We start from the raw sequence: 57671 nt of genomic DNA on the forward strand, positions 1-57671 counted from the left end.
TTCTTCGCCCATGACTGGACACCCCACGACAGCGACAAGGGCCGGATCATGGAGCCGGGCCACCAGTTCGAATGGGCCTGGCTTCTGGTGCGCTGGGGCAGCCTGCGCGGCAATGGCGAGGCGATCGACAAGGCAAAACGGCTGTTCGAGATCGGTGAAGAGCACGGCATCTGCCCGCGCCGCAAGGTGGCGGTGATGAGCCTCCACGACGATTTTTCGGTGCATGACGGGCTGGCGCGGTTATGGCCGCAGACGGAATGGCTGAAGGCTGCGGTGCGGCTTGCAAGCGTCACGGGCGGTGAGGAGCGTCAGCGTTACCTCGCCTCCGGTCTCAGCGCCATCGGCGCGCTGCAGCCTTTCCTCGACACGCCGGTCAAGGGTCTCTGGTTCGACAAATGGCCGGCCGACAGGCCGATGCTCGACGAGCCGGCGCCGGCAAGCACGTTTTATCACATCGTCTGCGCCATATATGAGGCAGAGGCTGTGCTGGCGGTGGAGAAATGAAAATGCTGCCGACAACCGCTGGACTTTGAATTGGCTTGTTTCATGTTATTCCCATGTTTTAAATGGGATAGTGCTTTTGCGCTGTCTGCCAGCTCAAAAGAAAAAGCTGGGGGGCATTAAAACGATGGTCACTCTTTCGAAAGGCACATAATGGCCCTTGATCTTCTGAACCATGAAGATGAGCTGAAAATTGCTAGAGAACTAAATTACCTGCTGGCTTCAAAGTATGCCCAGGAGGTAGTCAATCGTGTTGCAAATGATGTGATATCAGCGCAAATGAGTGGAGGCCGAGTTGGCGACGAAAAAGGGAAAACTGACAGAGGTGGTGTCAGGACGACACTTCGTTCCCTTAATCCTGAGCGTTTGATACGAAGAGCGATACGAAAGCGTTTTCCAAAACAGGGAATCGTATCAAGGTCCAATGAGGCCATCGATTGCCCTGAATATTTTCCTTTATGTGTTCAGGGTCTCAATATCCAGTATAGTACCGGTACTTTAGTTGATAGACGAGGTGTCGGTAGAGTTGCGCGTGAAATATTGAAGGAATTAATAAAGCGAGAGGTACTCGCGACGCTCGACGTTTTATCAATTCGCGAAAAACCCATTCATTTTTTCCCGTCTGTTCATTGGTGTCCCTCTGAGTTGCCTCCTCGATCCGTCGTTATGGTGCACGACGTTATTCCTTTGCTATTTGAGAGCATATTTCAAAAGTCAACAATCGGCGAATGGAAACAAAAATACATCCATACAATTAGAAACGCCGATCTTATTGTGACTGTGAGTGCAAGCAGTGCGGACGATATTTCACGGATTATCGGTATTTCGAAGGAAAAGATACATGTCGTTTATAATGGCGTCGATGTTGTAGAATGGGACGAAGACGAGAGCGTCGATTTACTTACGCCCGACGCGCCTTACTTCGTCTGTATAGGTTCTAACGATTACCATAAAAATATCGACGTGGTGATTAAGGCAATGGGCCTCAGCAATGCCCAAGACTATCATTTGGTCGTCGTCGGAAAATCTCCGAAAGGATTCTCTACGGAGTTGACCTCTAATAGCGGAGGAAAGATACATCCGGTTGGACGTCTGACGGATGGGCAGTTGGCTAGGGTATTGAGACGATCCAAGGGACTACTTTTTCCCAGTTTATATGAAGGTTTTGGCTTGCCTCCGTTAGAGGCGTTGATGCTTGAAGTTCCCTGCATCTGTAGTGCGAGACCCGCCATGACAGAATTGCTGCACGATATGGCGATTTTTTGCGATCCAGAGAAACCGCAAGACTGGGCAGATGCCATGCATCAATTGGCTAACTTTCCACCAGATTTTGAGACTAGACGTCGAGTAGCAAGTGAACTTCGGAGCCAATTCAATTGGGCGAGATCCACAGACCTGCTTCTGTCCGTTCTTAGTAAACTCAAAGATGTTGAGCACTGAAAATATGATGGGCAGGCGGCTGGTGGCGTGTTGCGCCACCGCACGTTAGTACAACGGTCTACCTATGGCTCCATAGTGCTTTGCGGCGCGGGGAGGAATATCATACGTCCCTAGTTTGTGTAGGCTATGATGCACTTCGTGCTGGGTCTGGCGAGTTTCCCCCATTCAATGCGGCAGAGTTGCTGCGGCCAGATTTTCGGTCGGAAAGCGACTGGGATTGCCGCGGTTGATCAATTCCCAGGCACACTCTCAGTTGCATCAGTTTTGTCGCCCTGGCCGAGTGAACGGAGCCAGACGCCCGTAATACGGATGCCGTGCAGGTTATTTCCCGAAACGCGAAACTCCCAATTGCCCTGGTGGTGCCGCTGGATGGTAAATTCAATGTCGGTCGTGGCGGGGCTGCCGCCTAGCCCGCGCTGCAGGGGGGCAGAAATAATGGAACCAGTTTGGGTATTATACACCTCCACCATGGCTTCATCGGCGTGATCGTCGAAAATTCGCATATCCATTTCGAGGCGGTATTTGCCTGGGGGTAAAACCAAACCAGGGCCATACAGTTTGTGTTTCCCGCCATTGCTGGCCAAATCGAGAATAGAGACGTTTACTTGGCCGTACCGCGTTTTCATCAGCGGCAGCATGTTTATGTCCATCATCGGTCGCAGTGCGAGACCGGCACTTTCAAGTTGAGCGCGCGGCAGATGTGAGGCGAGGTAGAATGGTGTGTCAGTAATCCGATACAGCATTTCGGCCTCAAAGTTTTCCAAGTGCTGCTGTACTTTACCAAAGTGGATGCTGTTAGCATGCCAGATTAATGTTTCAGGTGCCGGTTCGTTGCCAATATCTGGATCATCGAGATCGTCTTCTTGCAGAAATGCGCGCGGCCGCAGCGACAGCATAGCTGGATCGGCTTTGATGGGTCCCAAGAGATGACGGTTTTGCACTATATTGTCTGCTGCTTCCTCAGTAGCTCTTATTACGCCACCGTTCCAGGCAGGCAGAATGGTACTCCATGGGAAACTCATGGAAATGCCGGCAATCAAAAATATTGCAACCAATATCTTCGTGCTTGCCTGCTGACGGAGCGTGTCGGTAACCACTAGATGTGATATCTGCGGAACTCCGGTCCACCATAAAAACCAGAAAATAGCGATCTGAAAGGGAAAGGGATAATAGACGTCCATGTGGCCCGCAGCATCACTGAAGGCGGTTAAATTGAGAAGTGACCATGGAATATAGGCTACGAAACCCAAAATAGGTACAGGATTTCGCCATATGATCGTCGCAAATAAGGCGACAGCGGCGGGCTGCAGGAGGTAGAGCCGTTGTGAAAACAAGAGGGTGAGCCGCTCCTGCATCAGTGACCACGTCAGGTGGGCATAAGGTGGTACGCCTGTGTAGATGCGGGTAAAGGCGCCATCGGCTGGAAATTGCCAACTGCGGATCAGCACGGCGGCCAGCGACAGGCAGAACGCCAGCGTCAGCAGCGCCAGCACATCGCCCCCAGCTGTCACACGGCGGTTACTCCACATGGTCCAGATCCATAAAAGCCCCAGCGGCGCAACGACGTGGAAGCCCATATCTTCTCGAACCGAAAGCGCTATTAGCAAAAACAGCACCGCCAACCGCCGCTTGCCGCTGAAGAAGGCGGCGAGGCAGGCGCAAGCCATCAGTGCTCCCAACGCTTCGATATGCGGATAAGCCAAGATAAACATAGCTAGACCATTGAAGGCGAAAGCCAGTGCCAGAAATGCCTGCCAAAGCGGTTTCTCTGCAAAACAGGGTATTCTGCGCACAGTGATCCAGGCCATTAGGCCGCTGCCACCCAGAATGACGCCTTGGAAGCTGGCAAACCATGTTATCGGTCCCCAGGGCCAGAAGAAACTCAACAGGCCGATACCATAAAGGATCGGCGACAGATGCGTGCTGTAAAAAAGATTGTTGTCTATAACAGGTGGATTGGTGAGGTTGAAGTCCAGCGGGCGCCACATCAGCGCCGCGAACCAGCCGCTATCGTGCAGATAGCCGCCCGCCACATAGAAATGGTTCATCACAAAGCTGAAGCCGGCTAGAAACGGTACGAGAAAAGAAAGGGACACAGCCATGCCTTGCACCACTAGCGCGCCCTTTGGGCCGGTTGGTTCAGGTGTCTGCCAAATCATTCCCATTCGTTGCTTCTCCGTGGCCGCCCCGCGACGATCTCTCTAAAAATGCCAAGCAAGGACTATGCCAGTATCAGCGTGATCAAACTAAAGTGCTTCAGTATGTGGAAGGAATGGTCTAGATATCTGGTGCTTATATCTTCATCATCTTAAAAAAACGCTCCGGAATATTGCGTATGACCAACATTATCAATCGCCAGATAGAGCGTACATAGACGATATTCTTTTTTTGTATAACGGCGCGCTCTATTGCTACTGCGACTTCAGTCGGCTCTGCTGTAAGAGCTGCGGGCAAATCCATCCCTTCTGTCATTTTGGTGGCGACAAATCCGGGTAGAACCGTAACGACATGGACCCCACGCTTAGCCAGGCGATTGCGCAAGCCGGAAAGAAACGCGGTAAAAGCAGCTTTGGCGGAGCCGTAAACATAATTGGTTGCGCGACCCCGCTCCCCAGCGACGGAGCTTATCCCGACAATCGTACCCGCGGCCTGTTGTTCGAACCGATTGGCTAGAAGCGCTAGGATACTCGCCGGGCCCTCGTAGTTACTGCGCATAACGTGGCTTGCGGCGATAGGATCACGTTCGCTTTCCTCTTGTTGGCCCATCAATCCGATGGTCGATATTGCAATTTCAGGCAATCGGGGAAGACTGTTCAGGAATTCTTCGTGGGTCTCTATCGAGAGCGCGTCAAATTCATGCAACGTCACCTCGACACCATAACGAAGTTCGATATCGCGTTTCTCGACATCAAGGCCTTCGGCATTGCGCGCTGCAAGTTGGATAGCGTATCCCCCTGCGGCAAACTTATGGGCTACAGCCTTGCCAATATCTGAGCGGGCGCCAATAATAAGGACAGGTGGTTTCGTCATATAGAGAGCCTTTCTGCCTGGGACGAAATAAAGCGGCCTCTCCAGCCTTTCTCGTCCCTATTCTGTACGAACTTTTCTGCGCGCTCATCTGAAACACGTAACGTGCGGGCCGACATGCGGCTGTCTTTTGCAAGATAGAAACGCCCACCATTTTCAATGGCAATTTCATCTAGACGATTCAGCAAAGTCAGGGTTTTCTGCGAGATCGGAAAATCAAGAGCGAGGGTGTAACCCTCCATGGGAAAGGAAAATCTGCTTTCCTGTGGACCGAGTTTCTTAAGAACAGCGAGAAAAGAGCCGGCTCCGGCAAGGGAAATGGCGTCAAGCAGGGCACAAATACCTCTTTCCGAACGATCAAGAGGTAAGACACATTGAAACTGCGCGAACCCGTTCCGACCATAAATCCGGTTCCAGCCAAGTATGGTATCGAGAGGGTAGAAATATGAATCGCAATCGACCAGGGATTCTCCAGCTTTTCTGGCGCCATTTTTGTAATATAGCTGATTGAATAAGCTCACGCTTACTCTATTCAATATGCCGCTCGGCATGGTAATTGGAAATCTTACTTGACGTTTCTCTAGTTGTTCAAATGGTTCGCCGATATGCTTCGCAGGAAGGTCGGATATCGACGCATGTTCACCCAACATAATCAGGGAGCGCCCCAGGTTCTTTCCCCGTCCGAGGCAATCGATCCAAGCAACCGAGTAAGTGGCATCCTTGTATTTTTCGAAGACTTCCATTGCCGCTTGCAGGTTCGGAGCAGGGACGGTTGTTTGCCGGACCCACGAAGTCCGGACGCGTCTAAGTCGGAAGGCGGCGCGTAGAATGATGCCGGTCAACCCCATGCCGCCCAACGTATATTCGAAGAGATCAATGTTCATCTCCCGGGAGCATCGGGTAATTTCCCCGTTGACATCCAGGACATCTATCCAGTCGACACACGTTCGAAAACTACCCTCCTTGTGGTGGTTTTTACCGTGGACATCCGCGGCAATCATGCCGCCTAAGGTAACGAATTTCGTTCCTGGGGTGACCATGGGAAACCAACCCTTGGGTAAAAATGTTTTGATGATGTCGCCCAACAATACGCCGGCCTCGGCGACTAGCTGACCAGTCTTGGGGTCGAAAGAAACCATGTGGTTAAAATATTTCATTGAAATAGTGCTGAATGGATTAATCGCACTGTCACCATAGGCGCGGCCGTTGCCACGGGCTATGACGCTGTGCCTGGAAGTGACTAAGCCAAGCAGTGTTTCCACATCACGCGGAAAATGAAGTTGGGTATCTATCGACGGGTATCGACCCCAGCCAGATATTTTCATAACGTGATCTCTTTGCGCTTGTCGTTAAAAACAAACCGCTTGTCGAGATTGTATTTAACAACATATCCGATGGCCAACCCAATAATGGCGCCTGCTTCTCGCATGAGATCGGTTTGCCAGATTAGCCAAAATACTGTTTCGGCCGTCCAGAATATCAGAGTGGTAAAAATGCCCATCAGGGTATAAAGCGAGAATTTTCGGGTGTTGTTTTTCAGTCCCGCATCTTGGTCATAAAATATCCACTGCTTGTCGAGCGCATATTTTATTACGAGACCTACGATTGTTCCCATTCCGATTGCTGCGATAAAGTGGACTTCGGTACTTCCAGCCTGAAGAACAAATCTTTGTGTCGCAAGATTTGCTAAAGTGGCAATAACCGCAAATATCGAATATCGAAAAGTCAGAACGCCGAGTGTCACAACAATGCACCTCCCAGTGTGAAGGCTAGGACTATCAGTGCGCATATTTGACTCGTGCCATCTTTGGCCGCGTAGACAACTGGATCGTCATGCATCAAGCCACGGTGTGCCATCATCACGGCACGGGTGAGCCAATATAATAGAATAGCGCAAACGCCCCAAAGCGCCTCTGGACGTGCGTATAACTGTACCACAGCGGGAGAATTGACATAAAGTGTCATCACGAGCACGGAAACATAGCCAGCGGCAATTGCAATCATTGAAATTATAGGCAGATCATCGACATGATAGCCTCTGCCGCTTGGTTTCAGATCGCCCCGCTCTGCGCTGTCGATTAACTCGGCCTGTCTTTTGATAGCTGCTAAAGATAGGAAAAAGAAAACAGAAAAAGCCAGCAGCCAGATTGATATGTCAATCGACGTCGCTACAGAGCCGGCAAACATCCTTACCGTATAAAGTGCGGCAAGCATGCAGATGTCAAGGATGATCAACCGCTTCAGATAAAGCGAATAGGCGGTTGTCAGCAGATAGTAGCCGACCATGACTACCAGAAATTTCCAGCTTATCAAAATTGCGAGAAGAGAGCCGAAACCTACAAGTGCTCCCGCCATCAGCGTGCCGTGCGCGATGGGAACAGCGCCCGCGGCAAATGGTCGGTTTCGTTTTCGCGGATGTGCTCTATCTGCAGAAAGATCAAGCAGATCGTTCAGGATATATACGCCTGAAGCTATCAGACTAAAACACACAAAAGCCGTCATCGATAAAACGATGGTTCGTCCATCGAATTGATGCGCGGCAAGCAGTGGTACGAATACGAGAAGGTTCTTTAGCCATTGGTGAGGCCGGAGCGCCTTGATGTAAGGTTTAAAGTTATCTTTCTCGCTTTGGAGATGCTCGACTGTATCGCAGAGAGTGTCGACTTTCGTGCGTACTTTCCTTGGTACATCCACCGTAATTGCTTTTTCTGCGCGCTCCCATACAGGCAAATCGGCGGCGGCGTCGCCCATGTACAAGAAACCGTTTTCACCGAAACGCTCTTCCAAAAATGCGGCTTTCGTGGCGCCTTTCAGGTTTCGCGTGCCGTCGGAGCCGTGAACCTCATCAAAGATACCGAGGTGGTCCGCTATTCCTTGCGCAATCTGCTGATCAGAAGCGGTGACGAGAGCGGTACGCCCACCTGCGCTTCTCCATTTTTCGATATAGGCAAGCACCTTAGTGTTGTAAGGAAGCACCTGAGCGTCGACGACTGCCGCGCAGGCGAGGTGACGTTTCAAGTGAGCGCGTCCGCGTGGCAGCGCCGATATTGTGCTAAAAAGACAGCGCCAGTCTGAGCCGAAAGCCGACCAGAAGTTTTCGTACAACATGTCTGTGCGGAGAAGGGTTCCGTCCAGATCAACGACGAGGATTTTTCGACTATCGAAATTCAACGGTTCATCGCTCTTTTGTCATGCGTTTTTATCATGGCGGAGTTCAGATAGGCAAAGGCACTATCCTGCAGTTGTTCGGCCGCATATGCTGCGGAGTCTCGCTATGCTTTTTAGCGCGTCCTAACGTATAGGGGGAGGTCACGCAATCGATTGAGGGCCGATTAGCGCAGAAACATTCTGAAAAGATCGGAAATAATTCGAAACCTATTGAAAACTTCCAACATAATCTGATAGCTGCTGCCGGCGCATAATTACGGATTTTTCTTGTTGGGAAGAGACACATGAAAACGGCACTCGTCTGCGGAGCAGGTGGATTTATTGGCGCACATCTGGTTAAGCGCTTGAAACGTGAAGGTTTTTGGGTGAGGGGTGTAGACCTCAAGTTCCCAGAATATGCCGCAACAGAGGCTGACGATTTCGTTATTGCGGACTTGCGTGAGCAGTCCAATTGTCGCGCGGTGATTGATCGCAGGTTTGATGAGGTATACCAGCTAGCTGCTGATATGGGTGGTGCGGGATATATTTTTACGGGCGAGAACGATGCCGATATCATGCACAATTCGGCTACCATCAATCTCAATGTCTTGGATGCCTGCTACCGTCGCAACATAAAGCGGGTCTTTTACAGCTCTTCGGCCTGTATGTATCCCGAGCATAACCAGACCGATCCCAATGCTCCCGTGACGCGGGAAGATAGTGCCTATCCCGCAAATCCAGACAGTGAATATGGTTGGGAAAAGCTGTTTTCCGAGCGACTTTATCTCGCTTACAACCGCAATCACGGGATGGAATGCCGTGTCGCGCGTTATCACAATATTTTTGGCCCGGAAGGATCCTGGGTCGGCGGACGTGAGAAGGCACCGGCTGCGCTCTGCCGCAAAGTCGCCGAGGCTGAAGCCGGTGGAGCGATCGAAATTTGGGGCGATGGTCTGCAAACTCGATCGTTTCTATTCGTCGATGAATGCCTCGAGGCTACTTTGCGTTTGACGCGATGCGAAACTTTTGCCGGTCCGGTGAATATTGGATCGGAAGAGATGGTTTCGATCAATGAGCTTGCCAGGATCACCATGCGAGTGGCTGGCAAGGATCTCGAAATTCGTAATATTCCAGGCCCGCAGGGTGTTCGTGGACGCAACTCCCACAATGACCTCATTCGGGAAAAACTGGGTTGGGAGCCAAGCCTGACGCTTGAGCAAGGGTTGGCCCGTACCTATCCTTGGATTGCTCGTCAGGCCGAGCTAGCACGTGGAAAAAACAAGTGACGGCCTTTGGCCTGATCCCTAGCGAGATATTATCATGAAGCCGAAACTTTCTGTAATAGGTCTGGGCAAACTTGGTGCACCTATGCTTGCCGTGTTTGCCAAAAAAGGCTTTGACGTCATTGGTATGGATTTGAATTCCGCTTTTGTGGATTCGATCAATCGTGGCGCGGCGCCGGTTCCTGAGCCGCAACTTCAGGAATTGATCACGGAAAATGGTGGGCGCATTCGAGCTACGACCGACATGCGGGAGGCGGTGCTTTCCTCGGACGTGACCTTCATCATCGTCCCCACGCCCAGCGGTCCGGATCGTTTTTTCCGCAATGACTACGTAATCTCCGCTCTCGAGAGCATCGGTGCGGCATTGCATGACAAGATCGGCTATCATAACGTTGTTGTCACTTCCACCGTCATGCCCGGCTCCACAGGCGGTATTCTGCGCCAGACGCTGGAACGTGCGTCTGGTCGAACCGTGGGTTCGGATCTCGGTTTGTGCTACAATCCGGAATTCATCGCGCTCGGCACGGTAGTCCGCGATATGCTTTACCCCGATATGATACTTATCGGCGAAAGCGATCCTAAAGCGGGAGATTTGCTCGAAAGCGTCTATCGTGGCTCGACCGAAAGCAACCCTGAGTTCCAGCGGATGAACTGGGTCAATGCAGAACTTTGCAAGATCGCCGTCAACACTTACGTGACCACCAAGATCAGCTATGCGAACATGATCGCTGACATGTGCGATCATCTCGATGGTGCCGATGCCGATGTCGTGACGGACGCTCTCGGTGCAGATAGCCGGATAGGAAAGAAATACATCAAGGGTGCCATTGGTTATGGTGGCCCTTGTTTTCCGCGTGATAACAAGGCATTCGCGGCGCTTGGGCGTAGCCTCGGCGTGCGCACGGATCTTGCCGAAGCGACAGATGTTATCAATGATCACCAGACGGAGCGGCTTGTTCGGGCGATAGCGGCATCGGCTGATCCGGGGGCCCAGGTGGCAATCCTCGGGCTGTCCTACAAGCCGGAAACCCCGGTGATCGAGGAAAGCCAGGGATTGGCACTGGCTCACAAACTGATCAGCATCGGTTATAAAGTGCGGATTACAGACCCGCAGGCTCTCGTCAGCCTTCCGGATCAGATCGCCGATGGGATCGTGATCAAGGTAGATGCGGAAAGCGCCATGGCGGGAGCGGATGTCGTTGCCATCGTGACGCCTTGGAAAGCCTACCGCAATCTCGACATTGCTGCGGCGGGACCGAAGGCTGTTATCGATCCGTGGCGTGTTGTTGATGCTGCGAAGCTTTCGGCTGCAATAACGCTGATCAGACCTGGCATGGGGGATTGGCTCTCTGACGCTGCCGCAGCGAAACATGCCCGGGTAATGTCATGATATCGATCGTTCTCTATGGAAGGAACGACAGTTACGGCTATAACCTCCACAAGCGGGCTGCTCTCAGCCTGAATTGTATGGCGGAAGTGCTGACCGACGAAAACGATGAAATTCTTTTCGTTGACTATAACACACCGGATGATTTTCCGACCTTCCCGGAGGCGATCTGTGACACGCTGACAGATCGTGCGAGGCGTCTTCTGCGGATCATCCGCATAAGGCCGAGCCTTCATAATCGGCTGTTTGCGTCTCGTACGCACCTGAAGGCTCTGGAGCCGATTTCGCGTAATGCTGCTGTCAGGCGATCCAATCCTGCAAATCGCTGGATATTGTCAACCAACACGGACATGATCTTCGTACCACGCGGGTCGCAGTCCTTGTCTGACCAGTTGGCGGGACTGGAAGACGGATTTTATTGTGCGCCTCGTTTCGAGATACCTGAAACGCTGTGGGAGAGCTTTGATCGGCTTGATCCGGCTGGGGTTATAGCTGAAACGCGCGAAGCGGGAGAGAACTTCTATTTGAATGAGGTAGTGTACGGGATGGACTCTATCCTGTACGACGCGCCTGGTGATTTTCAGCTAATAAAACGAGACGACCTCTTCTCCATTCACGGCTTCGATGAGAGGATGCTGCTGGGTTGGCATGTAGACGCAAATATTTCGAAGCGTCTCGTTATGCGTCATGGCAAGATTGATGACGCCCTACCTTTCGTTCTTGGTTATCACTGCGACCACACTCGTCAAACCACTCCGGCTCACGCACATAAGAGTGTGGAAAACAGTGCGGACGATTTTTTTCACAATCTTTTGCAGCCGGAAATACCGGATCAATCGGAAATTTGGGGTCTAGCTGGGATTGACTTGGAAGAAATCAGCCTAACTGACACCATAAACATCGCGTATCGCAAAGCGCTTAGCCAAGCAATCGATCGGCCTCTGAAAGGTTTGATTGAGGCGCGCTATCGGCCAGAGTCTTATGATCTTGAAGTCGGAACGCCGGAACACGTACTTCCATTTCTTGTTGATCTATTTGCCAACGCTCCAAGAAATACGAATGTCGTCTGGCTTGGTCCAAAAGACCGGATATATGATCTTTTTACGAATTGTTGGCGAAATTTAGGATTCCTAACGGATGTATCTTGTTGGCAAGGCGATATAGACGTTATTGATCGCGCAGATACTTTTATAATTAATTTTGGACTTCCAAAAAAGGTGGAGGGCGATGCTTCGTCCGCCTTGATGGAGCAATTTTATACAGTCGTAACAAACGAGCGGGATCACTTAGCGTCGAATAAAGAGCCCCGCCGGATTATTGGTGTGAATGCCATACATAATGGTTTCGAGTCTGTAATGCAGCGTTTCGTTGGCTGCAGTCGAACACCGTTCTCAGCCAGATTGCGGCATGGCTATTTGCTGAAGTCTGCGTTTGTCGATGCGCAAGACTGGACCGGCGAAATGCATGCAGGTGCAGCTGGAAAAAGGGATGAAAATGTAATTCACTCCACAGGAGCGAGTGGACATATATTTTATGGTCCTTACGCCAATTTGATGCCCGGCAACTACAGAGTCGATGTCAGTCTCATAAAACGCTGGAATCACTCGCCCACATCGAAGTTACAACTCGAAATTATGCTGGGTGAGAAGACGGTAGCGGTTGTAAAAGTCAAATTTTTCGGATCAAGGAAAATCATATCTCTACCACTGCAAATCACAACGCAGGAATTACCTCTTCCTATTGAGGTACGCCTTCACTCGATTGGGAGATCTCGAATAGCTCTTGAACGGATAACTGTAAAAAGGGTTCAGCCAGTTGATGCATAACTTGGTTGAAACATCGGTGTGAGATGCGGTGTTGTTTCTGCATCTCTATAAAAGATGAGAAGCCTGATCGATTTAGAGCTCCAGGCCGCTGCAAGACAAACCGCTGAGTAACTGAAACTGCTATCTTCATTCAATAAAGGATTCACCTGTGACTGACAACGCCACCATTGAAGATGTAAAAGAGTACTGGAATCGCCGCCCCTGTAATGTTCGACATTCAAAGCGCGAAGTGGGTTCTCGAGAATACTTCGATGAAGTTGAAGCCCGGAAGTACTTTGTCGAGCCCCACATTCCGGGTTTTGCGGAATTCTCACGTTGGAACGGCAAAAAGGTACTGGAAGTCGGATGCGGCATTGGCACTGACGCGATCAACTTCGCGCGTAACGGTGCAATATATTCTGGGATAGAGCTTTCGGAAGCAAGTCTTGCAATCGCCAAGTCACGATTTGAAGTGTTTGAACAAGACGGAAACCTTCAACAGTTGAACGCTGAAGCGCTTACACAAGGCTTCCCTGAGAGCAACTTTGATTTGGTATACTCTTTTGGTGTGATTCATCATACACCCAATCCGCGGGGCGTAATTGAACAAATCCGTAAAGTTATCAAGTCGGATGGTGAACTGAGAATTATGCTATATGCAAAAAGGTCTTGGAAGGCTGCTATGATTGAAGCTGGGCTCGACCAACCAGAAGCTCAGTCAGGGTGCCCGATTGCCTTCACCTACGATGAGCGCGACGTTCAAGAGCTTCTTTCTGGATGCTTTGAAGCTACTGAAATTCGACAGGATCATATTTTCCCGTATCAGATTGAGCAATACGTCAACTACGAATATGTGCGGCAACCATGGTTTGAAACCATGCCGCCGGAGTTGTTTCGTGCGCTTGAACAGAGCCTGGGATGGCATCTGCTAATAACTGCTAAACCGATTTGAGGTTGGACCAGACACTACGTGCGCTACTTGATAGGGTTGTCACAGCTTAAGGGGCTGAAGCAGCGATGACGAATATCTGGTCCGTAAGAAATCGAAGGGAGGTCTATGCGTCTCCCTTCGTGACCCTTTCGATCGAAGCCGTGTCGTTGCCGGATGGGCGGGTTGTCGATGACTATCACCAAATTCATTTACCTGATTTTTCTATTGCCGTGCCCATTCTCACAGACGGTCGTATTCTGACTTTGTGGCAATATAAGCATGGTGCCCGATGCTATTCTATGACTTTTCCTGCTGGCCATTTGGAGCCCGGGGAAGATGCTGTTGAAGCGATGCTGCGGGAACTGCGCGAAGAAACCGGTTATGTGGCTGAGAATGCCATTAGCTTTGGCAGTTATGCCGTTAGCGGCAATCAGGGCTGCGGTCGGGCGCATCTTTTTGCTCTGACGGATTGTCGTCTTGCGGGCGTTGCTGATCATGACGATCTTGAAACTTTCGATCTTAGAGTTATGACAGTGGAGGAAATAAATGCGGCGATCGATCAGGGACATTGTGCAATCCTTCCTCAACTCGCCGTCTGGCTCGCAGCCAGAGCACATTTTGGATTCTGAAGAGCAACAACTGGTCGAACGCCAGACAGACACGGCCGTTGAAGCTCCGGCTCCGGCTGTTCAGCTCGATCTGGCTCCGATCTGGACCATGGTTCCCGAGGCAGAGCCAATTCGGCTTGGTGCCTATTACGCCCATATGCGGGGCTATTATCCTTATTGCGAGATGCAAACTAAACGCTGGTGTGTCCGCAACATTGGCCCCGATTGGCGCATTTTTGATGTCGGGGGCAATATAGGATATTATTCAGCACTTTTTGGTCGCTGTGCCCCTGAAGGCCGCGTTGTTGCATTCGAGCCGACGGAAACGCACCGGATGCTCAAGCAAAATCTTGAGCTCAACGGGATTTCAAATGTCGAGGTTCGCCAGATTGCCCTGGGGGAAGCTGAAGGCAACCGTCGTGATGCGATATTCCGCGTCTGGGGTAGTCCTGCGGAAGTGGAGGAGTTTCCTTTCTCCACAGTGGACGCGGAAATGCGACGTTTGGAATGGGACAGGCTTGATCTTCTTAAGGTTGATGTCGACAGCTTCGACCTAGAAGTTTTGAAGGGCTCTCTTCAGACACTCGACAAATTTAATCCCTGGATTCTTGTTGAACTTAACCACGCATTAGCGGAAAGAAAGCAGAGCGTTTCGCAGGCGCTGGAATGGTTGGCATCAGTGGGTTATCACGAAGCCCTCGTGATGGACGGTGAAAATTTCCTTTTGCGTCGTCCGGAAGGCGTGCCGGTTGCCGTTGACGGATTGAGGCTCATACATGAACGCGAGCCTGTCTATGTTACCCCTGTTCTTGTTGCGACGGAAGCATCGGCGGCTGATACAGCTGCTTCATTTGAACTAGCTGGTACGGGTGTTTTGGATGAGGAAACCGGTGATCTAATTATCGATGCGCCCGCCTGGGGTTATGGCTTGATCTGGAAAGCGCAACCGATCTGTGACGGACCGGCGATCGTGCGTTTGTCGGTCGGTGTTTCGGGGGCGGATATTGGCATTCTTTGCGTTAGAGAGGGCTTTTCTGAGCTCATTGGATCGGAAGCTTTTGTCCTGCCGGGTGGAGAAACTACTGTCGAGATAGCGCTTGATCGGGTCGAGGATCTGCGTGGCATTGTTATCAGAAGGGGTCCGACGCTACCCGGTGTGGCTCGCGTACGTTTCAATGAGCCTGTTGTCTTGCAAGCGGAAGCCCGGCGGAATGTTTCACCACCGCTTTCGATGAACCCTGCACAAAAAGAGATCACCTTGAGGGACGTCGCGCGAGGGCTCTCATCATTGCCTTTTGATGTTCCCGACGACACGCTCGAAATTGTTGACGCTCATATGTTGGGAGAACGTCTTGGTTTGAGCTACTCGTTCCGAGCTCCTATAAACCTCGTTAACATGCCGCTTACCCAGTTCCGTATGGAGGTCCATGATGCGAAGATTTTGGGACAACTTTACCGCGCGTTTCGACCACGGCATCATCTGGAGTTTGGAACTTGGGAAGGGTTCGGAGCGCGACTTTGCCTGCAAAACTCTGAAGCTCTTGTCTGGACGCTGAACCTTCCCGATGGAGAAAGGGACGCTGATGGGCGTCCTCTGTATTCAGATGCATCCGGCGTCACGGATGGTGGAAGCCGGATCGGACGACTTTATCGCGAAGCTGGATTAGCTGGACGAGTTACCCAGATGTTGATGGATAGCCGGGAGTTCGACACAGCTGCTTTCGGTGCCGATTTCTTCGATACTGTCCTGATTGACGGTGGCCATACAGCCGATGTAGTGGCCAGCGATACCGAAAAGGCGTTGCGGGTGGTTCGCCCCGGCGGGTTTGTCATGTGGCATGATTTTTGTCCGGATCCCTTGATCGTAGCCGAACAAAATGCTGCTCAAGGCGTCATTGAAGCGGTGTTGCTGAATTGGAAACAGTGGCGTCCGCGCTTTTCATCCTTATTTTGGGTAAGACCGTCCTGGCTTCTCGTCGGGATTATTGCTGATGGCGGCATGAATGCAAGTGAAGACAATGATGCGCAATAAACAGGTTACATCCGTGACTTTTTCTTCGGCGTACGCGCAAGGCTTCCTTCGTTGTGCCGTTGCTTCACATTTGGTGACGCCTGCTTCGCCATTGGCGAACGCTACGGCGACGATACCGCTATTGGAAGCGGCGGATGAACAGTCGGTGGGTCTTCTCGTTTTGCCCGAGCTAGGTCTGACCGGTTACGCGATTGATGACCTTCTGCATCAGCAAACGCTGCTTGATGAGGCTGAATCGGCTCTTGAACTACTACGCAAGCGCACCGAGACGCTAATGCCTGTGGTTCTTGTGGGAATGCCGGTCCGCTGGCAGGGCCATCTTCTCAATTGTGCGGTTGTGCTGCACAAAGGTCGACTTTTAGGTATTGTACCCAAAACTTATTTGCCCAATTATCGCGAATTCTATGAGGCTCGGCACTTCGCATCGGGTGCAATAGTCGAAAAAGGCGCTGTGATAGAGATTCTGGGGTCCGATGTTCCTATCGGTACAGATCTTTTATTTACCGCGCAGGATATAGAGAATTTTGTGCTCGCGATTGAAATTTGCGAGGACGTCTGGGTTCCGACACCACCCTCATCCTTGGCTGCGCTTGCTGGTGCTACAGTCATAGCAAATCTCTCGGCATCCAATGCGATTATCGGCAAATCGGCCGAACGTCACGCGCTTTGCCGCGTGCAATCTGCTCGTTGCAATGCTGCTTACCTCTATTCGGCAGCGGGATTCGGTGAATCAACCACCGATCTCGCTTGGGACGGCCATGCAATGATTTACGAAGCTGGAACTCTTCTGGCTGAGTCGGAGCGTTTTTCCACAAGTGCCGGTATGATTGTTACGGATATCGATCTGGAACTTCTGGCAGCGGAGCGTCTACGAAATGGCAGCCTCGTTGCAAATCGACGTGATCTTGCGCCAAAACCCTATCGACACATCGGCTTTCATCTTCAGCCCCCCGAAACTGACATAGGCTTGCATCGAAAAATTGCTCGCTTTCCATTCGTTCCGGATGAAAAAGATCAACTTGACGCTCTGTGTGAGGAAGCTTTTCAGATACAATCTCAAGGTCTTGCGCGCCGTTTGAAGGCGAGTGGCATCGAGCGGGTCGTCATAGGCGTTTCGGGTGGACTGGATAGTTCGCACGCCCTGCTGGTTGCACTTCACGCCATGGATTTGTTGAAACTTCCACATTCAAATGTTCTGGCGTGGACTTTGCCAGCTTTTGCGACGTCTAATAAGACGAAATCAAACGCTTGGCGTCTCATGCGGGCGTTAGGAGTGACTGCCGACGAGATTGATGTAGGCCCGGCTTCGATGCAAATGTTGCGGGATATCGGACATCCTGCCGGAGAAGGTGAGAAGGTTTACGATATTACTTTCGAGAACGTCCAGGCCGGGGCCAGAACGTCGCTGCTTTTCCGGCTGGCAAACCGTCATAACGCTATCGTCCTTGGCACGGGTGATCTTTCTGAACTGGCCCTTGGTTGGGCAACATATGGCGTCGGTGATCACATGAGCCATTACAACGTCAATTGCTCGGTTCCCAAAACACTTATTCAGCATCTTATTCGATGGGTGGCTGGACGTGGGCTTTACGGTGAAGAGGCATCCGCAGTTCTTCGAAATATTTTGTCAACCGAAATCAGTCCGGAGTTGGTTCCGGGTGACGCAGATGCGCCAAGTCAGAGGACCGAAGATTTCGTGGGACCTTATGCGCTGCAGGATTTCAATCTTTTTTATACGGTAAGATACGGCATGAGACCATCTAAGCTGGCTTTCCTTGCATGGCACGCTTGGCGGGATGCCAAAACGGGTAGCTGGCCACCGGATTTTGCAGACACCGATCGGCGGGATTACGATTTGGAAACCGTTCGATTATGGCTAAGAGTTTTTATCAGGCGCTTTTTTCAAACCAGCCAGTTCAAACGTAGCGCCGTTCCAAATGGTCCGAAAACAAGTTCCGGGGGCTCTTTGTCTCCACGCGGGGATTGGCGTATGCCATCAGATGCTTCGGCAGATTCTTGGTTGCGTGAACTTGACTTGGCACTCGCTCCGCCACAGAGAAATCAATAAAGGCTTAGCAGAACATTGTAGCCTGAGGGAACTATCGATAGTGAGCAGGAATGCTCCCCATAGGGAGCATTCAGTAATCACGTTCGTTTATAATCATCCTCGATGCGGATGACATCATCCTCGCCGATATAGGCTCCGGTCTGGATTTCGACCAGTTCGAGCGGGATCTGCCCCTCATTGGCAAGCCGGTGCGGCTGGCCAATCGGGATATAGACCGACTGGTTCTCCGTCAGCAACTTCGTCTCTTCGCCGATTGTCGCCGTCGCCGTGCCCTTGACGACGATCCAATGTTCCGAGCGGTGATAATGTTTCTGGAACGAGATGCGGTGGCCGGGATCGACCGTGATATGGCCCACCCTGTAACGCTCGTCCACATACATGTGTTCGATATAACCCCAGGGGCGATAGACGCGCTTGTGGGTCTGCGTCTGCGGCGCATGTTCGCCGTCCTTCAGCGTCTCCACCAGACCCTTCACATCCTGCACCCGGTTTTTCGGCACCACCAGAACCGCATCCTTGGTGGCCACCACCACCATGTCCCTGGCGCCAACCACCGTCGTCAGCAATTGCGTCGAATGGATGAGGCAGCCTTCGGAATCGATGAAGACGCCGTTGCCTTCCAGCGCATTGTCGTTGCCGCGCTTGTCGGCAATCTCCCAGATCGCATCCCAGCTGCCGATATCCGACCAGCGGAAATGACCGTGCACCACCGCCATGCGTTTGGTCTTCTCGATCACCGCATAGTCGATGGAGTTTTTCGGGGAAGCCTCGAAGCTTTCCTGATGCAGGCGCACGAAACCGAGGTCGCTTTCATATTGCTCGACCGCCTGCGTCACCGCCGCAAGAATCTCCGGGGCGAAGGCCTTCAGTTCGGCGATCATCACATCGGAGCGGAACAGGAAGTTGCCGGAATTCCAGAGATAACCCTTTTCCAGATAGGAGATCGCCGTCTTCACATCCGGCTTCTCGACAAAAGCATCGACGGTGCTGAGGTCTTCCTCGCCGTCGATCGCCTCGCCCGGCTTGATATAACCGTAGGAGGTACGCGGCTCGGTCGGCACGAGGCCGAAGACGACGATATTGCCCTGATCGGCGGCTTTTGCTCCGAGCTTCACGGCATCGGAAAACTTTTGGGCATCGAGCACCACATGGTCGGCGGCAAGCGCCAGCACCAGGCATCCGGGCTCGCGGCGCTCGGCCAGCACAGCGGCGGCGGCCATGGCGGCGGCGCTGTCGCGGCGGGCGGGCTCCAGCACCACCGTTGCCGGCAGATCGATCTCTTCGGCCTGACGGCGGGCGAAGAAACGGAAATCCTCGTTGGTGATGACAAGTGGCTCGGAATAAAGCGTTTCGTCACCCACCCGCTGCAGGGTCTGCTGATAGGTCGAAAGATTGCCGACCAGCGGCTGAAACTGCTTGGGCAACTGATCGCGCGATACCGGCCAAAGCCGCGAACCAGCGCCGCCGGCCAGAAGAACCGGCGTGATCTTTCGAGAGTGTTTCTTCACAACAAAACCTTTCCAATGCGGCCTGATAAATCAGGATCATGCTACGTCCGCATCGAACTGGATGCTGTGCAGGCGTTTATAAAGGCCATCCGTTGCAAGTAGTTCACGCCGACTGCCTTCTTCTACGACCTGTCCATTATCCATAACGACGATCTTGTCGGCTCGGTTTATTGTTGAAAGCCGATGAGCGATGACAATAGATGTTTTGTTCAGTGTCAGGCGCTCAAGCGCATCTCGCACAAGAGCTTCGGATTCCGAATCCAACGCACTGGTCGCCTCGTCAAGGATCAAGATATCTGCGTCTCTCAGCATGGCGCGAGCGATCGCAACACGCTGTCTCTGACCGCCGGAAAGGCCTGAGCCATTTTCACCAAGCTTGCTGTCGTAACCGTCAGGCATCTTCATGATAAAGTCATGGGCATTGGCAGCCTTGGCAGCAGCAATGATCTCTTCTTCTGTCGCATCGTCCCGACCAACGGAGATATTGTGCTTTACAGTACCCGAAAACAGGAAGGTTTCCTGGCCGACATAAGATACGTGCTCGCGCAGGCTCGCAAAGGAAACATCGCGCAAATCCATACCATTGATTTCAACGGAACCATTCTGAGGATCGTAAAGGCGCATCATAAGATTGATGATTGTGGATTTGCCGCTGCCGGAAGGACCGACCAATGCGGTCATCTTGCCGCCCTCGAAGAGTACGCTGACGTCCTTCAGAACCGGCTGGCCAGAAACATATTCGAAGCTGACGTTCTTTAGTTCCACGTCGCCACTGGCCTTGGGGAGAGGCAGAGCATCTTTCTTTTCGGCAAGCGTCAACGGGGCGTCCAGAACCTCGAACATCATACGGACACCGATCATGCCTCCTTCGATCTGGATTCTCATACGCGCCAGACGTTTTGCTGGTTCGTAAGCAAGAAGCAGAGCGGTTATAAAGGACATCAGATCGCCCGGAGACCCGCCTTTCTCCAGAACGGTGTAGCCGGAAACGGCAATAACGACGGCAATCGCAAGGCCGGACAGCGTTTCCATGATCGGACTGGTCGCCGCTTCAAGCTTCGCAATACCATTTGCTCGATGCTCGACGTCAGACACTGCCTTGTTCATACGTTGACGCATAAGCTTCTCAAGCGAAAAGGCTTTAATCACGCGGACGCCGATGCTGGTTTCCTGCACGACGTTGACGATTTCGCCAAGCGAAGCAAGCTCCGCCTCCATGATCTTACGCACCCGGCGCAAGACAAGACGGACGCTGAAGATGGCAAGAGGGCCTATAATCATCGAAATCGCGCTCAGAAGAAAATTCTGGGCGAACATCACCACGATCAAACCGATGAGCGAAAGCAGGTCGCGGATAAAGGACGTCACGATTGTATCGATAACGCTCCTGGCAGCCTGTGCATTGTAGGTTACGCGAACTAGCAATTCCGACGATGGCAGGTTTTGAAAGAACGATACGCCTTGCTTCAGCAGGCGATCATAGATTTTACGTTGCTGCTCCGCGACTATGCTGTTGCCGGCTTTGCTCAGATAGTAGCTCTGAACGAACGTGGCGAGGCCCTTGACGATGAATATCGCGGCAACCGCAAACGCAATCTCAAGGACGACATCAAAGCCACGCTTCAAGTAAACGCTATTAACGATATCGCGCATGATCCAGGCGCTGAGAGAGGTCGTTGCGGCAACAACAACCATTGCCGCGATTGCCATCGAGTACCAACCGACATGCTTCTTAAAGTTCTCTTTGAACAGTCGTACCAGCAGCTTCTTGTCGTTTTGCGACAAAAATGATCCGATCACAGCGATATTCCTAATTTGTGCAGAAACTACATTTGGTGAGTGTTTATCACGTTAGACGAACAAACCCAAACGGATGGAGTGGTGTTCGGTGTGTAGCGCTCATATATGATGGCTCAAGTTTCATGCTCGAAAAACTCAAAGCTTAACACTGGTCCAAATGCCGAGGCACGGCTAATCCAAAATTGGCTTAGTGCACTTAAATGGGTGATCACTAAGTGTCAATCTCCCTCTGGCGAGGATGTCATCACGCCCCGTTCTGGCAGAGGGAAGAACGGGAGAAATCTCCGCTTTAGATGTTGGATGGAAATGTGTAGTTTTGCGCGACTAGAAGGTTCTCGACGTTGACAAATGTGCTGTCCAAAATCTATATGCCAAAATGCATGGTGGGCGATCGGCAACAGCGTGGCATATGAGCTCGTAAGTTTTTGCAATCTAATATGTTTCATGACGGAAGTGTCCGTCAGGCAGGACGGTAAATGCCCCAAGTCTTTTTTGATCTGTCGGAACTTTTCCTGAATTCGGGAGTCAAGTTTAAATATTACGGAATTGCGCGAACCGTAATGGAAGTCGCTTATGAACTGACTTTGGCGGATAAATCTGTAAGGTATGTAATCTATTCGCCGCTGCATCGTCGGTTTTTTGAGGTTTTTCCCCGTACTGGTGACGCATCGCCAACCGGTGTTCTGGATCCCAATATTCCTTCAAGCGCCACGCCATTGCGTCTGAGGCAGAATCTTTTTGATACTAACTTTTTGAAGTCTTTTTTCTACGGGATGGTGCGCACGATAGTCGAGCATCGCAATCGCAAACGTTGGGCAACTATTCCGGCGAGTGCTGTTCGGGAGGTTAATCTCGACGGGCAAATTCTGGTTTCGCTGGGCAGGCCAAAAATCATGTCTGACTATATCATGGCGTTGAATGAACGGGGCGAAAAAGCCACTTTCATTCCGATGCTCCATGACATGATCCCATTGCATAATTTCACACATCGGAATCAGTTTTCGTTTCCGCGGAATTTTATTCACGATAACAAGGTCGCTATCGGGGCAGCGGCGCTGATTTTGACAAATTCGGAATTTACGGCGCGGGAAGTAAAGCATTTTTCAGATATGGGGACATTGCCGCCAGTGCCGGACGTTGTCGCTATCCCGCTTTGTAATGAACTTCGGCCGACGGTTGAGCCAATAGATAAGAAGCCCCCTCAAGGTCGTTACCTTCTGGGCGTCGGTATTTATAACGGCCGTAAGAACTTGGAATGTGTTGTTGAAGCCATGCTTCTATTACAGGCTTCCGGTGTCGTTCCGCCCGCACTGGTGTTGGCAGGCGCGAGACGTAAAAGAGTTGAAAAATTCTTAAAGCAGGAGAAGTTTCGCCCTATAGTCGACAAGTTCCACTTTGTTCTTAACCCGAACCAAGCGGAATTACGTCTGCTTTACGAAAATGCCTACGGCCTCGTTTTGCCGAGCAGGATGGAAGGGTGGGGCTTGCCGATTAGCGAAGCTCTTTGGTGCGGGACCCCGGCTTTTGCCGCGGATGTGCCGGCCTTGAGGGAGGCAGGGGGTACACTCGCACTGTATTTCAATCCGGAGAAACCGGATGAACTGGCGGATTTGGTTCGCAGGTTGTTGCTGGACCCGGATAGGTATGCTGCCTTGAAAACGAAAATAGCCGAATTCAAACCACAAATGCGGACATGGCGAAATGTCGCGTCAGATATACTTCATTCGGTACACAAATTTGACCACAAAGAGAGACGGGTGGCGACCTAAGGCTGCAAGCTGACATCGGACGAGTTCGATGCGGTGCTAGTTCTAAACCCGCTTATGCGGCCTGATCGACGTCCTCAGCTCCACCAGCCGCTCCAGCGTCTCAAGGCTTCGCTCGGGGCAGGCGGCGGAGAGGGCAAGGGCCATGGTTTCCATGGCGATGAAGGTGGGGGCGTGGAGCGCCACGCCTTCGTTTTTGGCGCGGGGCAGGAAGAGGCTGGCGTTGGCGTGTTTTTTAAGCACGCTGTCTTCCTGGCCGAGCAGCATGATGATCGGGATGTCGAGGCGGCCGGCTTCGGCTATGGCGGTCTGGGCTTCGCGGTGGGCGCGGCCGTGCAGGAGCATGATGAGGACGTGGCCGTTTTCAAGCTCGAGCAACTGTTCGGCAAGCGCGATGCCGGTGGCGTTGAGCGCATAGGAATGGACGCCCGAGCGCTGGAACAGCCTTGCGGCATAGGTGGCGATGATGCCGGAGGCGCCGATGCCGAGCACGCCGATGCCACGCGCTTGCGAGAGAAGCCGCACGGCCGCCGCCATGGCTTCGCGGTTTTCGACGCTTGAGAGCATCTCCAGCGTGTTCTTCTGATTTTCGAGTACGAAATCTATCGCTGCATCGCAGTTGCCGGATATGGATTTTGTCGTCGCCGCCATTTTTTCGACGGGCGAATCCGTCACGCCCAGATAGGCCTCCAGCGTTTCCTTGAGATCGACCAGCCCCTGGAAGCCGAGCGCCTGTATGGCGCGGATGACGGTCGCATCGGATGTATTGGTCTCGAAGCCGATTTCCAGTGCCGATTTGGCGAGAACGGCATGGCGGTGGCCATCAATATATTCGGCAACGGCAAGCAGGCCCGGTGACAGGCGGTCGCGGCGCTTGCGCAGCTGCTCTCCGAAACGGTCGGTGCGCCGAAGCCTCGATGTATGCGTTTCGCCAGCCGGCATGAATTCTTCCGTGAAGCTGAGTTTTCTACTCTTCTTCTCGAATTAGCAGCGCGCCAAGCCGGGAGGCAAGCGCTTTTGTCCGTAGTGATCGTCGCCGTCACTTTTTGTGCGCTGGCCGCACCGTCAAATGCGACTGGACAGCAGCTACCATGAGGCTGAGCGCGGCATAGGAGTTGGAAATCGCTTCCTCGCGCGGCAGGAGGATGTACCGACCGTTGCGGCAGGCCTCGAGAAAATTGCAAAAACCCGGCATTACGGTTTCCATCATGTCGATTTCCGCCTGCGGCGAAGCGCCGGTATCGGAGCGATAGGGATCGAAGATGATATCGGCATCGAGTTCCGGCAAACGTTCGGCGCTGATCTCGATACGGTCGCCATCCGGAATGGCGTCGATGATGGCGGGGAAACGGAAACCCGCATCCCGCAGCACGCGGCCGAGCGCCCGATAGGTGTGGTAGACACTGATCTTGCCGTTGAGCGGCTGGAACACCGAAACGGTGATGGCGCCGGTATCGACCGATGCCTTCAGCGCCTCGATCTGTGCGCGGTAGCGCCGGTCCAGCACGGCAAGGCGCGCCTGCGTGCCGGTCAGCTCGGCCAGCACTTTGTAAATATGCGGCGCGCCGTCCTTGGTATTGTCGATGGCGACGGTCGGGGCGATCTGCGCCAGTTTTTCAACGGGGGTAGGCCGATCCGGTTCGGTCAGGATGAGATCGGGCTTGAGGGCGATAATCGCCTCCAGATCGGCATTGAGGGAGCCGATATAGGCGATGTCGCTATTGTCGAAATCAACGCCAGTCAGAATGGCGCTGGAGCGCAGATAGGGTTTGCCGTTCGCCCCCACGCGGCCGTGGCTGCCCACCGGCGTCACGCCGAGCTCGATCAGCGGAATGGTGAGGTCGATATCGTGTAGCGTCACGATGCGTTTCGGCTTTGCCGGAATGGAAACGCTGCGGCCGAGGTCGTCGGTGAAACTTCGGCTAGTCTCTTCGGCCTGGGCCGTCGCTATGCCAAAGAGAAAAGCGGCAACTGGGAGAAAGGCGAGAAGTGTTTTGCGCATGGGGGACCTATAGGCGATGCCGGTGAAACCAGAGAAGAGCAAGCAGCGTGGGTGGGCCAACGGCGGAAAGAACGAGGCCGGTCGGTAGCTCCAACGGTGAAAAGGCGGTTCGGGCGATGGTGTCGGATGCTGCGACCAGAATTGCGCCTGTCAGGCCTGCGCCCAAGACAAGCCCGGGATAGGAGCCGCCGGGCAACAGAAGCCGGGTGATATGCGGCCCAATCAGACCGACAAAACCGATGCTGCCGGTGAAGGAAACGCAGGATGCGGTGAGTGTGACGGCAAGCGTGACATGAAGCACAGAAAGGAGACGGCTATGGACGCCAAGCGCGGTCGCCGCATGATCGCCGAGCGCCTGCACGTCTGCGGCGCGCGCCGTCAGGAGCAAAAGGCCAAGGGCGATGAGGAGGATGACGGAGAGGATTGAAACGGCGGTCCAGCTTGCGCTCTGCAGGTTGCCAGCCATCCAGATCATCGCCGTCTGCAAATTACGAATATCCAGCGACGCCATGAGAATAAGCAGCAGCGCTGATAAAAACCATGAAAAGCCGATGCCGGTCAACACGAAGCGCAGGCGCGAGGTTGCGCCGGAGAGCATCAGAACGATTGCGGCACTTGCCATCCCGCCGGTAATACCCGCGACGGGACGCAACGTGACCGGAAGGGACGGCAGCAGGAACAGGCAACCCAGCACGGCAAGGGATGCGCCCTCGCGCACGCCGAGCAAGCCAGGATCGGCAAGGCCGTTGCGGGTCGTGGCCTGCATGATGGCGCCGGCAATGCCGAGCATGGCCCCGGCCACCATCGCAAGCGCCAGACGCGAGAGCCGGAAGTCGAGAACCACGACCGCGTCGGTCACGGCGGGATCGGTGTTGGTTTCGGTGACAAGCGACCACAGGGCGGAGGCGGGAATATGCTGGCTGCCGGCGGTGAGCGACCACAGGGCGACGAGCATGAGGCAGAGGAAAAGCACCAGCAGAGTGGTTAGCCGCGACGGCATGAAGCGGACGGAAAAGCGCCCCAGTCGGACAACCCGGTAACGGTTCATTTCAGCACCCTGCGCACCAGCCAGAGAAACACCGGCGCGCCGACAAGGCCGGTCATCGCGCCGGTGGGCAGTTCTTTCGGCAGGAGAATGAGGCGGGCGACAAGATCGGCGGCGATCAAGAGGACTGCGCCGCCGAGTGCAGCGATGGGTATGGCAAGCAGAATCCGACCCGTTTTCAGGCGTGCAACGAGCGGCGGTACGACCAGGCCGACGAAACCGATGGGACCGACGACGGCGATGGCCGCGCCGCAGAACAGCGATATGGAGACAAGCGCCAGAATCCGCGTCGAACGGATCGGCACGCCAAGCGCTGCGGCTGCGTTGTCGCCCAGCCCCAGTAGATCGAGCCGCGGAGCGACGGCGAAAGCGAGGACGAGCGCAATCATTGCCGCAGGCAGGGCGGCGGCGATGGCTGCCATGGAAACGCCGGCCGTATCGCCCACAAGCCAGAAACGCATCTGCTGCAATGTTTCCTCATTGAGAATGAGGATGGCGGAGGTGAGGGTTCCGGCAAGCGTGGAAAGCGCAATGCCGCAAAAAACGAGTTTTGCCGGTGTCAGCCCCTGCCGACCGGCGGAAGCAAGGAGAAGTACGATCGAGAAGCTGATGCCCGCGCCCGTCGCTGCCAGCAACGGGCGGAGGAGCGGCGTTGCGATCAGCCCGAACGGCATCACTGTCGCCAGAACGACAGCGAGGCTCGCCCCGGCATTCAACCCCAGAATATGCGGCTCGCCAAGCGGATTTCGAAGCAGGGTTTGCAGCAGAAGCCCCGCTGTTCCAAGGCAGGCCCCGGCCTGCATCGCAACCAGCAGACGCGGCAGGCGCAGGCGCATCAAAACCTGCTGGTCGAAATTGCGGGCGTCATGCGCAAATATCAGATCGTGCAGAACCTGCGGCGAAATGGGGCGCGGGCCGGTGGCCATATGTGCCAGCACAAGAAGCAGCATGGCGAGCAGAAGGAGAAGTGCTGCCGCAAGCGTGCGGCCATAGGCACGCTCGCGCAGGGCAAGGGCGCCTCCGCTGGTTGCGTTGGGCATCATGCCGCGCCGGCCCGTCCGGGCAGGGGAAGAAATACCGGCCGTGCCGTTACCGGATGCATCAGCTGGGCAACTGCCATGTCGAAGACATCGGCGATAATGCCGGCATCGCAGGCCGCCGCTGTTTCCAGCCGGTGCCGCAGCCGCCCGTCTTTCAGGAAAATCAGGTGATCGGCATATTGCATGGCGAGATTGATGTCGTGCAGCACCGCCACGATCGTGCGGTTGTGGTGGTTGACGAGGCCCGCCAGCATGTCCAGCACCTCCATCTGGTGATGCAGATCGAGAAATGTCGTCGGCTCGTCGAGAAGAATTATATCCGTCTGCTGCGCCAGCGCCATGGCGATCCAGGCGCGCTGGCGTTGCCCGCCTGAAAGGCTGTCGACCGCTCGATCCGCCAGTTCGGACATGCCGGTCACGGAAAGCGCCTCTTTCACCGCGCGGGCGTCTTCCTCGCTCCATTGCTTCAGAAATCCCTGATGCGGGTAACGGCCCCGGGAGACGAGATCGAAAACCGAAAGCCCCTCCGGCGTATGGTTCTGCTGCGCCAGCATGCCGAGCTTTTTTGCCACCTTCTTGGTCGGTTGGCGGAAGATATCGCTACCGTTTAGAAGAATATGGCCCCGCGTCGGCCGGTGCAGGCGGGCAAGCGCTGAAAGAAGCGTGGATTTTCCGGAGCCGTTCGGGCCAAGCAGAATAGTGAAGCGGTTCGGCGCGACATCGATGGACATATCCGCAAGCACCGGCGTGTCGCCGTAGGCAAGCTCGATTGCCTCTGCCGCAAGCCCTGTATCCGTCCTTATGGGTCTCATGCCGTCGTTCAAAATCGTCCCCGCCTTAATGAATTGCCACCAGAATTATTGATGACTGTAGTAGTCAAGTATATAGCGTGCGAAAAAGCAGTTTTTGCCGGTCGATTTGAACAAAAAGCGGCTGTCATGGGCTGAAATGACACGGAAGGAAGCGCGAATGCAGCCTTCGGTGCCGACGTTTTGCCGCGCTGATGCGGTAATAAAGTTGACTACTACATTCATCAATTGAAAGAGCGGTGCATCGTCGCGATGACGATTTGGGCAGTCGGGGACAAGACAGGATGCATGACGGTTCGATGATCATTAGGGTGCGCTCGCGGGCGCTGCTGACATTTCTTCTGGCTGGGGTTGCCCTGCCCGCATTCGCGCAGGACAGTACTGCGCCGAAAAAGAATGCCGACGGGACGACCGTGCTCGAAACCATAACCGTCAATGCGGATGTGAAAAAAGGTGCGCGCGGTTATCAGCCGGTAACGACGGGCACGGCGACGCGCACTGAGACGCCGCTCCTCGATATTCCGCAATCGGTCAATGTGGTGACGGCCGAGGTGCTGCGCGATCAGCAGGCGCGCTCGCTGGACGATGCGCTGGCAAATGTCAGCGGCGTCACCCAGGCAAATACGCTCGGCGGTACGCAGGATGCCGTCATCCGCCGTGGTTTCGGGGACAATCGCGACGGGTCCATCCTCGTCAACGGGCTGAAGACGGCCTTGCCGCATTCCTTCAACGATACGGTCGAGCGGGTGGAAGTGCTGAAAGGCCCGGCCTCCACGCTTTACGGCATTCTCGATCCCGGCGGCATGGTGAATGTCGTGACGAAGAAGCCGGAAGACACGTTCACAGCGGAGGCCTATTCGCGCTTTTCCGCCTATGGGGCGGGCAAGTACGGCACATCGGGCGGTTTCGATGTGACCGGTCCGATTGCGGGCACGGATTTTTCCTATCGCCTGATCGGCGAGGGGGAAAACAGCGATTACTGGCGTAATTTCGGTGAGAAGAAAAATTGGCTGATCGCGCCTTCGCTGAAATGGAGCGGCGAGGACACCGATATTACGGTTTCCTACATGCATGAGGACTACAGCGTGCCGTTTGACCGCGGCACGATCTTCGACCCGGCGACCGGCAAGGCGATCAACGTCAGCCGCCGCCTGCGCCTTGATGAAGCCTATAATATCACCGACGGCAAATCCGATCTGGCGAGCATCGCCGTAGACCGTCATCTCTCTGATGACTGGAAGCTGTCGCTGAATTACGCCTATAGCCGCAACGAATATTCGGACAATCAGGCGCGTGTGATGGGCTATAATTCCCGCACCGGACAGGTGACGCGACGAGCCGATGCGACGCAATATTCCACGATCTACAATCACGCGGTGCGGGCGGATCTGACAGGCGAGGCCGAAATCGGCGGGCTGCGCAACGACCTGCTGTTCGGTGCGTCCTATGACTACAGCGACACCCTGCGCACCGACATGTTGAGATGCGCGAATTCCACGAATTTCAACATCAACAATCCGGTTTATGGCCGCTTGGCGGTGTGCACCACGGTGAGAGCGGTCGACAACGACCAGACGGAAAAACTTTCCACCGCCTCGATCTACATGCAGGACGCCCTGCATCTTAACGATCAGTGGATCGCGGTCGGCGGCTTGCGTTACCAATATTACGACATCTATGCCGGTAAGGGCCGTCCCTTCGTCGTCAATACCGAGAAGGATGGCGGCGAACTCATTCCCAATGCCGGCCTCGTCTACAAGCTCACTCCGAATGCCTCGCTTTACGCCAATGTGGCCAAAACCTTGCGCCCGCAGTCATCCATCGGCGCCTATTATGGCGGGCTTGATCCAGAAGAGGGCATTTCCTACGAACTGGGCGCGAAGTTCGATCTTTTCGACGGGCTCAACGCCAATATCGCCCTGTTCAACGCCCGCAAGCGCAATGTCGCCTATTCGGAGGATGTCGGCGGCGTCTCGACGGTGAAGGCCGCCGGGCTCGTCCGTTCGCGCGGTGTGGAGGTCGATATTGCCGGCAGCCTGACCGACGATCTCGATCTCATCGCAAGCTATGCCTATACGGATGCGCTCGTACTCGAAGATCCCACCTATGCCGGCAAGCGCCTGCCGAATGTGGCGCGCCACACCGGCTCGCTCTTTCTTGCCTATGATGTCGGTGAGGTCGGTCCGAACGGCAATACGCTGCGCATCGGCGGTGGCGTCCGGGCGGTGGGTGAGCGCGCCGGCATCAACGACAATTCCTATAATCTGCCGGGCTATGCGGTCTTCGACGCCTTCGCCACCTACACGCTTCAGTTCGAAAAGCCGGTGACGCTGCAACTCAACCTGAAGAACATCTTCGACAAGACCCATTACACCTCGTCCATTGGCTCCACCAGCTATGCCAATGCCGTGGGCGAGCCCTTCAATGTCAGCCTCACGGCCAGCGTGAAGTTCTGACAACGGCGTCGACCGGAAAACAATCACCAGTCATGAGAGCGGGGTGAACGCCCCGCTTTTTATTTCCACATGGCGCGCATCCGCGCACCCACGTCAATGCGGATCTGCTGCGCGCTGCGCTCCGAAGCTGCGGCTGAAACCAGCGGCCAGGCCATCGTCTCGAAGAATTGCAGTAAGGTCGCCGGAATGAAGCGGGTTCTTGCGGCGTAGACATGCCGGTCGCCTTGCTGGTTCTGGCCGCCGGTAAAGAAACGTTGCGGCGTGATCAGTGACAGGCTGTCCTTGGCGCGGGTCATGGCGACGTAAAGCAGCCGGCGCTCTTCCTCCAGTTCCTGGGTGGTGCCGACACCGAGGTCGGAGGGAATGCACCCGTCGACCACGTTCAGAATGAAGACGGAGCGCCACTCCTGGCCTTTTGCCGAATGGATGGTGGACAGGCTGAGATAATCTTCATCGAGCAGCGGCACGCCAGCCTGATCGCTGGTGGCGTCGGGCGGATCAAGCGTAAGCTCGGTCAGGAAGCGCTCGCGTGAAGGGTAGCCGCCGGCGATCTGCTCGAGTTGCAGCAGATCGGCCTTGCGGGTGTCCGCATCTTCGTGGATGCGCTCGAGATGCGGTTCGTACCACAGCCGCGCCTGCCCGATTTCACCCGGCCAGCCATTGGGGCCCTGTCGCAGGCCCACCAGCATCTGCGTGAAGGTTGTCCAGTCATCGCCGGTCTTCGGCGGCGGTGGAATTTCGGCAAGGGCAAGCAACGGCTCGGGGTCTGTCGCGATCGTATCGAGAATATTGCCGGCCTTCTTCGGTCCAATGCCTGGCAGCATCTGTAGCAGCCGGAAACCGGCGACGCGGTCGCGCGGATTTTGGGCAAAACGCAGCACGGCCAGCATGTCCTTCACATGGGCGCTGTCCAGGAATTTCAGGCCACCGAATTTGACGAAGGGGATGTTGCGGCGGGTCAGTTCCACCTCGAGCGGGCCACTATGGCTGGAGGTGCGGAACAGCACGGCCTGCTGTTTCAGCGTTATACCGGTTTCGCGGTTGGCGAGGATCTGGTCGATGATGAAGTTCGCCTGCTCGGTTTCATCCTTCACCGTTACGAGCCTTGGGCGCTCGAGCGATACCCGTTCGGTCCAGAGGTTTTTGGTGAAGCGCTCGCGCGCGAGATCGATGACGCCGTTGGCGGCCGCAAGGATCGGCTGCGTCGAACGATAGTTGCGGTCAAGCGTGATGATGTCGGCAGCAGGGCTGAAGGAAGCCGGGAAATCGAGGATGTTTCGCACGGTCGCCGCACGGAAGGAATAGATCGACTGCGCGTCGTCGCCTACCACGGTCAAGCCGCGGCCATCGGGCTTCAGCGCCATCAGCACCGAAGCCTGCAGCCGGTTGGTATCTTGATATTCATCGACCATCACATGGTCGAAGCGGTTGCCTATATCGTCAGCCAGAACGGGGTCGCTGACCATCTGGGCCCAGTAGAGCAGAAGATCGTCGTAATCGAGCACGTTCTGGACCTGCTTGGCCTCGACATAGGCCGCGAACAGTTCCTTGAGTTCGCTTTCCCAGTTCGCAACCCAGGGATAATGCTGGCGCAAGATGTCCTTGAGCGGCGTCTGGGAATTTACGACGCGCGAATAGATTGCAAGACAGGTGCCCTTCGTCGGAAAGCGGCTTTCAGTTTTGGAAAAACCCAGCTCGTGCCGCGCAAGGTTCATCAGGTCGGCACTGTCTTCGCGGTCGTGGATGGTGAAATCGATGTTGAGGCCGATTTGCTCGGCGTAGATGCGCAACAGCCGTGCACCAATGCCGTGAAACGTGCCCGACCAGGCCAATGCATCTGTCATGATTGCCGAATTTGCCCCGAGGACCTGCTTGCATATCCGTTCGACACGGCGCGCCATCTCGGAGGCGGCGCGTCTTGAGAACGTCATCAGCAGGATGCGCCGGGGATCGGCGCCATTCACGATAAGATGCGCAACACGGTGAGCTAGCGTATTGGTCTTGCCCGAACCGGCGCCGGCGATGATCAAAAGCGGACCGGCGACATGTCCATCCACCAGTCCAACACCATGTTCCACGGCCTTGCGTTGCTGCTCGTTCAGTTTTTCCAGATAGGCAACCGCCATCCTGCACTAATCCTCGATATCTGTTCTAGGCGAAGTTGCCTGCCCGAAAACGGCGGGCGATTGAGCCCGCGCCGCCGTTTCGCGTTCGTACCGCAATGATTAGCAAAGACTCAAACAGCAAGCCAGAACAAATGCTGAACGCAAAAGCCTTGCTGCGCAAGTCCGGTTGCCGCCATCACCTGACAACTCGATTTCTGAAGGCTCTTCCGCGAATGTTGCCTCAGGAGCGGAAGCGGATATGCTGTCGTCGCATCGCCGGAAATCAGATGAGGCAGTTGTCTCATTGGTTTGAAAAAAAGGGATATTTCATGTTTTCCGAGGCGCTTTTTCTGCTTTTTCCGGGAGCCTTGAACCCTATCGGGTTTAACGGTCATTGCCCCGGAAGAGGCTTATACACTGGGAGGAAAAAATCATGAGACGACTTAAATTCTACCTGATCGCTCTGGCCGCAATCACCGCCTCGACATTTGCACAGGCCGAACAGAAAGCGATGAAATCCGATGTCACCATCGCTTCTGACATCAACTACCTGCTTTATACGCCCAAGGATTACGCCGGCTCGAACAAGACCTATCCTCTTGTCGTCTGGCTGCATGGCGGCGATCAGGGCGGCAGCGACGTCGAAAAGCTACGATCGAGCGGCTTGCCGAAAATGATCGAGGAGGGACGTGACTTTCCCTTCCTGGTGTTTTCACCGCAAAATCCGAGCGAGGAACTACTTTACCCGATCGAGCGTGTTGCAAGCGTTCTTGAGGCGGTGGTGGCCAACCACCGGGTGGATCGGGAACGCATCTATCTGATCGGCTATAGCCGGGGAGGGTTCGGCGCATGGTCCATGGCAGAGCAGTTTCCTCAAACTTACGCCGCGGTGGTTCCGATTGCCGGCGGCGGCATTCGGCACTACCTCAATCGAACGAACGAGAAGGCGGCTTTCTGGGCCTTTCATGGTGCAAATGACGAGGTTATCCCGTTATCCGATACAGTGGTTCTTGTGCAACGTCTGAAGGAGCTGAAGCGCAATGTTCGGCTCACCGTGCTTGAGGACACGGACCATCAGGCGGTCGAGGGAAAAGTGCTGAACGACGAGGGGATGTGGACTTGGTTGCTTGAGCAGAAGCTCGCGGGCGAAAAAGCACCCTCGGGTCCGTAAATCCGGGCCAACCGCTGTTTTTTACAGCTGACATTGCCGTTTCTGCCGCGTTTCGCCATTGCAGCGCAGGCTTGCGATAATCTGCGACCCTTTCAGCGAATGCACTTTATCGCTTGACTCCCTACGCGGAAATGGTGCTAATACGCATTAGCTGCTAATACGTATTAGCATGGAACCAATGCCGAAGGAGGGCATGGCGTGTCCAGTCACAGACGTCTCACGCAGAACGATATCGCCAAGCTTGCCGGTGTCAGCCAGGCAACGGTGTCGCTTGTTCTGAACGGCGCGCCGGCAGCGGTCGCGCGCATCCCGGACGAAACCCGGGAAAGGGTGCAGGCCGTCATTCGCCAGACCGGTTATGTTGCCGATCCGATTGCGCGGCGCATGGCCAAGGGGCAGAACCGGATCCTCGGCGTTTTCACCTATGAGCCAGCATTCCCGAGCGCCCAGGCCGACTTCTTCACGCCGTTCCTGCTGGGTATCGAGGAAGAAGCGCAGCAGCAGGCTTATGATCTTCTGCTGCTGACCAGCGCCGGCGTCGGCAATAACCGCAAGATTTTTTCGGAAGGCAACAGGCTCAGGATCGCCGATGGCTGTCTGGTTCTCGGTCGCGAATTCGACCGCAAGGAACTCGCCCGGCTGGTCTCGGAAGACTATCCTTTCGTGGCGATCGGCCGACGGGGAGACGCTGGCGGGCCGGTTCCTTATGTGGGCGGCGACTATGCCGCGGGAACGCGGCAGCTCGTCGAGGACGCCAGAGCGCTGGGGCACTCGAAGCTCGCTTATATCGGCCCCGATGGCCCGGCGGAATCGATCGCCGACCGCTGGCGTGGTTTCAGTGCGGCGCTCGGTGATGCAGCCACGCTTGCCCTTCATATCAAGGCCGTTAACCGGCCGGCGGACAAGATCCTCGATGCCATCCTTGAAAGCGGGGCGACGGCGGCCTTCTTCATAGAACTGGCCGATGCCGTGCGTGTCGAAACCCTGGCAAGGGCGCGCGGGCTTGCCGTGCCCGGGGCTTTTTCGATGATCGTGCTTGGCAGCCATATCAGGGCCGCGCGCAGTCCGGTGCGCTTCACCTCCTATGAAATTCCCCGCGAGGAGATGGGCCGGCAGGCGACTGCCATGCTCGTCAACCGCATCGAGACCGGCAGTCCGGGTAGCCAGATCCTTCTCAAATGTGAACCCGTCAGAGGGGAAACATTGGGCCCGGCCCCGGCAGGCTCCGCAAACAAGTCCCCAGTCAACAAAACGGATGTGACGACGTGAAAGACATGCAAGCAGATATTCTCGTGGTCGGTGGCGGCCTTGGCGGCGTGGCGGCGGCACTGGCTGCCGCGCGGGCCGGAAAGCGCGTTATCATGACCGAGGAATATGACTGGATCGGCGGACAATTGACCAGTCAGGCCGTTCCGTCGGATGAGCATTCATGGGTCGAGCAATTCGGCATCACCCGCTCTTACCGGGCGCTGCGCAACGGTGTGCGTCAATATTATCGTGACCATTATCCGCTGACGGAAGGCGCACGGGCATGGGGTGATCTCAATCCGGGCGGCGGATGGGTGAGCCGCATCTGCGCCGAGCCGCGCGTCAGCCTCGCGGTCATGGAAAGCATGCTGATCCCCTATATCGGCGCCGGCCGTCTGACGGTGCTCAAGCCCTGGCGTCCGGTCGCGGCCGATGTCGAGGGCGACAGGGTTCGCTCAGTAACCGCCCGTCATCGCGACAGCGGCGCTGAAATCGTCATTTCCGCCGATTACATCCTTGATGCCACCGAACTCGGCGATCTGTTGCCGATGACGGGCACGGAATACGCCAAGGGTTTCGAGGCGCAGTCGGACACGGGTGAACCCAGCGCGCCGGCCGAAGCCCAGCCGGACAATGTGCAGGCCGTATCGATCTGCTTTGCCATCGACCATGTCGAGGGTGACCAGACGATCGACAAGCCTGACAATTACGATTACTGGCGCTCGTACCAGCCGCATTTCTGGGGTGGCCCGCTCCTCGGTTTCACCGCACCGCATCCGCGCACGCTTGAGCACACCACCCGATCCTTCACGCCAAATCCCGATGACGATCCGCTGCTGGTGGATGCCGACCAGCGCAAGGGCGGCGGCGATGAAAACCTCTGGATTTTCCGCCGTATCGCGGCGCGGAAGAACTTTACGCCCGGTTTCTACAAGTCCGACATCTGCCTCGTGAACTGGCCGATGATCGACTATATGGACGGCACGATTATCGATGTGTCGGAAGAGGAAAAGGCGCGGCATCTGAAGGCGGCGGCGGACCTTTCCTATTCGGTCTTCTACTGGCTGCAGACGGAAGCGCCGCGTCTTGATGGCGGGCAGGGTTTCCGCGGGCTGCGGCTGAGAGGCGATATCACCGGCACCGAACATGGCCTCGCCATGGCGCCCTATATTCGTGAAAGCCGCCGCATCAAGCCGGTCACGCGCATCGTCGAGCAGGACCTTTCCTACACGGTTCGCGGTGACAAAGGCGCGGTGCGATATCGCGACAGCATCGGTATCGGCATGTACCGCATCGATCTGCATCCATCGACCGGCGGCGACAATTACATTGACGTGCCTTCCTGCCCCTTCGAGATTCCGCTCGGCGCGCTGATCCCTGAACGCGTGAAGAACCTCATTCCAGCTGGCAAGAATATCGGCACGACGCATATCACCAACGGTTGCTACCGCCTGCATCCGGTCGAATGGAATATCGGCGAAGTGGCTGGAATGCTTGCGGCCCACTGCCTGGAAAAAGGTCTCGCACCGCATCAGGTGCAGGAAGACGACGACCATCTTCATGCCTTCCAGATGGCGCTGACCCGCGAAGGCATCGAAATACGCTGGCCGGACATAGCGGCCTATTAGGACGGCGGACTGCCGTTCGATCGAACCCATCTTTGGAGGAGGACTGGGAATGAACAATCATTGGAAAATGCAATCCACCGCCTGCGCGCTGGCCCTCATCGGCTCGTTTGCACTGGCCGGAACAGCCGCGGCGCAGGATGCGATCAAGCTGCGCATGACGATCTGGAGCGCCAACGAGGCGCATCTGAAGCTGTTCAACGACATCGCGGCCGGCTTCAAGAAGGACCATCCAAATGTCAGCGTGACCTATGAGTCCCTGCCTTTCGACACCTACACGACTGCGCTCACGACCCAGATTGCGGGCGGCAATGCGCCTGACATGGCGTGGATTTTCGAGACCTCGGCCTATGATTTCGTCAAGTCAGGCGCGCTCTACCCGCTCACCGACACGCTGAAAGCCGCGCAGGGTTACAATCTCGAGGAAGTCAGCGCCGGCGCCACGGAACGCTGGTCGCAGGATGGCAAGCTCTTCGCCTATCCGTTCTCGACCTCACCCTTTGCCGTCTTCGCCAACAATGATCTCATCAAGGCCGCAGGCGCCAAGACGCCGGCGGACATGATCGCTGCCGGCGAATGGACATGGGAGAACGCCATCGCCACGGCCTCTGCCGTCGCAAAAGCCGGCAAGGGCGGGCTTGTCGTCCGTGATTTCAATTACCAGAGCTGGCAATATCTCACCTCGGTGTGGAACGGCTGGGGTGCTTCCCCCTGGAGCGCTGACGGTACAACCTGCACCATGGCGGAAAAGCCGATGGCGGATGCCGTCTCGTTCATCCACGACGCCATCTTCGAGAAGAAGGCCATGCCCGGTCCGGGCGAGACGGTCGATTTCTTTGCCGGTAATGCGGCCATGACCATAACCCAGATCAGCCGTGCCTCGCTTCTGCCGAAGGACAAGCCTTTCGGCTGGGACCTCGTGCCGCTGCCCAAGGGGCCGGCTGGCGAATATGCCTTGATCGGCCAGGCGGGCATCGGCGTCATGCAGTCCGGCAAGAATGCCGAGACTGCAGCCGAGTTCGTCGCCTACATGACCAATCCGGAAAATTCCACCAAGCTCAGCCAGTTCTTTCCCTCGGCGCGCAAGTCGCTGCTGAATGCGGAGGTGTTGAAAAAGACCAATCCGCTGCTCAGCCAGGAGCAGATCGAAAAGGTCGTCATATCAGGCATCGCCACCGGCAAGGTCATGCCCGGCCATACCGGCTTTGCCCAGATCCAGCAGATCGTGCGCTCGAACCTCGACGCCGTCTGGCGGCCGGAGGCCGATGTCGCGGGTGCGCTTCAAAAAATCTGCGGCCAGATCGGGCCGCTCCTGAAGCGTTAAGGAGAAAGCCATGGCTGTCGCGCAGGAAGTTACCCGTCGTCAAGATCGCCCGGTATCGGCGTTCTGGACCATCGCGCGGCGCGACAGCCTCGCAGGCTTTCTGTTCATCGCCCCGCAACTGATCGGGATCGCCATCTTCGTGCTGATCCCGCTCGGGTTGGTGTTCTGGTATTCACTGCATGAGTGGAATGTGCTCGCCAATACCTTCACCTATACCGGTACGCAGAACTACCGGATGTTGATGGAAGACGGCAATCTTCGTGGGGTGCTGGGCGCGACCGCGATCTTCTCGGCCGGGCTTGTCGTGTTCAACCTGTCGCTGGCGCTGCTGCTCGCCGTGCTGCTCAACCAGAAACTTGCCGGTATTGCGATCTTCAGAACCCTGTTCTTCTCGCCGGTGGTTGTTTCGCTGGTCGCCTGGACGATTGTCTGGGGTTTTCTGTTGCAGAAGAACGGCGGCATCAACGGCATGTTGCTGATGATCGGCATCGAGGGGCCCAACTGGCTGCGCGAGGAGACGACAGCGATGATTTCTGTCATCGTCGTGCAGGTCTTCAAGAATGTCGGGCTCAACATGATCCTGTTTTTGGCGGCGCTCCAGGGCGTGCCGAAGGAACTCTACGAGGCGGCCCGCATCGACGGTGCGCCCGCCTTCAAGCAGTTTCGTCGCATCACCCTGCCGCTGATCAGCCCCACTATCCTGTTGACCTCGATCATCACCATCGTCGGCTCGCTGCAGGTGTTTGCGCAGATTGCGGTTCTGACCCAGGGCGGGCCGGGTCTCTCGACCACGGTGCTGGTCTATTACCTCTATCAGCAGGCCTTCCAGTTCCATTTCTTCGGTTATGGCTCGACGCTTTCCATCCTGCTGTTCCTGATCGTCGCAGTATTGACCTTCGCCCAGTGGCAGATGCGCAAGAGGATCGTCTTTTATGAAAGCTGACCTTTCCCCCCGCATGCAGGTGACGCTTTACGGGCTGTTGTGTGTGCTGTTGATCCCGTTCGTTTTCCCGACCTGGTGGATGGTGACATCATCGATCAAGCCGATCAGCGACATCTTCGCCTTCCCGCCGCAGTTCTTTCCCCAAAACCAGGATTGGACGACCTACTCGAAGGTATTCGAGTTGCAGCCCTTCGTGCGGCAATATTGGAACTCCGCCTATATTGCTGCTGTCGTGACGATTGGCACGATGATTGTCTCCTCCATGGCAGGATATGCCTTCGCACGTATCCGGTTTCCGGGTGCCAATCTGATCTTCATGATCGTGCTGCTTGGCCTCCTGATCCCCTCGGAAGTGACGATCGTGCCACTGTTCCAGATGTTCCTGAAGGCCGGCATGGTCAACACCCACTGGCCGTTGATCCTTGTTCCGATCTTCGGCGCGCCAAGTGTCTTCGCCACCTTCGTCATGCGGCAGTTTTTTGTCACACTGCCGGGCGAGCTTGAGGAAGCGGCGCGTGTCGATGGTCTCGGGCGTTTCAAGATTTTCCGCAAGATTGCGCTGCCGCTGGCAAAACCGGCGCTGGCGTCGGTCGCAATCTTCACCTTCCTGCATTCCTGGAACCTGTTCCTCGAGCCGATCGTCTTTCTTTCCAGCGCCGAGATGTTCACGCTGCCGCAGGCGCTGACCCAATATACCGACGCCTATGGCGGGCCGATGTGGAACATCCAGCTTGCCGCAGCGACGCTCACCGCGCTGCCCGTGCTCATCGTCTTCGTGATTGCCCAGAAGCAGTTCGTCGAAGGCCTCGCCCATACCGGCCTCAAGGGCTGAAGAACCGGAATCGATCGATGGCTAACGTTACCCTGTCCGACATCCGCAAAAGCTATGGCGCGGTGAAAACCATTCACGGTGTCGATCTCGACATCAGGGATGGCGAATTTGTCGTCCTTGTCGGGCCCTCCGGCTGCGGCAAGTCCACATTGCTGCGGATGATAGCCGGTCTTGAAACGATTACCGGCGGCGAACTCAGGATCGGCGAGCGGATCGTCAACGATCTCGACCCGAAGGACCGCGATATCGCCATGGTGTTCCAGTCCTATGCGCTTTATCCGCATATGACGGTCGCCAGCAACATGGGCTTTTCGCTGGAGCATCGTGGTTCAAGCAAGCTGGAAATCGCTGAAAAAGTGAACTGGGCAGCGGATATTCTCGGCCTCACACAGCTGCTCGACCGTTATCCGCGCCAGCTTTCCGGCGGCCAGCGCCAGCGTGTTGCGATGGGCCGTGCCATCGTGCGCAACCCGCAGGTGTTCCTGTTCGACGAACCCCTGTCCAATCTCGATGCGAAACTGCGCGTCGTCATGCGCGGCGAGATCAAGGCGCTGCACCAGAAGCTCAAGACCACCACGATCTATGTGACGCATGACCAGGTGGAGGCGATGACGATGGCGGACAGGGTCGTGGTCCTGAACGGCGGCAGGGTCGAGCAGGTCGGCACGCCGCTCGAACTTTACGACCGCCCGGCAAATCAGTTCGTCGCCGGCTTCATCGGATCACCATCGATGAATTTTCTGTCCGGGACGATATCGGCAGGCGGTTTTGAAACCGGGGGTGTGGTCTTGCCCCTGCCGGCTGCTGCGGCCGGTCTGGCGGGAAGAGGGGCCGTCTATGGCATCCGTCCAGAGCACTTCTCACTTGATGCGTCCGGCGTACCGGCGGAGATAATGCTCGTCGAACCGCTGGGATCGGAAGCGCAGGTCACCATGAAACTCGGCGGCTCAAGGGTGCTAGGCGTCTTTCGGGAACGCATAGGGCAGGCAGTCGGCGACGAGATAAGGGTCTCGCCAGCGCTTGACGGCATCCATCTGTTTTCGGATGAAAACGGAGATCGGCTGAACTGATTATCGCGCCCGCGGCTGGCACGAGCCGCGGACCCGGTGTCCGTCTGAACGGAGCCCCGTCGCGGTTCAGGCCGTTGCCGACCATGTCGCGACGGAGGATTTCAAAGAAAACTGCTTTCGAACAGCTCGCCTGAATAGGCCGAATGGGTAACGCCGGCTTCAAGATCGGCCTTGGTCAACTCATCGACAAAAACCCCGTTCTGCATGACCAGCACGCGATCGCACATATGGGCGATGACCGCGAGGTCGTGACTGACGAGAACAAAGGTCAGGTCGCGTTCTTCGCGCTGGTCGGCAAGCAGGTTCAGGATTTCGGCCTGGATGGAGACGTCGAGCGCGGATGTCGGCTCATCGAGCAGCAGGATCGGCGGCTCGAGGATCAGCGCGCGGGCAATTGCCACGCGCTGGCGCTGGCCGCCGGAAAGTTCGTGCGGGAAGCGCTCGGCGAAATGTGCGGGCAGGCCCATCTGCTGCAGGGCGGCAGGAACCTTCGACCAGCCATCGCCAAGCCCCATCGCGCGGATCGGTTCGGCGAGCGCCCGGCCGATGCGGTGGCGTGGGTGCAGCGAACCGTAGGGGTCCTGAAATACCATCTGGGCCAGTTTCAGTTCGTCGCGGCTGCGGGTCTTGCCGACCGGTTTGCCGTTAAAGCTGATCGAGCCGGTCCAGCCGGCTTCCAGCCCCGCCAGCGACCGCAGCAAGGTCGACTTGCCGCAACCGCTCTCGCCGACGATACCAAGGGTCTCGCCTTTGTTGACCGTGAGGCTGACGCCGCGCACGACGTGATTGCGTTTTTCCTTTTCGCCGTAGACGACGTCGAGCTTGTCCACCGTGATCATCGCATCACCTCCGCATCGATTGCCTGACGATCCAGCACCTTGAGACGCCGCACCGGATTGCGGGGATCGGGCATCGCCGCGATCAGGCCGCGCGTATAGGGATGCTGCGCATCCTCCAGCTTTGTCAGCGTTTCCACGACGCGCCCGCCATACATGACCAGCACGCGTTCGCAGAAGGCAGCGACCATGCGGATGTCATGGCTGATGAGGATCAGGCCGGAATTATTCTCGCGCACCATCTCGTCCAGAAGCAAAAGCACATCCTTGCGGACGCTGACATCGAGGGCCGAAGTCGGTTCGTCGGCAATGACCAGCTTCGGCTTGGCGAGTAGCATCATGGCGATCATCACGCGCTGGCCCATGCCGCCCGATATCTGGTGCGGATAAAGCGCCATCACGCGGTCGGGATCGTTGATGCGCACGCGCAGCAACATGTCGCGCGCGGCACCTCTCGCCGCCTTGCCGGTCAGCGCCAGATGCAGCTCGGCTGCTTCCGCCACCTGCTTTCCGATGGGCAGCACCGGGTTCAGCGAATAACGCGGATCCTGCATGATCAACGCCATCTCGCTGCCGCGGATCGCGCCCATCTGGCGTTCGGATTTTGTGAGCAGCGGTTCGGAGAGAAAATCCATCCGCTCCGCCGTCACGGTAGCGCTTTTCGGCAGGAGCCGCATGGCGGCGCGGCCGGTGGTGGATTTTCCGGAGCCGGATTCACCGACGATGCCGACCCTTTCGCGCCCGACGTCGAAATTGACGTTGGACACGGCGGGAATGGTGTTGCGGCCGAAACGGACATTGAGGTCGCGGACCGAAAGAATGGGGGAGCTATCAGGAACGGGCATGGCGCGGATCCAGGAGGTCGCGCAGCGTATCGCCGGCGATGTTGAAGGCAAGGCTCGTCAGCAGGATGGCGATGCCGGGCATGACGGCGACCCACCAGTAATCGAGCATGAACTTGCGGCCGCTGGAGATCATTGCACCCCATTCCGGCAGCGGCGGCTGCGCTCCTAGACCAAGGAAGCCGAGTGAAGCGGCGGTCAGGATGATGCCGGCCATGTTCAATGTCAGGCGAACGATGACCGAGGGAATGCACATCGGCGCGATGTATAGAAACAGGATGCGCAGCGGCGAGGCGCCATAGAGACGGGCGGCGGCGACGTAATCGGTATTGCGCACCACAAGCGCTTCCGCACGGGCAAGACGCGCAATCGGCGGCCATGCCGTCAGCGAGATCGCGATGATCGCCGTGCCGAGACCGGCGCCCATGGCGGCCGCAAAGGCCAATGCCAGCACGAGCGACGGGAAGGACAGGACGATATCGGTCGCGCGCATCAGGATCGCGTCGGTTCTGCCACCGAAGAAACCGGCCATCACGCCAATGGCAAGGCCGATCGGACCAACGATGATCGAGACCGACAAAACCGTCTGGATAGTGATGCGGGTGCCGTAGACAAGCCTGCTGAAAATGTCGCGGCCGAATTCGTCGGTTCCGGCCAGATGCGCCCAGCTGGGAGGCTGGAGCGCGTTTTCGAGCGCCTGACGGGCAGGATCGTAAGGCGCGATGAGCGGGGCGAAAATGGCGACGACAACCAGAATGGCCAGAATGGCGAAGCCGAACATTCCAAGCGGTTCGTCTGCGAGCTTTCGAAGCGTCCGCATGGTGGTGGTCGACAGGCGCGACAGGGCGCTGGGTCGATCAACAGTATTGTTATGCGCGATATCGGTCATCGTGCGGCCTCCCGTGTACGGGGATCAAGCGTGGTATAGGCCAGATCGGCGAGGAAGTTGAGCAGCATGAATATGAAGCCGATAACGATCGTGGCGGCCAGAATCGCATTCATGTCGCCGATGAGCAGCGCATTCGTCATGTATTGGCCGATACCGGGCCAGGAGAATACGATCTCCGTGACTACGGCGCCTTCCAGCAGGTTTCCATAGGAAATCGCCAGAACGGTGATGAGCTGCACGGCGATGTTGGGCAGCACATGACGGGTTATGGTGCGTGCGGGGCTGACGCCCTTGGCCCGTGCCGCGATGACATAATCCTGGCTGAGCTGTTCGAGGGTGAAGGCCCTCGTCATGCGGGTGATATAGGCCATGGCCATATAGGCGAGGATGATGGCGGGCAGAATGATGTGTCCAAGCGCGTTCCAGAAGATTTCCGTCTCACCCGCAAGGAGGGTGTCGATGAGCATCAAGCCCGTCTTCGGCTCCACGAGGCCTTCGTAAAAGACGTCGACCCGGCCGGGCCCCGCGACAAGGTTGAGGTTCGCGTAGAAAATCACCAGCCCGACGATGCCGAACCAGAAGACCGGTATCGAATGCCCGACAAGCGCAAAAACGCGCGCGAACTTGTCGATGAAGGTATCGCGGAAGAGGGCGGCGGCAAGACCGAGTGGGACACCGACGACCGTCGAGATGATGATCGCCAGCGTGGCGAGTTCGAAGGTCGCGGGAAACGCCTGCGCCAGATCGCGGGTCACGGGGTTGCCGGTCAGGATTGCAATGCCGAAATCGCCATGCAGCAGTCCGCGCAGGTAGATGAAGAACTGCTGGTAAAGCGGCAGATCGAGCCCCAGCCGTGCTCGCATGGCCTCATAGGCCTTCGGGTCCGCAAGTTCGCCGACGATCGCCCCGACCGGATCGGTCGGCATGACCCGACCGATGATGAAGGTGATGCAGAGCAGGATGAAGAGGCTGACGATCAGTTGCAGAAAACGATGTCCAAGCCCGCGCAGTGAGATCTCCGTCATTGCTGGCCGTACTTCCCTGTGAGAACGCCGTCAGCGGTGGAGCCTTTGCACGCTGCTCGCCGCAGACGCGCAATTCTCCATTGCAAAAACTCTTGATGGTACTTCATCCCAACTCCTCCCTGAGTTAACATGAAAACATATGACGTGCTGTCATGTCATCATATGAGTAGCGAAGGGATTCGTATTCTGCAAGAGGGAAGAGTGGCATGATGGGCGACAGGGTGAGGCCGCGGGAGAGGCGGGCACAACAGATCATCGATAATCTCAGCGCAGAAATTCGCAGTGGAAAACTGAAAAACGGTGATCAGCTTCCTACGGAACCGGAGCTGGAGCGCAGCTATGGCGTGAGTCGGACAGTGGTTCGCGAGGCGATTGCCGATCTGCGCTCTGCTGGCTATGTCGTTCCGATCCAGGGTAAAGGTGTTTTCGTCAGCAATGCCAGTGAATGGGCCGGCGTGAAACTGACGCAATCCGAGGTCGGCACCATCGCGGAAACGCTGGAAATGCTCGAGTTCCGGCTTGCGACGGAAGGGGAGGCGGCGGCAATCGCCGCCTATCGCCGCACGGCCCAGCAGGAAGCCGCAATCTCTGCGGCGCACCGGAAAATGGCCCGCGCCATCGATGCGGGTGAAACCACCGTCGATGCCGATTACGAGTTCCACACGGCCATCGCGATCGCCACCAATAACCGCTTTTATCTGGAGGCGCTGCGTCAGTTCGGTTCGCGCTCCATACCGCGCGGGCAGTTCCCGACGCTGCCGGAAACCGGTGACGCGAATTATCTTCGCAAAGTGCAGGCCGAGCACGAGGCAATCCTGCGCGCCATCGTCGAACAGGATCCCGACGCGGCGCGAAAAGCCATGCGCGAACATATGCTTGCGAGCCAGCGCCGATACAGGTTGCTATCGGAAGCGCAATAGTATCTCGACACTCATCTTATTTCATGCGATGTCATATGATGACTTGCATGGGGAGAGGAGAGAATCGATGTATGTCGGCACCCAGGTTGCTGCGCGCGATGACGAGGATTTCAGGGTTTGGGCGCAGCTCGGCGTCAAAAACATCAACGCTGATCCGCCCGGAAAACCCGCGAGCTGGACTTTTGAGGACTTTGAACGCCACCGTGACAAGGTCGAAAGCTTTGGCCTTGTCCTAGACATGGTGCAATTGCCGCTGCCGTCCCGGCCCATCGAACAGGCGTCGTATCCCGATATCCTGCTGGCCGGGCCGGATCGTGACCGGCAGATCGATGCGGTCTGCAAGATGATTGAAGATATCGCCAGGGCCGGAATCCCTGCCGCGAAATACAATCTCAACCTCATCGGCATTCCGCGCACGGAAATGGAGCGTGGCCGCGGCGGATCGCTCAATGAAGCCTGGCGCTGGGACAAGGCGGATCATGATGCCGCGCCGGGCCTGGCTGGCGTTCTTTCCGAAGACGAGAACTGGGAACGCATCGATTATTTCCTCGAGCGTGTGGTGCCGGTGGCCGAAAGTAACCGCGTGCGCCTGGCCTGCCATCCGCATGACCCCTATACACCTCCGGGTTACAGGGGCGTCACCCGCGTACTCGGCACGGTCGAAGGGCTGAAGAAATTCGTGCAGATGCGCGAGAGCCCCTATCATGGCCTGAATTTCTGCCAGGGGTCGATCGGCGAGATGCTCGACAATCCGCGCGAGGAGATCGATGACATCATCAGGTGGTTCGGTAGCCGCGACAAGATTTTCAACGTCCATTTCCGCAATATCAGCGGCGGCAAACTCTCCTTCATGGAGACGTTCCCCGATGAGGGCGACATGGACATGGTGCGGTCGCTGAAACTCTATCACGAACTCGGCTATCGCTACATGATCATGCCCGACCACGTGCCGACGATTGCCGGGCGCGATGCCGTCGGTGTCGCTTTCGCCTTCTGCTACGGCTACATCGCCGCCTTGATCGAAGCGCTTGATAACAAACATCTTTGACCATTCCGGCCCGCGACGCCCCGCTGCGTCGCGGCTTTTTCCCAAACATGAATTACCGATCTGTAGGAGGAGCAGGTATGAGAAAATCATTGATCCGTCTCGCATTCACCACCGCCCTTGGGGCCATGCTGGTGCAGGCCGCGCCAGCCCTGGCCAAAACACCCAATGACCAGCTTGTCATCGGAACGTCGCTGGCCCAGGTGCTGTCGCTTGATCCGCATCAGGCCACCGAAGCAAAAGCCAACGAAATCATGGCCAACCTCTATGACCGCCTGATTTCGGTGGATGGTTCTGGAAAGGTTTCGCCACAGCTTGCCGAACGCTGGGAAACAGATGACAAGGGCATCACCTTTCATCTGCGCGAGGCCAATTTCGCCTCGGGCAATCCGGTAACTTCGGCGGACGTCGTCTATTCGCTCAGCCGGCTGTTGAAGATGAACCAGGCTGCCGCAGCCAACCTCAAGCGCGTGGGTTACAACGCGGACAATATCGACAAGCTGGTGAGCGCACCGGATGAAAAAACGGTACGCATCGATCTTTCCGGTGAGACGACGTCTGAACTGCTTCTTTATCGTCTGGCCATGGTCATCGCCAGCGTTGTCGACAGCAAGGAACTCAAGTCGCATGAAACCAATGACGATTGGGGCAATGGCTGGCTGAGAACCAATTCCGCCGGTTCCGGTCCCTTTACGCTCAATCGCTGGTCGCCGAATGAGATCATCATTCTCGAGGCCAACAAGGATTATGTGGCCGGCAGCCCGAAAATGCGCCGCGTCATCGTTCGCCATGTGCCGGAAAGCCAGGTGGAGCGCCTGATGCTGGAGCGCGGTGATATCGACATCGCCAGCGCGCTGACGGCTGCCGATCTTGCAATCTTCAACAACAAGGAAGGTTTCCAGATTCAGCGTGTGCCGACGGGCGGCTTCTACGTCCTGTCCATGAATGCCGGCAAGGAGCCCTTGTCCAACCCCAAGGTCCGCGAAGCGATTGCCTATGGCATCGACTATAAGGGCATGGAAAAGACCATCATGGGTCCTTATGGCCGGGCGCGCACGGTGCCGGTGCCGGAAAACTTCGAATATGCCATTCCGAGCCCGGACTGGAAGCTCGATGTTCCGAAGGCGAAGGCTCTCCTCAAGGAGGCCGGTTATGAGAACGGCTTCACGCTCAATCTGAAGACGATCGCGCAGACGCCGCGCATCGACCTCGCCACCGCGATCCAGGCCTCGCTCAGCGAGATCGGCATCAAGGTCAATATCCAGCAGGGTAACGGTTCGGACGTGATTGCCGCCCATCGCGCGCGGGATTTCGACCTGCTCATTCCGCAGACCGGCGCCTACATGCCGAATGTGCTGGGCTCGATGGAGCAGTTTTCCAGCAATCCCGACAACTCGCTTGCCGCCAACAATGCCGGCAATTTCGTGTGGCGCTCGGCTTGGGACATTCCTGAACTGACTGCCCTGACGGCAAAGGCTTCGCTGGAGCCCGACGCCAAGAAGCGCGGGGAAATCTACACCCAGATGCAGGAAATGTTCGTCGCCCAGAAGCCGGCGGTGCTGCCGATGTTCGAGAGATTCGAGCCGATCGTGTTGAATGCGCGCGTGAAGGATTATGTGGGCCATCCCAGCCAGACGACCCGGCTGGAAAAGGTTACGAAGGACTAAGGGCAAACCATAGTCTCCGAAAAACCTGTGACGGGCGGTTTTACCGCCCGTTTTTTATCAGTGGCCAACCGCGGAGCCCGGCCGCGGCAGTGGATTGTCGGTATCATCCCCGCAATTTCAGGGGGTTTTCTCAAGGACTTCATCGGATTAGACCGTCCGATGACTATTCCTTCCGTCGGGCGAGAGTCGCGAACTCCGCTCACCCACCTCCCGAAGAATGCGTTGACGACCATGAACCTTGCACAGATAAAACTTCCGTCGCGGCCGCTGAGCCTCAAACGTGGCGTCATTTCGGTGCCGGCGGCCTATTATTTCTCCATTCCCGTGCTTCTGGTGATCACGGTCGTCATGCTCGTGGCCGAAGGCCCGGGCATATTGCGCGACTATCAGATCAGCAAAGACCCGCTGGAGATTGAAAACGGCGATATCAACGGCAGCTGCAAGACGCGCAAGGCGATCTTCACGACCTGCGAGGCGGATCTTTCCTATGAACAGGCGGGCGTGAGCTACAAGAAGGATGTCGAGGTCATGTTCGTCGATTTCCATTCCGGCGATTATGAAACCGGGCTGGTCATCTCCGCGAAGAACCCGGAACTCGCAACGATTTCGCTGGGCCTCGACATGCTCTGGAACCGTATCATCACGCTCGGCGTGTTCGTCGCCCTGCTCGGTTTCGGCAGTCTTGCGATGCTGTTCACACTTGTCCGTGTCCTGCGGGTTCGTCTGCAGCTGCGCAAGCCCGCGCCTTTGACCGTCATCCCGGTCGCGCTGACGGCCGTTGCCGAAAAACGCAGCCGTCTCTTCGTGACTTATGCCGATACTGTAAGGGACGATAAAACCAAGCGGCAATCCTTTACGCATCTGGAGCGGGGTCGCATTCCCGTTGTCGTCGGCCATACTGGTAAACATGATGCGGCGCTCGCGGTCCTGCATGGTAACAGCGCGTTACCGGTTCTGCTCGACGATCAGCTGGAACGGATCGACCTTACGGAGCAGGAGCGGGCGGAAGCTCTCGCATCGCTTGCCCCGATGGTCGCGAATGAGACACAGGGGGCTGCCGCGGCCCAAGCCGCGGCGATGAAGAAAGGGCCGGGTCTGCTGCGCAGACTGGGCACTTTCGTTGCCATCGTTGCCGTCATCATCGTTGCGGTGTTCGGTTACTGGCTGTGGTATGTCACAAGCGCTCCGTCGCAATTCAACTCGCCCGGAATGGACATCAACAACATGCTGCCGGCAGCACTGAACGAGTGGGGTTGCGCCCGTCTGCAGGAGCGTTTCGCCGATGGCCCGGCGCCTTTCGGATGCACCGCGGCAGATTATCGAAGCTGGAAGTAAAAGCTTCGGTCGATCACTTTTTCGGGTCGGTTTGCCAAAAGTGTTACAGCTTGGCACGCCGGCCCGAACTCTTTTCCTTTGCGCGAGAAAATATTGATACAATTATCAATAGTTGCATTAGAGATTTATAAATAAAGCACTCCCATAGTGCCACCGTGAGCGGTTCTTCAGAGGCTGGGAGAGTGCAGCATGTTCACGGTTTTGGAATGCGTTGCCATACAGCACGACCGGGCGGTCGTTCTTCTTGCAGCTGTTATCTGCCTGCTTGGCATGTTTGCTTTTTTTCACCTTCTGTTGCGTGCGGAGGAAAGTCCGGCCGGCCGTAAGCCCTATTGGGTGCTGGTTGCCGCCTTTGCCGGAGGCCTCAGCGTCTGGGCCACGCATTTCGTCGCCATGCTCGCCTATAAGGGCGCGGTTCCGATCGGTTATGATTTCGCCTTCACGGCTTTGTCGGCGGTTTTCGCCGTTATCGGTTTCTGGCTGGCGCTCACCGCCCGCTCGCAGGCCGCTTACAGCCCTGTCATCGTCGGCACGCTCATTACCCTGTCGGTTGCCGTCATGCATTTCGTCGGAATGGCGGGAATGGATGTCGCCGCCACGATCAGCTACCGGTGGGGGCCGGTGCTGGGCGGTTTTGCGGTTGCCTGGGTGTCTTTCCTGCTGGCCTTTTTTCTTTTCCGTGGCATCGGTTCCTGGAAGCGCATCGCCGCGCCGGCCGCATCGGCGATTTTCGCGATCTGCGCGCTGCATTTCACGACCATGTCGGCCACGGTGCTTTCGCCGGATCCGTCCGTATCCGGGCCTGATCCTGACAATGTCGCCCGGCTGATCATGATCTGCGCCATTTCCGGCGTCACGTTCCTGATCCTGTCTTCCACCGCCGCTGCCGCCCTGGTGGATCGTTATCTTGTCGATCTCAAGGGTCTCGTGGATGCCACGCTTGATGGCCTCGCCGTCGTCCGCGATGGGCGGATCGTGGAGCTGAACACCCGTTTTGCCGGCCTTCTGGGCAGGGATGAAGCATCGCTGGTCGGACAGAACCCCGACGATCTCTTCAAGGCTATCGACGGACAGCCTGCTTATCTGCCGCGCCATACGCCGGTGGAGGCGGTGCGCGAGCGCGCCGGGCAGGCGCAGATATTCGAACTCAGCGTACGCACGATCGAATATCGCGGCCGCCCCTGTGAGGTGATGGCCATCCGTGACCTGACGGAAAAGCGGGAAGCGCAGCGGGAAATCGAATATCTCGCCCGCCATGATGTTCTGACCGGCCTTTCCAACCGCACCATGTTCCAGACCCGTCTTCACCAGCAGATCGAGCATTGCGACGAGGATGACGAATTTGCGCTGCTGGCGCTCGATCTCGACCGGTTCAAGGCGGTCAACGACATATTCGGTCATGCCGAAGGGGATCGCGTCCTGAAAAAGGTCGCCGCCATTCTCGATGAATGTGCAAGGCCAGGCGATGTGGTCGCCCGTCTCGGTGGTGATGAGTTCGTCATCCTGACCGCGCGCCACACCAGGGCGGAAGAGGCGCGCCTGCTGGCAGAAACGATCCTTGGCATGTTTGCACTGAAGATGAATGTCGCCAACGATCCGACCTCCGTCGGCGTCAGCATCGGCATCGCCGTGTTCCCGCGGGACGGCCGGGATCATGAAAGCATCATGCATGCCGCAGATCTGGCGCTTTACCGCGCGAAGATGGGCGGACGCGGCATATTGGCTTTCTACGACCCGGTGATGGATCAGGAGGCGCGCGAACGCCGCCAGCTCGAGACGGATCTGCGGCTTGCCATCAATCGCAACGAGCTGCTGCTGAACTATCAGCCGGTGCTGTCAGTCGAATGCGGCCAGGTCGTCGGCTACGAGGCGCTGGTGCGCTGGCAGCACCCGACACGGGGCGTGGTGCCGCCGGATGTCTTCATTCCGATTGCCGAGGAAAGTGGGATCATCATCTCGCTCGGCGAATGGGTACTGCGTGAGGCCTGCCGTCAGGCGGCCGGCTGGGCGCCGCATCTGAAGGTCGCGGTGAATGTCTCACCGTTGCAGTTTTCGCTGGCCAATCTCGGTCATGTCGTCTGCACCGTCCTGATGCAGACCGGGCTTTCGCCGAACCGGCTGGAGCTCGAAATCACGGAAGCTGCCCTTCTGAAAGATCGCAAGACGACGCTGATCATCCTCAACCAGTTGAAGGCGCTCGGTGTCGCCATCGTCATGGATGATTTCGGTACGGGTTATTCCTCGCTCAGCAACCTGCAGAGCTTCCCCTTCGACAAGATAAAGATCGACCGCAGTTTCATCGCTGCCATGAGCGACGATGACAATGCCCGCGCCATCGTGCGCGCGGTGATCGGCCTTGGCCGCAGCCTCGATCTGCCGGTCACGGCGGAGGGGATTGAAACGGATGCGCAATATCGCATGGTCGTCGACGAGGGCTGCGCGCAGGCGCAGGGTTATCTCTTCGGCAAACCGGATGTCGCACCCGCGCAGGTCGTAAGAACCACCACGCGGAAGAAACATTCCGTTTGATAAAAGAGGCGACGGCGCAGGACGCCGTCGCCCCGCCTTTCCCACATCGGATGGAACGAGAGCGACGGCAGATCGTTAGGCTTGCGTGTGGCGCGTCCATGCTGCGGTTGCCCCGGCGGTGCCGACGACCAGCCTGACGGGAGTGGTTTGATCCCCTGTCATGAACGCGCCTCGGATGAACTTCTATTGACGGGAGAGACCGCGATGACAGACCGCCTCGAGCCGCAGGACCCGCGCAGCCAGTATCCGCGCCCGCCCTTTTCGACCCCGACCCAGGAGATGCCGGGTCTGGTGACGAATATGACGCCTTTCCCTGATCATGGCGAAAAAAGCTACAAGGGCACCGGCAAGCTTGCCGGGCGCAAGGCGCTGATTACCGGCGGCGATTCAGGTATCGGCCGCGCCGTCGCCATCGCCTTTGCAAGGGAAGGTGCTGATGTGGCGATCTCCTATCTGCCGGAAGAGGAATCCGACGCTGAGGAGGTCGTGGCGCTCATCGAGGCGGAAGGTCGCGTGGCGGTCGCGCTGCCCGGCGATATTACCGATGAGGCATGGTGCCGCGAACTGGTAGAGAAGGCGGCCGGCGATCTCGACGGGCTGGATATTCTGGTCATCAACGCCGCGAGACAGCAATATCGCGAAGACATAGAAGAACTGTCGACCGACGATTTCGACCGCACCATGAAGACCAATCTTTATGCCCTGCACTGGATTGCGCAGGCGGCTGTTCCCCATCTCAAGCCGGGGTCGTCGGTGATCACCACCGCCTCGATACAGGCTTATGAGCCCTCCGCAATCCTGCTGGACTACGCCACCACCAAAGCCGGTATCGTCGCCTATACGAAAGCGCTTGCCAAACAGCTCATCGAAAAGGGCGTGCGCGCAAATGCCGTTGCGCCGGGGCCGTTCTGGACGGTGCTTCAGCCGAGCGGCGGCCAGCCGGACGAGAAGGTGAAAAATTTCGGCAAGGACAGCGATTTCGGCCGTCCGGGACAGCCGGTGGAACTGGCGCCCGTTTATGTGCTGCTGGCGTCGCAGGATGCGAGCTTCATCAATGGCGAGGTTTATGGCGTCACCGGCGGCAGGGGCATTGCCTGAGGCGATGCCCGCAAATGCCGGATGGGGGCCTTGAGGATTTCGAAATGAAACGGCAGGCAGAACGTTCAGACAGTAGCTTGAAGAGCTTCGATGTCCGCGATCGGCTGATACTGGCGCTTTATGCGCAATTGAAAGCGGAGCGGCAGACCCGTGAGGCGATGGAGTGGGTGATCCGCAATGGTGGCCTTTCGCCGGAGGTGCTGGAAGCCATGGCGTCCGACCCGGTGCCGGTTCTGGCGGAGGCGGACGTGCCCGCCATCGAGCGCATTCTGGCCGGCGACCGACGCCGGGAAATGCCCTCCCGCAGCGATGACGAGGGACGACGGACATGAACCGCAGAGCCAGCTGGAGAGGCCATCTGACCTTTGCCGATTTCAACTGCGAAATCGGCCTTTATTCCGCGCTGACCTCGGCGGAGAAAATCGCGTTCAATATCGTCAACCGCAAGACCGGCCACCGCGTCGAGCGGCAATATGTTGATAGTGATACCGGTGAGGCGGTTCTTCGCGACGATCAGGTGAAGGGATACGAGCTCGACAATGGCGATCACATCGTCATCGAGGGTGATGAGATCGCGAAGCTGATGCCGGAAAGCGACAAGGTTATCCGCGTCAGTCATTTCCTGCCCTGTGACGAGATCGACAAGCTTTATTTCGACAAGTCCTATTATCTCGCGCCCGGCGGGGAGGGTGGCGAAGAGGCGTTGACGCTTCTTGCCAGGGCGATGGACGACGAAAATGTCGCAGCTCTCGGCGAAGCGGTGCTTTTCCGCCGCAACCGTGTCCTGCTGATCCGTCCGAGCGGTAAGGCTCTCGTCGCGACGACGCTGAATTTCAGCTACGAGGTCCGTTCGCAGACATCGGTCTTCAAGTCGATCCCCGACATCGAGTTCGATGAGGAAATGTTGGAACTTGCCGGTCACATCATCGAAAAGCGCGCCGGCACGTTCGATCCCGCCGACTATAGCGACCGTTATAATGATGCGCTGGCCGAACTTGTGAAAGCCAAGATCGAAGGCCGGGAAATCGCCAAGCAACCGCCGCGCAAGGAAGACAATATCATCGATCTCAAGGAGGCCCTGCGCCGCAGCGCGGGGGCGGGAGCCGGGAAAAAGGCGACGGCAGCAGGCCGCAAGGCGTCGCGGAAAGCGGGCTGATCCATGGGATTGCAGACCTATAACGCCAAGCGCAGTTTCGACAAGACGCCGGAGCCCAAGGGTACGAAGGCCGAACAGCAGGGATCGAGCTTCGTGATCCAGAAACACGATGCCCGCCGTCTGCATTATGATTTTCGGCTGGAAATGGATGGCGTGCTGAAAAGCTGGGCGGTGACGCGCGGTCCCAGTCTCGATCCCGAGGACAAACGCCTTGCCGTGCATGTGGAGGACCATCCCCTCAGTTATGGTGATTTTGAAGGTGTTATCCCCAAGGGACAATATGGCGGCGGCACCGTGATTGTCTGGGATCGCGGCATCTGGCAGCCGATCGGTGACGCCCGGAAAGGTTATCGCAAAGGTCATCTGGAATTTGAACTGGAAGGCGAAAAGCTGAAAGGACGCTGGCATCTGGTGCGCATGCATGGAAAGCCGGGCGAAAGCCGGGAAAACTGGCTGCTGATCAAGGGCGACGACGAGGAAGCCAGACATAAAGGCGGTGCGGATATTCTGGAGGAACGGCCGGAATCGGTGAAAACCGGGCGCAGCGTCGAGGAAGTCGCGGCCAAACCGAAAGATACCTGGAATTCCAAGCCGGTATCGAAAAAGGCCGCCGTTTCGACGTCGGGCAAAAAACAGGCGCATGCGCTGCCTAAAGGCGCGCGCAAACAGACTATGCCGTCCTTTGTGCCGCCGGCGCTCGCGACGCTCAAGCCGAAACCGCCCGACGGAGATCGCTGGCTGCATGAAATCAAATTTGACGGCTATCGTCTGCAGGCGCGCGTCGATCAGGGCAAGCTCCAGCTCCTGACCCGCAGCGGGCTGGACTGGACGGAGAAATTCGGCAGGGCCGTGACAGGAGCTATCAAGGCGCTGCCGGTGGAAACGGTGTTGATCGACGGCGAAATCGTCGTGGAACGCGATAGCGGGGCTTCCGATTTCTCCGCCTTGCAGCAGGATCTGAGCGAAGGACGCAGCGACCGTTTCGTGTTTTACGCCTTCGATCTTCTTTATCTCGATGGCAGCGATCTGCGTGGTGCGGCATTGAGCGAACGAAAGGCGCTGCTCGAAAAGCTGTTGCCGGCGGGCGATCCCCATCTCCGTTACAGCCAGCATTTTGAAGAAAGCGGCGCGCTTGTCCTCGACCATGCCTGTCGGCTCAGTCTTGAGGGTGTCATTTCCAAGGTCAAGAGCAGCAAATATGTTTCCGGGCGCAAGGGAGAATGGGTGAAATCCAAATGCTCGATGCGACAGGAATTCGTTATCGGTGGTTATACTGTCTCCTCGACATCGGACCACGCCATTGGATCGCTGGCGCTCGGCGTTTATGAAAATGGCAAGCTGCGCCATGTTGGACGTGTCGGGACAGGTTATACGGGCGAAGTGGCGGAGATGCTGCTTGGCCGGCTGAAGCCGCTTGAGCGCAAGGAAAGCCCGTTCGGTGAGAAACTCACCGCGCTTGCCCGACGTGATCTTCATTTCGTCAAGCCGGAACTGGTGGCGGAAGTGGAGTTTCGCGCATGGTCTGGAGATGGCAATCTGCGTCATGCCTCTTTCCGGGGGCTGCGCGAAGACAAGCCCGCAGGAGAAATCGAACGCGAGGAGAAGGCCGTGTCCGACACCAAGGCGCCGCAATCGACGATCAAGTTCACCCATCCGGACCGGCTGTACTGGCCGGACGATGGCGTGACGAAGGAGGGGCTTGCCGATTATTATGCGCAGGTCTGGCGGCACATCGCGCCCTTTGTCGTCAACCGGCCGCTGGCATTGCTGCGCTGCCCGGAAGGGATTGAGGGGCAACGCTTCTTCCAGAAACATGCCTGGCGCGGCATCAACAAGGCGGTTGAGCAGATCAGGGATCCCAAGGACAAGGGCGGTGAGCCGCTGATCCGCATCACCGATTTTGATGGCCTGATGGCGCTCGTGCAATCCGCCGCGCTTGAAATCCACCCATGGGGCGTGACCACCGCCAATTGGGAAAAGCCTGACATGATCACCATGGATATCGACCCCGGCGAGGATGTGGCATGGGAAGAGGTGATTGAGGCGGCGCTGGAACTGAAACGGCGTTTCGAAGAGGCCGGGCTTGCCGCTTTCGTCAAGACCTCGGGCGGCAAGGGACTGCATGTCGTCGCGCCGCTGAAGCCGCAGGCGGGCTGGGCCCCGGTAAAAGCCTTCGCCAAGGCCATGGCGGCGGATATGTCGAAAGCCGAACCGGAGAAATATCTTTCCGTCGCCACCAAAGCGAAACGTCAGGGCCGTATTTTTATCGACTACCTGCGCAACGGCAGGGGCAATACGGCGGTTGCGGCCTATTCGACGCGCGCCCGGCCGGGAGCCGCCATTTCAGCGCCGCTCGAATGGTCGGAACTCACCGCCGAGATCGGTCCGGCCCATTTCACCGTCAACAATATTGGGGCTCGTCTTGCGGCGCTGAAAAAAGACCCGTGGGACGGCTTTTTTGCCGCTGCCAAGCCGCTGCCGAAAAAGGCACGGTGAAGACGCCGATTCTCAGCTTCTCTTTTCCGAAGCGAGGCTTTTCTTCAGCGCATCCATGATATTGATGACATTGCCGCCGGTGCGGGCCTTCGTGCTAGTTTTCTTTGTCGACGAGGAGACCTCCTCGCCTTTGGTCTTCAGCAGGGACTTGATCTTTTTCTGAATGGGGTCCTGCACCAGAGTTGGCTTCCAAGCCGTGACCTGTTTGCCGATGCGTTTCTCCATGGCGTCCAGCAACGGCCGGTCGATTTTCATCTTCGGCTCCAGCGCGTCGATGCTCTCGCGCACCTCCTCGCCGTAATGGAGCGTCCACAGGATGATGCCCTTGCCTGAAGGTTCCAGCAGGACTGCTCTTTCACGACGGTAGATCACCAGACGCGCAATGCCGAAAACATCGTTCGCCTTCATGGCTTCGCGAATGACGCTGAAGGCTTCGGTGCCGATCTTGTCTTCCGGCCGCAGAAAATGCGGACGGTCGTACCAGATCCAGTCGATCGACCCTTTCGGCACGAAGGTCTTGATATCGATGGTGCGGGTGCTTTCCAGCGCCACCGCATCGATCTCGTCATCCTCCAGCAACACGTAGTCATCCTCGCCGCGCGGAAAACCCTTCACCTGGTTCCTGGCGGCGACCGGCCTGTGGGTGACGCTGTCGACATAGCGGCTTTCGACGCGATTGCCGGTTTTGCGATTGAGGATGTGGAAGCGGTATTTGTTGCCTTCGGTCGTCGCAGGCGTCAACGAGACGGAGGCCGTCACCAGTGACAGCTTCAGATAACCCTTCCAGAAAACCTGCCGTGCCATGTCCGCGATCCGCATTGGTCTCCCGGAACAACAGCCACAGGGTGGCTTTTGTTCCG

Annotated in this window: 45 protein-coding genes; 27 read left to right on the forward strand and 18 right to left on the reverse strand. The window is 56.7% G+C overall.

Translation table 11 applies throughout. The features are described from left to right. Window positions 1-504, forward strand: a 504-nt coding sequence (locus V6R85_RS22030; RefSeq protein WP_336377205.1) for an AGE family epimerase/isomerase, incomplete at its 5' end; no start/stop codon positions are given. A 150-nt stretch (window positions 505-654) separates the two neighbouring features. After that, window positions 655-1941 carry a glycosyltransferase family 4 protein gene (locus V6R85_RS22035; RefSeq protein WP_111817910.1) on the forward strand — a complete coding sequence of 429 codons (1287 nt, stop codon included), beginning with the start codon at window positions 655-657 and terminating at the stop codon, window positions 1939-1941. 230 nt (window positions 1942-2171) lie between these two features. On the opposite strand, the gene V6R85_RS22040 is transcribed toward V6R85_RS22035, so the two are convergent. The 5 genes from V6R85_RS22040 to V6R85_RS22060 all read right to left on the reverse strand — a co-directional run bounded on the left by V6R85_RS22040 (window position 2172) and on the right by V6R85_RS22060 (window position 8139). After that, entirely contained in the window at window positions 2172-4043 is a 1872-nt protein-coding gene (locus tag V6R85_RS22040; RefSeq protein WP_162686941.1) for a hypothetical protein, read from the reverse strand. Window positions 4044-4233: 190 nt separating this feature from the next. Next, entirely contained in the window at window positions 4234-4971 is a 738-nt protein-coding gene (locus V6R85_RS22045) for an SDR family oxidoreductase (protein WP_111817908.1), read from the reverse strand. Continuing rightward, window positions 4968-6293, reverse strand: coding sequence for an FAD-binding oxidoreductase (locus V6R85_RS22050; protein ID WP_111817907.1), 1326 nt, complete (start codon window positions 6291-6293; stop codon window positions 4968-4970). Before V6R85_RS22050 ends, V6R85_RS22045 begins: the two co-directional genes overlap by 4 nt. Further along, the gene (locus V6R85_RS22055) at window positions 6290-6712 is read right to left on the reverse strand and encodes a GtrA family protein (RefSeq protein ID WP_111817906.1); all 423 of its coding nucleotides are present in this window, start codon (window positions 6710-6712) and stop codon (window positions 6290-6292) included. The genes V6R85_RS22050 and V6R85_RS22055 overlap by 4 nt, the downstream gene beginning before the upstream one ends. After that, window positions 6709-8139: a UbiA family prenyltransferase gene (locus V6R85_RS22060; protein WP_111817905.1), complete on the reverse strand. Its 1431-nt coding sequence runs from the start codon at window positions 8137-8139 to the stop codon at window positions 6709-6711. The genes V6R85_RS22055 and V6R85_RS22060 overlap by 4 nt, the downstream gene beginning before the upstream one ends. Before the next feature lie 281 nt (window positions 8140-8420). On the opposite strand from V6R85_RS22060, the gene V6R85_RS22065 reads away from it, so the two are divergent. From V6R85_RS22065 to V6R85_RS22095, 7 genes are all read left to right on the forward strand, one after another. Next, window positions 8421-9401 carry an NAD-dependent epimerase/dehydratase family protein gene (locus V6R85_RS22065; RefSeq protein WP_111817904.1) on the forward strand — a complete coding sequence of 327 codons (981 nt, stop codon included), beginning with the start codon at window positions 8421-8423 and terminating at the stop codon, window positions 9399-9401. Between the two features lie 34 nt (window positions 9402-9435). Continuing rightward, window positions 9436-10788, forward strand: coding sequence for a UDP-glucose dehydrogenase family protein (locus V6R85_RS22070; protein ID WP_111817903.1), 1353 nt, complete (start codon window positions 9436-9438; stop codon window positions 10786-10788). Continuing rightward, window positions 10785-12611, forward strand: a complete 1827-nt coding sequence (locus V6R85_RS22075; protein ID WP_111817902.1) for a hypothetical protein — start codon at window positions 10785-10787, stop codon at window positions 12609-12611. The genes V6R85_RS22070 and V6R85_RS22075 overlap by 4 nt, the downstream gene beginning before the upstream one ends. 148 nt (window positions 12612-12759) lie before the next feature. Continuing rightward, window positions 12760-13542, forward strand: coding sequence for a class I SAM-dependent methyltransferase (locus V6R85_RS22080; protein WP_236761777.1), 783 nt, complete (start codon window positions 12760-12762; stop codon window positions 13540-13542). Window positions 13543-13607: 65 nt separating this feature from the next. Continuing rightward, the gene (locus V6R85_RS22085) at window positions 13608-14150 is read left to right on the forward strand and encodes an NUDIX hydrolase (RefSeq protein WP_111817901.1); all 543 of its coding nucleotides are present in this window, start codon (window positions 13608-13610) and stop codon (window positions 14148-14150) included. Continuing rightward, window positions 14068-16161, forward strand: a complete 2094-nt coding sequence (locus V6R85_RS22090; RefSeq protein WP_111817900.1) for a class I SAM-dependent methyltransferase — start codon at window positions 14068-14070, stop codon at window positions 16159-16161. Before V6R85_RS22085 ends, V6R85_RS22090 begins: the two co-directional genes overlap by 83 nt. Continuing rightward, entirely contained in the window at window positions 16133-18229 is a 2097-nt protein-coding gene (locus V6R85_RS22095) for an NAD(+) synthase (RefSeq protein WP_111817899.1), read from the forward strand. The genes V6R85_RS22090 and V6R85_RS22095 overlap by 29 nt, the downstream gene beginning before the upstream one ends. A gap of 77 nt (window positions 18230-18306) precedes the next feature. Here the strand turns inward: V6R85_RS22095 and V6R85_RS22100 are convergent, their stop codons facing one another. Both V6R85_RS22100 and V6R85_RS22105 read right to left on the reverse strand, forming a co-directional pair. Further along, window positions 18307-19737, reverse strand: coding sequence for a mannose-1-phosphate guanylyltransferase/mannose-6-phosphate isomerase (locus V6R85_RS22100; RefSeq protein WP_336377206.1), 1431 nt, complete (start codon window positions 19735-19737; stop codon window positions 18307-18309). A 36-nt stretch (window positions 19738-19773) separates the two neighbouring features. Further along, window positions 19774-21537 carry an ABC transporter ATP-binding protein gene (locus V6R85_RS22105; protein WP_111817297.1) on the reverse strand — a complete coding sequence of 588 codons (1764 nt, stop codon included), beginning with the start codon at window positions 21535-21537 and terminating at the stop codon, window positions 19774-19776. Window positions 21538-22013: 476 nt separating this feature from the next. On the opposite strand from V6R85_RS22105, the gene V6R85_RS22110 reads away from it, so the two are divergent. Beyond that, entirely contained in the window at window positions 22014-23306 is a 1293-nt protein-coding gene (locus V6R85_RS22110) for a glycosyltransferase family 4 protein (protein ID WP_111817298.1), read from the forward strand. Between the two features lie 42 nt (window positions 23307-23348). On the opposite strand, the gene V6R85_RS22115 is transcribed toward V6R85_RS22110, so the two are convergent. From V6R85_RS22115 to V6R85_RS22135, 5 genes are all read right to left on the reverse strand, one after another. Then, complete coding sequence (locus V6R85_RS22115) at window positions 23349-24245, reverse strand: MurR/RpiR family transcriptional regulator (protein WP_111817299.1); 897 nt, start codon at window positions 24243-24245, stop codon at window positions 23349-23351. Between the two features lie 97 nt (window positions 24246-24342). Further along, window positions 24343-25305, reverse strand: coding sequence for an ABC transporter substrate-binding protein (locus V6R85_RS22120; RefSeq protein ID WP_111817300.1), 963 nt, complete (start codon window positions 25303-25305; stop codon window positions 24343-24345). 7 nt (window positions 25306-25312) lie between these two features. After that, window positions 25313-26353 (reverse strand): FecCD family ABC transporter permease, encoded by a 1041-nt coding sequence (locus tag V6R85_RS22125; protein WP_111817301.1) that lies wholly within the window; start codon window positions 26351-26353, stop codon window positions 25313-25315. Continuing rightward, entirely contained in the window at window positions 26350-27390 is a 1041-nt protein-coding gene (locus tag V6R85_RS22130; protein WP_223216040.1) for a FecCD family ABC transporter permease, read from the reverse strand. Before V6R85_RS22130 ends, V6R85_RS22125 begins: the two co-directional genes overlap by 4 nt. Next, entirely contained in the window at window positions 27390-28202 is an 813-nt protein-coding gene (locus V6R85_RS22135) for an ABC transporter ATP-binding protein (protein WP_111817303.1), read from the reverse strand. The genes V6R85_RS22130 and V6R85_RS22135 overlap by 1 nt, the downstream gene beginning before the upstream one ends. Window positions 28203-28498: 296 nt before the next feature. Here V6R85_RS22135 and V6R85_RS22140 point away from each other — a divergent pair, with 296 nt between their 5' ends. Further along, window positions 28499-30655: a TonB-dependent siderophore receptor gene (locus tag V6R85_RS22140; protein ID WP_336377207.1), complete on the forward strand. Its 2157-nt coding sequence runs from the start codon at window positions 28499-28501 to the stop codon at window positions 30653-30655. A 59-nt stretch (window positions 30656-30714) separates the two neighbouring features. Here the strand turns inward: V6R85_RS22140 and V6R85_RS22145 are convergent, their stop codons facing one another. Beyond that, window positions 30715-32781, reverse strand: a complete 2067-nt coding sequence (locus V6R85_RS22145; protein ID WP_111817305.1) for an ATP-dependent helicase — start codon at window positions 32779-32781, stop codon at window positions 30715-30717. A gap of 412 nt (window positions 32782-33193) precedes the next feature. On the opposite strand from V6R85_RS22145, the gene V6R85_RS22150 reads away from it, so the two are divergent. The 7 genes from V6R85_RS22150 to V6R85_RS22180 all read left to right on the forward strand — a co-directional run bounded on the left by V6R85_RS22150 (window position 33194) and on the right by V6R85_RS22180 (window position 40973). Beyond that, window positions 33194-33931, forward strand: a complete 738-nt coding sequence (locus V6R85_RS22150; protein WP_111817306.1) for a PHB depolymerase family esterase — start codon at window positions 33194-33196, stop codon at window positions 33929-33931. A gap of 198 nt (window positions 33932-34129) precedes the next feature. Beyond that, window positions 34130-35200, forward strand: coding sequence for a substrate-binding domain-containing protein (locus V6R85_RS22155; RefSeq protein ID WP_129565338.1), 1071 nt, complete (start codon window positions 34130-34132; stop codon window positions 35198-35200). Window positions 35201-35205: 5 nt separating this feature from the next. Further along, the gene (locus V6R85_RS22160) at window positions 35206-36807 is read left to right on the forward strand and encodes an FAD-dependent oxidoreductase (protein WP_336377217.1); all 1602 of its coding nucleotides are present in this window, start codon (window positions 35206-35208) and stop codon (window positions 36805-36807) included. Between the two features lie 49 nt (window positions 36808-36856). Continuing rightward, window positions 36857-38128: an ABC transporter substrate-binding protein gene (locus V6R85_RS22165; protein ID WP_336377208.1), complete on the forward strand. Its 1272-nt coding sequence runs from the start codon at window positions 36857-36859 to the stop codon at window positions 38126-38128. Between the two features lie 10 nt (window positions 38129-38138). Then, window positions 38139-39071 (forward strand): ABC transporter permease subunit, encoded by a 933-nt coding sequence (locus tag V6R85_RS22170; RefSeq protein WP_129565340.1) that lies wholly within the window; start codon window positions 38139-38141, stop codon window positions 39069-39071. Beyond that, window positions 39061-39903: an ABC transporter permease subunit gene (locus V6R85_RS22175; protein ID WP_129565341.1), complete on the forward strand. Its 843-nt coding sequence runs from the start codon at window positions 39061-39063 to the stop codon at window positions 39901-39903. The genes V6R85_RS22170 and V6R85_RS22175 overlap by 11 nt, the downstream gene beginning before the upstream one ends. A gap of 17 nt (window positions 39904-39920) precedes the next feature. Beyond that, window positions 39921-40973: an ABC transporter ATP-binding protein gene (locus V6R85_RS22180; protein WP_336377209.1), complete on the forward strand. Its 1053-nt coding sequence runs from the start codon at window positions 39921-39923 to the stop codon at window positions 40971-40973. 101 nt (window positions 40974-41074) lie between these two features. On the opposite strand, the gene V6R85_RS22185 is transcribed toward V6R85_RS22180, so the two are convergent. The 4 genes from V6R85_RS22185 to V6R85_RS22200 are packed head-to-tail and all read right to left on the reverse strand — an operon-like array spanning window position 41075 to window position 44565. Then, complete coding sequence (locus tag V6R85_RS22185; RefSeq protein ID WP_129565343.1) at window positions 41075-41812, reverse strand: ATP-binding cassette domain-containing protein; 738 nt, start codon at window positions 41810-41812, stop codon at window positions 41075-41077. Next, window positions 41809-42654, reverse strand: a complete 846-nt coding sequence (locus tag V6R85_RS22190) for an ABC transporter ATP-binding protein (protein ID WP_087746941.1) — start codon at window positions 42652-42654, stop codon at window positions 41809-41811. Before V6R85_RS22190 ends, V6R85_RS22185 begins: the two co-directional genes overlap by 4 nt. Beyond that, window positions 42641-43540 (reverse strand): ABC transporter permease, encoded by a 900-nt coding sequence (locus V6R85_RS22195; RefSeq protein WP_020009778.1) that lies wholly within the window; start codon window positions 43538-43540, stop codon window positions 42641-42643. The genes V6R85_RS22190 and V6R85_RS22195 overlap by 14 nt, the downstream gene beginning before the upstream one ends. After that, entirely contained in the window at window positions 43537-44565 is a 1029-nt protein-coding gene (locus tag V6R85_RS22200; protein WP_060727246.1) for an ABC transporter permease, read from the reverse strand. The genes V6R85_RS22195 and V6R85_RS22200 overlap by 4 nt, the downstream gene beginning before the upstream one ends. Before the next feature lie 206 nt (window positions 44566-44771). Between V6R85_RS22200 and V6R85_RS22205 the strand changes: the two genes are divergently transcribed. From V6R85_RS22205 to ligD, 9 genes are all read left to right on the forward strand, one after another. After that, window positions 44772-45485 carry a FadR/GntR family transcriptional regulator gene (locus V6R85_RS22205; RefSeq protein ID WP_003505593.1) on the forward strand — a complete coding sequence of 238 codons (714 nt, stop codon included), beginning with the start codon at window positions 44772-44774 and terminating at the stop codon, window positions 45483-45485. A 67-nt stretch (window positions 45486-45552) separates the two neighbouring features. Then, window positions 45553-46533 (forward strand): mannonate dehydratase, encoded by a 981-nt coding sequence (locus V6R85_RS22210; RefSeq protein ID WP_060725552.1) that lies wholly within the window; start codon window positions 45553-45555, stop codon window positions 46531-46533. A gap of 77 nt (window positions 46534-46610) precedes the next feature. Beyond that, a complete protein-coding gene (locus V6R85_RS22215; RefSeq protein ID WP_003505595.1) occupies window positions 46611-48197 on the forward strand; it encodes an ABC transporter substrate-binding protein in 1587 nt (528 codons plus the stop codon). 231 nt (window positions 48198-48428) lie between these two features. Further along, window positions 48429-49532 carry a hypothetical protein gene (locus V6R85_RS22220; RefSeq protein ID WP_129565383.1) on the forward strand — a complete coding sequence of 368 codons (1104 nt, stop codon included), beginning with the start codon at window positions 48429-48431 and terminating at the stop codon, window positions 49530-49532. Between the two features lie 189 nt (window positions 49533-49721). Then, a complete protein-coding gene (locus V6R85_RS22225; RefSeq protein ID WP_087746948.1) occupies window positions 49722-52061 on the forward strand; it encodes a bifunctional diguanylate cyclase/phosphodiesterase in 2340 nt (779 codons plus the stop codon). Window positions 52062-52265: 204 nt separating this feature from the next. Beyond that, window positions 52266-53159 carry an SDR family oxidoreductase gene (locus V6R85_RS22230; protein WP_003505598.1) on the forward strand — a complete coding sequence of 298 codons (894 nt, stop codon included), beginning with the start codon at window positions 52266-52268 and terminating at the stop codon, window positions 53157-53159. 44 nt (window positions 53160-53203) lie between these two features. Next, on the forward strand, window positions 53204-53491 hold the full coding sequence (locus tag V6R85_RS22235; protein ID WP_003505599.1) for a hypothetical protein: 288 nt from the start codon (window positions 53204-53206) through the stop codon (window positions 53489-53491). Continuing rightward, window positions 53488-54315, forward strand: a complete 828-nt coding sequence (ku, locus tag V6R85_RS22240; RefSeq protein ID WP_080867362.1) for a non-homologous end joining protein Ku — start codon at window positions 53488-53490, stop codon at window positions 54313-54315. The genes V6R85_RS22235 and ku (V6R85_RS22240) overlap by 4 nt, the downstream gene beginning before the upstream one ends. A 3-nt stretch (window positions 54316-54318) precedes the next feature. After that, window positions 54319-56811 (forward strand): DNA ligase D, encoded by a 2493-nt coding sequence (gene ligD / locus V6R85_RS22245; protein WP_080867363.1) that lies wholly within the window; start codon window positions 54319-54321, stop codon window positions 56809-56811. Between the two features lie 12 nt (window positions 56812-56823). On the opposite strand, the gene ku (V6R85_RS22250) is transcribed toward ligD, so the two are convergent. Continuing rightward, on the reverse strand, window positions 56824-57615 hold the full coding sequence (gene ku / locus V6R85_RS22250) for a non-homologous end joining protein Ku (RefSeq protein ID WP_162996206.1): 792 nt from the start codon (window positions 57613-57615) through the stop codon (window positions 56824-56826). Between the last annotated feature and the right edge of the window lie 56 nt (window positions 57616-57671).

Source organism: Agrobacterium sp. CCNWLW32 (assembly GCF_037083425.1).
GTDB lineage: Bacteria > Pseudomonadota > Alphaproteobacteria > Rhizobiales > Rhizobiaceae > Agrobacterium > Agrobacterium radiobacter.

Bases quoted from the DNA above. Each gene is read 5' to 3' on its own strand.
- V6R85_RS22035 (WP_111817910.1), top strand. From the start codon at position 655: ATGGCCCTTGATCTTCTGAACCATGAAGATGAGCTGAAAATTGCTAGA.
- V6R85_RS22040 (WP_162686941.1), bottom strand. From the start codon at position 4,043: ATGGCTGTGTCCCTTTCTTTTCTCGTACCGTTTCTAGCCGGCTTCAGC.
- V6R85_RS22045 (WP_111817908.1), bottom strand. From the start codon at position 4,971: ATGACGAAACCACCTGTCCTTATTATTGGCGCCCGCTCAGATATTGGC.
- V6R85_RS22050 (WP_111817907.1), bottom strand. From the start codon at position 6,293: ATGAAAATATCTGGCTGGGGTCGATACCCGTCGATAGATACCCAACTT.
- V6R85_RS22065 (WP_111817904.1), top strand. From the start codon at position 8,421: ATGAAAACGGCACTCGTCTGCGGAGCAGGTGGATTTATTGGCGCACAT.
- V6R85_RS22070 (WP_111817903.1), top strand. From the start codon at position 9,436: ATGAAGCCGAAACTTTCTGTAATAGGTCTGGGCAAACTTGGTGCACCT.
- V6R85_RS22075 (WP_111817902.1), top strand. From the start codon at position 10,785: ATGATATCGATCGTTCTCTATGGAAGGAACGACAGTTACGGCTATAAC.
- V6R85_RS22085 (WP_111817901.1), top strand. From the start codon at position 13,608: ATGACGAATATCTGGTCCGTAAGAAATCGAAGGGAGGTCTATGCGTCT.
- V6R85_RS22090 (WP_111817900.1), top strand. From the start codon at position 14,068: ATGCGGCGATCGATCAGGGACATTGTGCAATCCTTCCTCAACTCGCCG.
- V6R85_RS22095 (WP_111817899.1), top strand. From the start codon at position 16,133: ATGCAAGTGAAGACAATGATGCGCAATAAACAGGTTACATCCGTGACT.
- V6R85_RS22110 (WP_111817298.1), top strand. From the start codon at position 22,014: ATGCCCCAAGTCTTTTTTGATCTGTCGGAACTTTTCCTGAATTCGGGA.
- V6R85_RS22115 (WP_111817299.1), bottom strand. From the start codon at position 24,245: ATGCCGGCTGGCGAAACGCATACATCGAGGCTTCGGCGCACCGACCGT.
- V6R85_RS22120 (WP_111817300.1), bottom strand. From the start codon at position 25,305: ATGCGCAAAACACTTCTCGCCTTTCTCCCAGTTGCCGCTTTTCTCTTT.
- V6R85_RS22125 (WP_111817301.1), bottom strand. From the start codon at position 26,353: ATGAACCGTTACCGGGTTGTCCGACTGGGGCGCTTTTCCGTCCGCTTC.
- V6R85_RS22130 (WP_223216040.1), bottom strand. From the start codon at position 27,390: ATGCCCAACGCAACCAGCGGAGGCGCCCTTGCCCTGCGCGAGCGTGCC.
- V6R85_RS22135 (WP_111817303.1), bottom strand. From the start codon at position 28,202: ATGAGACCCATAAGGACGGATACAGGGCTTGCGGCAGAGGCAATCGAG.
- V6R85_RS22140 (WP_336377207.1), top strand. From the start codon at position 28,499: ATGATCATTAGGGTGCGCTCGCGGGCGCTGCTGACATTTCTTCTGGCT.
- V6R85_RS22145 (WP_111817305.1), bottom strand. From the start codon at position 32,781: ATGGCGGTTGCCTATCTGGAAAAACTGAACGAGCAGCAACGCAAGGCC.
- V6R85_RS22150 (WP_111817306.1), top strand. From the start codon at position 33,194: ATGAGACGACTTAAATTCTACCTGATCGCTCTGGCCGCAATCACCGCC.
- V6R85_RS22160 (WP_336377217.1), top strand. From the start codon at position 35,206: ATGCAAGCAGATATTCTCGTGGTCGGTGGCGGCCTTGGCGGCGTGGCG.
- V6R85_RS22165 (WP_336377208.1), top strand. From the start codon at position 36,857: ATGAACAATCATTGGAAAATGCAATCCACCGCCTGCGCGCTGGCCCTC.
- V6R85_RS22170 (WP_129565340.1), top strand. From the start codon at position 38,139: ATGGCTGTCGCGCAGGAAGTTACCCGTCGTCAAGATCGCCCGGTATCG.
- V6R85_RS22175 (WP_129565341.1), top strand. From the start codon at position 39,061: ATGAAAGCTGACCTTTCCCCCCGCATGCAGGTGACGCTTTACGGGCTG.
- V6R85_RS22180 (WP_336377209.1), top strand. From the start codon at position 39,921: ATGGCTAACGTTACCCTGTCCGACATCCGCAAAAGCTATGGCGCGGTG.
- V6R85_RS22185 (WP_129565343.1), bottom strand. From the start codon at position 41,812: ATGATCACGGTGGACAAGCTCGACGTCGTCTACGGCGAAAAGGAAAAA.
- V6R85_RS22190 (WP_087746941.1), bottom strand. From the start codon at position 42,654: ATGCCCGTTCCTGATAGCTCCCCCATTCTTTCGGTCCGCGACCTCAAT.
- V6R85_RS22195 (WP_020009778.1), bottom strand. From the start codon at position 43,540: ATGACCGATATCGCGCATAACAATACTGTTGATCGACCCAGCGCCCTG.
- V6R85_RS22200 (WP_060727246.1), bottom strand. From the start codon at position 44,565: ATGACGGAGATCTCACTGCGCGGGCTTGGACATCGTTTTCTGCAACTG.
- V6R85_RS22205 (WP_003505593.1), top strand. From the start codon at position 44,772: ATGATGGGCGACAGGGTGAGGCCGCGGGAGAGGCGGGCACAACAGATC.
- V6R85_RS22210 (WP_060725552.1), top strand. From the start codon at position 45,553: ATGTATGTCGGCACCCAGGTTGCTGCGCGCGATGACGAGGATTTCAGG.
- V6R85_RS22215 (WP_003505595.1), top strand. From the start codon at position 46,611: ATGAGAAAATCATTGATCCGTCTCGCATTCACCACCGCCCTTGGGGCC.
- V6R85_RS22220 (WP_129565383.1), top strand. From the start codon at position 48,429: ATGAACCTTGCACAGATAAAACTTCCGTCGCGGCCGCTGAGCCTCAAA.
- V6R85_RS22225 (WP_087746948.1), top strand. From the start codon at position 49,722: ATGTTCACGGTTTTGGAATGCGTTGCCATACAGCACGACCGGGCGGTC.
- V6R85_RS22230 (WP_003505598.1), top strand. From the start codon at position 52,266: ATGACAGACCGCCTCGAGCCGCAGGACCCGCGCAGCCAGTATCCGCGC.
- V6R85_RS22235 (WP_003505599.1), top strand. From the start codon at position 53,204: ATGAAACGGCAGGCAGAACGTTCAGACAGTAGCTTGAAGAGCTTCGAT.
- ku (WP_080867362.1), top strand. From the start codon at position 53,488: ATGAACCGCAGAGCCAGCTGGAGAGGCCATCTGACCTTTGCCGATTTC.
- ligD (WP_080867363.1), top strand. From the start codon at position 54,319: ATGGGATTGCAGACCTATAACGCCAAGCGCAGTTTCGACAAGACGCCG.
- ku (WP_162996206.1), bottom strand. From the start codon at position 57,615: ATGGCACGGCAGGTTTTCTGGAAGGGTTATCTGAAGCTGTCACTGGTG.